Genomic DNA, 57,671 nt, shown 5'->3' on the forward strand with positions numbered 1-57,671 from the left:
CATGAACTGGGAGCGGTTGGAGTCCATGCCGATGCTGAGCAGGGGGTTGCTCATGGGGGTGCTCTTCCTTGAAGGGGGGTGACGGAACTGACGCTATCGGGGGCAAGCCCCCTCCCACATTTTGAATGTATTCACACATCAAAGTGTGGGAGGGGGCTTGCCCCCGATAGCAATCTGATAGGCGCCACCTTACCAAACAGGCTCACCACCGACTAGAAAGCAAAACGCCAGCACGAGGCTGGCGTTTTGCATGTCAGGCTGCGATCAACGCGGCACCACCGGCTTGCGCGCAGGCTTGCCGCCTTTGCCCTTGGCCGCATCGGTACGTTCCTTCGCCGCCTGTTTGTTACGCGCCTGAGCCGCCGCCTTGGCTTGCTCGCGCTTGTCCCACGGGTTGCTGCCGTCGCTGCCACGCGGTGGCAGGCCGGTGTGCTGGGTGAGGATTTTGGTGGTGGTTTCCCTGGCGACCTTGTGGCTGCCGGCCGGCGTCGAGTTCTTGCGACGCGCGCTCTGGTAGCTGTCGGTGCTCGGCTGATGCAGCGGGATCAACTGGTCCTTGCCCGGCCCGATCAGGTCGGCACGGCCCATGCGGGTCAGCGCCTCACGCAGCATCGGCCAGCCCTTGGGGTCGTGGTAACGCAGGAACGCCTTGTGCAGACGGCGCTGCTCTTCGCTCTTGACGATGGTCACCGCGTCGCTCTTGTAGGTGACCTTACGCAGCGGGTTCTTGCCCGAGTGGTACATCGCGGTGGCGGTGGCCATCGGCGACGGGTAGAACGCCTGCACCTGGTCGGCGCGGAAACCGTTGCCCTTGAGCCACAGGGCCAGGTTCATCATGTCTTCATCGGTGGTGCCGGGGTGGGCGGCGATGAAGTACGGGATCAGGTACTGCTCCTTGCCCGCTTCCTTGGTGTACTTCTCGAACATGCGCTTGAACTTGTCATAGCTGCCAATGCCCGGCTTCATCATCTGGTTGAGCGGACCTTCCTCGGTGTGTTCCGGGGCGATCTTGAGGTAGCCACCGACGTGGTGGGTGACCAGCTCCTTGACGTACTCCGGCGACTCGACGGCGAGGTCGTAGCGCAAGCCGGAGGCAATCAAAATCTTCTTCACACCCGGCAACGCACGGGCGCTGCGGTACAGCTGGATCAGCGACGAGTGATCGGTGTTCAGGTTCGGGCAGATGCCAGGGAACACGCACGACGGCTTGCGGCACGCGGATTCGATTTCCGGGCTCTTGCAGGCGATGCGGTACATGTTCGCGGTCGGCCCGCCGAGGTCGGAGATCACCCCGGTGAAGCCCGGGACCTTGTCGCGGATCTCTTCGATCTCGCGAATGATCGACTCTTCGGAACGGTTCTGGATGATGCGGCCTTCGTGCTCGGTGATCGAGCAGAAGGTGCAGCCGCCAAAGCAGCCACGCATGATGTTCACCGAGAAGCGGATCATGTCGTAGGCCGGAATCTTTTCCTTGCCGTACACCGGATGCGGGACACGGGCGTAAGGCATGCCAAACACGTAGTCCATTTCTTCGGTGGTCATGGGAATGGGCGGCGGGTTGAACCACACATCCACTTCACCATGTTTTTGCACCAGAGCGCGGGCGTTGCCTGGGTTGGTTTCCAGGTGCAACACTCGGTTGGCGTGAGCGTAGAGCACTGCGTCGCCACGGACTTTTTCCACCGACGGCAGGCGGATTACGGTTTTGTCGCGGGTCATGCGCGGGCTGGCCAGGATCTGCACGACCTTGGCTTCGTCCGGATCATCAACCGGCCCCTTCTCTTGCTCAATGGCGCAAGCCTGGGTGTCCTGGGTGTTCACGTACGGGTTGATGATCTTATCGATCTTGCCCGGACGGTCGATACGCGTGGAGTCCACTTCGTACCAGCCTGCCGGCGTGTCACGGCGAATGAACGCAGTGCCGCGCACGTCAGTGATGTCTTCAATCTTGTGACCCCACGACAGGCGCTGGGCAACTTCGACAATTGCGCGCTCGGCGTTGCCGTACAACAGGATGTCGGCGGTGGCGTCGATCAGGATCGAGTTACGCACGCGGTCCTGCCAGTAGTCATAGTGGGCGATGCGGCGCAGGGAGGCTTCGATGCCACCGAGCACGATCGGCACGTTCTTGTAGGCTTCCTTGCAACGCTGGCTGTACACCAGGCTGGCGCGGTCCGGGCGTTTGCCGGCCATGCCGCCAGGGGTGTAGGCGTCGTCGGAGCGGATTTTCTTGTCGGCGGTGTAGCGGTTGATCATCGAGTCCATGTTGCCGGCCGCGACGCCGAAGAACAGGTTCGGCTCGCCGAGCTTCATGAAATCGTCTTTGGACTGCCAGTTCGGCTGGGCAATGATCCCGACGCGAAAGCCCTGGGACTCCAGCAGCCGGCCGATGATCGCCATGCCGAACGACGGATGGTCAACGTAGGCATCACCGGTGACGATGATGATGTCGCAGGAATCCCAGCCAAGCTGATCCATCTCCTCCCTGCTCATGGGCAGGAATGGCGCAGGACCGAAACATTCGGCCCAGTACTTGGGATAGTCAAATAACGGCTTGGCTGTTTGCATGACGGTGACCGGTGTTGAGATGAAAAATCGCGGGCGCGGAATATAGCACAAATTTTGACCAATTCCGACGGTAATGGTCGGAATTGAGCAAACGGCTTACTCGTCGTCGTCGAAGTTGTAGCTGCCCGGCGCGAGGTTTTCGAAGCGCGTGTACTTGCCGATGAACGCCAGGCGGATAAAGCCGATAGGCCCGTTCCGCTGCTTGCCGATGATGATCTCGGCAATGCCCTTGTGTTCCGTTTCGGGGTGATACACCTCGTCGCGGTACACGAACATGATCACGTCGGCGTCCTGCTCGATCGCTCCGGATTCACGCAAGTCGGAGTTCACCGGGCGCTTGTTGGGGCGTTGTTCCAGGGAACGGTTGAGCTGGGACAGCGCCACCACCGGGCAGTTGAATTCCTTGGCCAGGGCTTTCAGGGAGCGGGAGATTTCGGAAATCTCGTTGGTGCGGTTGTCGCCGCTGGAACCCGGGATCTGCATCAACTGCAGGTAGTCGATCATGATCAGGGCGATGTCGCCGTGTTCACGCACCAGGCGGCGGGTACGCGCACGCATCTCTGAAGGGCTGATACCGGCGGTGTCATCGATGAACAGCTTGCGGTCGTTAAGCAGGTTGACCGCCGAGGTCAGGCGTGGCCAATCGTCGTCTTCCAATTGGCCGGAACGCACCTTGGTCTGGTCGATACGACCCAGGGACGAGAGCATACGCATGATCAGCGATTCACCTGGCATCTCGAGGGAGTACACCAGCACCGCCTTGTCGCTGCGCAGTACGGCGTTCTCCACCAGGTTCATGGCGAAGGTGGTCTTACCCATCGAAGGACGGCCGGCGACGATGATCAGGTCGGACGGCTGCAGGCCGCTGGTCTTCTCATCGAGGTCGGTATAGCCGGTGGAAATACCGGTGATCGCGGCATCGGTATTGAACAAGGTGTCGATGCGGTCGATGGCCTTGGTCAGCAGGTCGTTGACGCTGACGGGGCCGCCGGTCTTGGGCCGTGCTTCGGCGATCTGGAAGATCTGGCGCTCGGCTTCGTCGAGGATCTCGGCGGCGGTGCGACCTTCGGGGTTGAAGGCGCTGTCGGCGATTTCGGTGCTGATGCCGATCAACTGGCGCAGGGTGGCGCGCTCGCGGACGATCTGCGCATACGCCTTGATGTTGGCGACAGACGGCGTGTTTTTCGCCAGCTCACCGAGGTAACCGAGGCCGCCCACTTGGGAGGTCTGGCCCTCCTTGTCCAACTGCTCAGCCAGGGTCACCACGTCGATCGGTGAGTTCTGGTCGGCCAGCTTGGCGATGGCGCGGAAGATCAGGCGGTGGTCATGGCGATAGAAGTCACCGTCCGAGACTTGATCCAGCACGCGTTCCCAGGCGTTGTTGTCCAGCATCAAGCCACCGAGCACAGCCTGTTCGGCCTCGATGGAATGCGGCGGCACCTTCAGGGCAGCGGTTTGCAGGTCATATTGCTCAGGAGCGGAGATTTCGTTCATGGCCACTTGGAATTTAAGGGTGTGTAGAAAAACAAAAGGCACGACCTGTAAACAGGATCGTGCCCGATGTTAACCGGCTGGCACACGAGGTGCCAGTCAGTTAGGTGCGACTTAAGCTGCTACCACGACAACGCGTACGGTGGCTTCAACTTCGGCGTGCAGGTGCACGGCTACGTCGAATTCGCCTACGTTGCGGATGGTGCCGTTCGGCAGACGAACTTCGCTCTTCTGCACTTCAACGCCGGAGGCGGTCAGTGCATCAGCGATGTCGTGGGTGCCGATCGAACCGAACAGCTTGCCTTCGTCACCGGCGGTGGCAGTGATAGTCACTTCCAGCTCAGCCAGTTGGGCAGCGCGAGTTTCGGCCGAAGCTTTTTTGTCTGCTGCGGCTTTTTCCAGCTCAGCACGACGCTCTTCAAACGCAGCCAGGTTGGCAGCGGTTGCAGCGGTGGCTTTGCCGTATGGCAGCAGGTAGTTACGACCGTAGCCGGCCTTAACGTTCACTTTGTCGCCCAGGTTGCCCAGGTTGGCGACTTTTTCCAGAAGGATCAGTTGCATGTGAAAATCCTCTAACTTTTAACCTTCACCGTTCGCGCTATCGGCGTCTTTCGACGCCAGACGTCCGCGAAAATCAATCAGGCCGTCGACAATGGCCAGGACCACGAGTAACGGATAGATCAGCTGCATGAACAGCAACAGCGTCACGTACAACCCCACCAGCCAGAACCTGGCCAGGCGCTTTCGCGCAACCAGCCCGTGAATCAGGGCCAGCCCGGCAAACACCAGCGGTACGCTGCAAATCGGCGCCAGCAAGGCCATCTGTGGACCGAAGTTCGGTCCGACAACCATGCACGCCAGCAGCAACATCGCCGGCCCCGCGGGAATCCTGATACTGCGAAACTCGCGACCAAAACCACCCGGGTTATACAACAACGCCTGCCAATAACGCCCAAGAATCAGGCTCAGCACGCTGACAACCTGCAACAAAGCCGCAATCAGGCCGGTCAGGACCGGGGCAATCAGTGACGCAAACCGCGCTCGCTCATCTACCGACAATTGCTGGTAGAGATCCCCGAGGGCCAGCGGCAGGATCTTGACGATCTCCTGCGCCAGCGCCTCGATTTGCGGGCGGAAAGCCGCGCCAAGCATCACTGAGTACACCAACCCCACTGCCACGCTGACCAGCAGCGTACGGACCCAGGACTCACTTGCGCGTAAAACCAACGCAAGGCTCGATGACCCCAGCAGTACCAGAAGTACCCGTGGATCACCCATTTGCAGCCACCAGATCAAGGCCGGCAACAAACCCAGGGCAAGAACGCCCAGGGCGTCCTTCAAACCGCGCCGCAGGAGCACAAGGCAACCTGCGGCAGCACCCAACCAATAAAGCAACGGCAATGCCGCACAGCCAGCCACTACCAGAGTGGCCTGCACACGACCGCGCATGATGAACTCAGCTAAGGCGCGCATGCATTCAATCCCTTACTACTTGTCGACTGCCCGGTCTCAGCGGCCGTGGCTGTCGGTGTAGGCCAGCAGGGCCAGGAAGCGGGCGCGCTTGATAGCGGTGGCCAGCTGACGCTGATAACGTGCTTTGGTACCGGTGATACGGCTTGGAACGATTTTGCCGGTCTCGGATACGTAGGCTTTCAGAGTGTTGAGATCTTTGTAATCGATCTCTTTCACGTCTTCAGCGGTGAAGCGGCAGAATTTACGACGACGGAAGAAACGTGCCATTTGATAGGCTCCTTAAAAGGTCCGTGGATTACTCGTCAGCGTTATCGCTGTTGTCGCTGTCATCACTGTCAGCGCTATCAGCGCCTTCGTGCTCAGGACGGTCGCGACGCTCACGGCGCTCACTGCGGTTTTCTTCAGCCTTGAGCATCTCGGATTGGCCGGTAACGGCTTCTTCGCGACGGATGACCAGGTTACGGATCACTGCATCGTTGTAGCGGAAGTTGTCTTCCAGCTCGGCCAGGGCCTTGCCGGTGCATTCAACGTTCAGCATCACGTAGTGAGCCTTGTGAACATTGTTGATTGCGTAGGCCAGTTGACGACGGCCCCAATCTTCCAGACGGTGGATTTTGCCGCCGTCTTCTTCGATCAGCTTGGTGTAACGCTCAACCATGCCGCCGACTTGCTCGCTTTGATCCGGGTGGACCAAAAAGATGATTTCGTAATGACGCATGAATGCTCCTTACGGGTTGTAGCCTGCCGCTCAAAAACGGTCAGACAAGGAGTGAATGACACTTATGGATCTTGCCGCAGGGGAGGCACATGCGTGCCTGCCAGGTGGGCAAGGGGCGCAATAGTAGAGGAGCAGGGGGGAAGCTGCAAGCTACAAGCTACAAGTGGTCGACCACCTAGCTTTTAACTTGCAGCTTGAGGCTTACGACTTGCGCGAAGCGACTGCCTTTTTGGCACCGCGCTGACGCCGGGCTTCGAACAGGCACACGCCCGTCGCCACCGACACGTTCAGGCTGCTGACGCTGCCGGCCATCGGCAAGTGCACCAGGTAATCGCAATGCTCGCGGGTCAGGCGACGCATGCCCTTGCCCTCGGCGCCCATGATCAGGATGGTCGGGCCGGTGAGGTCTTGGTCGTAGATGCTGACTTCGGCCTCGCCTGCCGTGCCGACAATCCACAAGCCGCGCTGCTGAAGCTTCTCCAGGGTGCGCGCCAGGTTGGTCACGGCCACCAGCGGAATCACTTCCGCCGCGCCGCAGGCCACTTTACGCACGACCGGCGTGAGGGTGGCCGACTTGTCTTTAGGCACGATCACTGCCAGCGCGCCGGCCGCATCCGCCGAACGCAGGCAGGCGCCGAGGTTGTGCGGGTCAGTCACGCCGTCCAGCACCAGCAGCAACGGTGCGCCTTCGGTACGGTCGAGCAGCTCGTCGAGCATGGCTTCGCCCCACACCTGGCTCGGGCTGACGTCGGCCACCACGCCCTGGTGAACGCCTTCTACCCACACGTCCATTTCACGGCGCTCGGCCTGGCCGATGGCAACCTTGTTCTGGGTGGCCAGCTCGACCAGCGCTTGCACGCGTGGCTCGCTGCGACCTTCCGCCAGCCACACCTGCTTGACGCGCTTGGGGTGGTGACGCAGCAGTGCTTCTACGGCGTGCACGCCGTAGATTTTTTCCAGACTCATGACTTGGCCTTAGGTTTGCGCGACCCGCCGCTTTTCGCGGGGGCCGAACCCGCTTTAGGCGGGCCTTTACGGTGTTTACTCGGTTTGCTCGACGGTTTTTCCGCCCCCTGGGACTTTCCCCCAGACGCCGCTTTACCACCGCTTTTGGCTTCGTTGAGCAACTGCTGCTTCAACTCGCGGCTCTTGCGCAGCTCGGCGTTTTTCGCCGCGGCATCGCTTGGACGGTAGGCTTCAGGGGCCTTGTCCTTGGCCGAAGAACGACGACCGGTCTTGGCAGGTGCAGGCTCGGCAGCTGTCTTCACGCTGGAAGCCTTGCCTTTGGAAGCCGGCGCTGCGGTTTCGCTGCCACGCTTTTTGCGGCCAGCCGGCTCTGCAGGTTTGTCAGGCATGCCGAAGTCGATCTTGCGCTCGTCCAGATCGACACGCATGACCTGCACTTCCACGGTATCGCCCAAGCGGAAGCTGCGACCGGTGCGCTCGCCCGCCAGGCGGTGGTGCACTGGATCGAAATGGTAGTAGTCACCCGGCAAGGCGGTGACGTGCACCAGACCCTCGACGTAGATGTCGGTCAGCTCGACGAACAGGCCGAAACCGGTCACGGCGGTGATCACACCCGGGAACGACTCGCCCACGCGATCTTTCATGAACTCGCACTTGAGCCAGTTCACCACGTCACGGGTAGCTTCGTCGGCGCGGCGCTCGCTCATGGAGCACTGCTCGCCCAACTGCTCAAGCGCCGCTTCGTCGTACGGATAGATCCGTGCCTTCGGAATGGTCATGGCACCGGCGCGCTTGACGTGCGGGGTGTTCTGCTTGGAATGGATCACGCTGCGGATCGCGCGGTGCGTGAGCAAGTCCGGGTAACGGCGGATCGGCGAGGTGAAGTGGGTGTACGCCTCGTAATTCAGGCCGAAGTGACCCTGGTTATCGGCGCTGTACACCGCCTGGCTCAACGAACGCAGCATCACGGTCTGGATCACGTGGTAATCCGGACGGTCCTTGATGCTGGCCAGCAGGGCCTGGTAATCCTTCGGCGTCGGGCCGTCCTTGCCTTTGTGCAGGGACAGGCCGAGTTCACCGAGGAACGCACGCAGTTTTTCCAGGCGCTCCGGCGGCGGACCGTCGTGGACGCGGTACAACGCAGGAATCTCGTGCTTCTTCAGGAATTCCGCGGTGGCCACGTTGGCCGCCAGCATGCATTCCTCGATCAGCTTGTGCGCGTCGTTACGGGTGGTCGGGGTGATGGCGGCAATCTTGCGCTCGGAACCGAAGACAATCCGGGTTTCCTGGGTTTCAAAATCGATCGCGCCACGGGTGTGACGGGCGCCCAGCAACACCTTGTACAGCGAATACAGCTGCTTGAGGTGCGGCACCACGTCGGCGTATTCGCTGCGCAGGGCCTTGGCTTCGCCGGTCTTCGGCGTTTCCAGGATGGTGCTGACCTTGTTGTAGGTCAGGCGCGCCTGGGAGTGGATCACCGCTTCGTAGAACTGGTAGTCGGTCATTTCGCCGGTTTTGGAGATGGTCATCTCGCACACCATGGCCAAACGGTCGACTTTCGGGTTCAGCGAGCACAGGCCGTTGGACAGCTGCTCCGGCAGCATCGGAATCACGCGCTCAGGGAAGTACACGGAGTTGCCGCGCACCTGGGCTTCGTTATCCAGGGCCGAACCGATCTTCACGTAGCTGGACACGTCGGCAATCGCGACATACAACTTCCAACCGCCGGAAAACAGGCGCAGCTTGCCCGGCTTGGCTTCACAGTAGACCGCGTCATCGAAGTCGCGAGCATCTTCGCCGTCGATGGTGACGAAAGGCAGATGGCGCAGGTCGATGCGTTTTTCTTTGTCTTTATCTTCGACTTCCGGCTTGAGCTTGGCGGCTTCCTTGAGCACGGCATCAGGCCAGACGTGAGGAATATCGTAGGTGCGCAGCGCCACGTCGATTTCCATGCCCGGCGCCATGTAGTTGCCGACCACTTCAACGATATCGCCCTGGGGCTGGAAGCGCGCAGTTGGCCAGTGGGTGATTTTCACCTCGACAAACTGGCCGACCTTGGCGGCGCCATTGCGGCCCGGGGTGATCAGCACTTCCTGCTGGACCTTCGGGTTATCCGGCACCACAAAGCCGATGCCGCCTTCTTCGAAGTAACGACCGACGATGGACTCGTGGGCACGCGACACCACTTCGACGATCACGCCTTCACGACGACCACGACGATCCAGGCCGGAAACACGCGCCAGGGCACGGTCGCCGTCGAACACCAGGCGCATCTGCGCCGGGCTCATGAACAGGTCGTCACTGCCGTCATCCGGAATCAGGAAGCCGAAGCCGTCCCGATGGCCGGCGATGCGGCCCAGGATCAGGTCGAGCTTGTCGACCGGCGCGTAAGTGCCACGGCGGGTGTAGATCAACTGAGCATCGCGCTCCATCGCACGCAAACGGCGGCGCAGGGCTTCGAGCTGGTCTTCGGTGGTCAGACCGAATTCTTCAACCAGCTGCTCGCGGCTAGCAGGCGAACCACGATCGGCGAGGTGCGCCAGGATCAGTTCGCGGCTAGGAATAGGGTTTTCATATTTTTCCGCTTCACGAGCGGCCTCGGGATCGAGGGACTGCCAATCGGCCATTAGAGAGTTTTCACCTTGTCTATATGCGGGTTAGTTTGGCATACGCGTATTGAAACGGGAAATTTCAGACGTCATCAAGCCTTTTAAAAGGCCTTTGCAGCCCCCGGTGCGCACCTTGCACGACCATTGGCGAAATTTTCCAGGCTTTTTTCATGGCAGGGGTTTACAGCGTAAATATCGCTCCGTATAGTGCGCGCCATCGACGACGGCAACGTTGTCAGATAATGCCCAGGTGGTGAAATTGGTAGACACGCCAGCTTCAGGTGCTGGTGATCGCAAGGTCGTGGAAGTTCGAGTCTTCTCCTGGGCACCAAATTCAGATCAAACCCGCGAAAGCGGGTTTTTTCGTTTCAGACCTTTGATTTTTAACGGAAAAATTGATTTATATTTTTCGAATCAGGGGTTTACAGATCAAAAAGCCCGCCGTATAGTTCGCCCCATCAACAGCGGCAACGTTGTCAGATAATGCCCAGGTGGTGAAATTGGTAGACACGCCAGCTTCAGGTGCTGGTGATCGCAAGGTCGTGGAAGTTCGAGTCTTCTCCTGGGCACCAAATTCAGATCAAACCCGCGAAAGCGGGTTTTTTCGTTTCCGGGGTTTGGAAACTTTGGCTGGAAAACTTTACCCACCGTCAGCCTCAAGCCCGCACTTGAGAAGCTTTATCGTTTATCCTTGTAGTGATTTGTTGCACATAAGCGAGGAACACTTCGGATGATGATCCGCGATAACCGACTCAAGACATCCCTTCTGCGTGGCCTGTCTCTTACCCTGCTCGGCCTGACTCTGCTCTCACCCAACGCCTATTCCGCTGACAAGATCTCCCTGACCCTTTACAACGGCCAGCACAAGGAAGTCGGCGATGAGCTCGCCAAAGCCTTTGAAGCCAAGACCGGCATTCACGTCAACGTGCGCAAAGGCAGCAGTAACCAACTGGCCAGCCAAGTCGTCGAAGAAGGCGACCGCTCCCCCGCCGACGTGATCTATACCGAAGAATCGCCGCCGCTGAACAAACTCGGCGAGCAAGGCTTGTTGGCGAAAATCGATGCCAGCACCCTCGACGTGCTGCCCAAGGATTACGTCGGCAGCAATGGCGACTGGATGGGCGTGACTGCACGCACCCGCGTTGTCGCCTTCAACCCCAAGCTGATTGCCGAAAAAGACCTGCCCAAATCGGTGCTGGATTTCGCCGGTCCCGAGTGGCAAGGCAAGGTCGGCTTCGTGCCCACCAGTGGTGCCTTCCAGGAACAGGCGGTGGCGATCATCAAGCTGCACGGGCGTGAAGCCGCTGAAGAGTGGCTGACCGGCCTGCGCGCCTTCGGCAAGGTGTACAGCAACAATATGGTGGCCCTCAAGGCCGTTGAAAATGGCGAAGTGGCCACTGTTTTGGTGAACAACTATTACTGGTTCGCCCTGAAGAAAGAAAAAACCAACCTCGACTCCCAACTGCACTATTTCACCGACGGCGATGCCGGCGGCCTGATCACCGTGTCTTCGGCGGCCGCGCTGAAATCCAGCAAACACCCCAAGGAAGCCCAGCAACTGCTGGCCTTCATGGCCAGTGAAGAAGGCCAGCGCGTGATCACCAACACCTCGGCGGAATACCCGTTGCGCAAGGGCATGCAATCCAATCGCGGCCTGAAGCCCTTCAACGAACTGCAACCGCCGAAAGTCACCCCTGCCGACCTGGGCAATGCGGAAGAAGCCCTGGAACTGGAACGTGACGTTGGCTTGAACTGATGACCCCAACGCTTCGCGCTGCAGGCTTTCGCCCCCGGCGCAAACGCCCTTCAATCTGGCTGCTGTTGCCGGTGCTGTTGCTGGTTGGCCTGAGCCTGCTGCCACTGGTGTATGTCGGGCTCAAGGCCTGGCAGGCCGGCTGGGCACAGGCGGTGCATCTGCTGTGGCGGCCTTATGTCTTCGGGCTGCTGCGCAATACCTTGTCGCTGATGGTCGGCGTGACGGTTGTGTGCGGCGTGGTCGGCCTGTCCCTGGCCTGGTTGCTGGAACGCAGCAATCTGCCGGGGCGACGCATCTGGGGCGTGATCCTGTGCCTGCCGTTTGCGGTACCGGCGTTTGTCAGCAGCTTCACCTGGGTGTCGCTGAGCGCCAACTTCGAAGGCCTCGGCGGCGCGATCCTGGTGATGAGCCTGTCCAAGTATCCGCTGGTATTTCTGCCGGTGGCCGCCACGCTGCGCAATCTTGACCCCGCGCTGGAAGAGTCGGCGCGCACCCTGGGGTTGAATCGCTGGGGCGTGTTCCGGCGCATTACCCTGCCGCTGCTGTGGCCCTCGCTGGTCGCGGGAGCGCTGCTGATTGCGTTGCACATGCTGGTGGAATTCGGCGCCCTGTCGATCATCGGCTTGCAGACCTTTACCACCGCGATCTACCAACAGTTCGAACTGGAGTTCAGCAACGCCAACGCCGCAATGCTCTCGGCGGTGCTGCTGGTGATGTGCCTGAGTTTGTTGTGGCTGGAGCTGCGCGTGCGCGGCAAGGGCCGCCATGTGCGGATCGGCCAGGGTGCGGCGCGACATGCCGAGCAGGTGAAACTGGGCAAGTGGGCGTTTTTTGGCCAGCTCTATTGCCTGGCGCTGGCGATCATTGGCAGCGGCATTCCGCTGGGGATGCTTGGCTATTGGCTGGCCGTGGGTTCATCGGCGGCGTTTCCGGTCGCTGCAATCAGTGAGGCGCTGTTATCATCCCTGGCGCTTTCCCTGGGTGGCGCAGCGTTGTGCCTGGCACTGGCGGTGCCGGTGGGCCTGCTGGTGGTGCGCTACAAAGGCCAACTGGCGATCTGGGCTGAACGCCTGCCGTACCTGCTGCACGCCCTGCCCGGCCTGGTGATTGCATTGACCCTGGTGTATTTCGCACTGCATTACGTGCCGGCGCTGTATCAGACGTCGGCACTGTTGCTGATCGCCTATGCGCTGTTGTTCTTGCCCCTGGCCCAGGCGCCGATTCGCACGGCTCTGAACAAGGCCGCGCCACAGTTGGAGGAGGCAGCGCGCACGCTCGGCGCATCGTCGTTCAGTGCGTTCTGCCGGGTGACGCTGCCGATCATTTTCCCGGCATTGGGTGCCGCGTTTGCGCTGGTGTTTCTGGATGCGATGAAGGAGCTGACGGCCACCTTGTTGTTGAGCCCCACGGGGTTGAATACTTTGGCGACTGCCGTGTGGGCGCATACCTCGAATGTGGAGTTTGCGGCAGCGGCGCCGTATGCGGCGTTGTTGATTCTGGTGTCGGGGTTGCCGGTGTATCTGCTTACGACGCGGATGTATCTGAGTCGCTGAAATGGCTATCGGGGGCAAGCCCCCTCCCACACTTGAGTTGTGAACACATTCAAATGAGGGAGGGGGCTTGCCCCCGATGAGGCCGGCACAGACAACACTAAGCCCGAAACTGCCCCAGACTCGCCTTCAACTGCGCCGCCAACCCATCCAGCACCTTGCCACTGGCAGTAGTCTCCACCACCGCTTGCGCGGCCCGCTCAGCCTGGGCATGAATCACCTCGACCCGGCCACGCACCGCATGCGCACCCTGGGCCTGATGCTCGGCCGCGCGTGTCGCCAGACCGATTGCCGCATGCACCTGCTCCACCGACGCCTGCACCGTCTGCTGCAAGCGCACGCTGTCGCGCAGCACCAGCAAGCCTTCATTGGCCTGGCGCCCCGCCTTGCCGATGGTTTCCACCGCCTCACGCGCGCCCTGCTGCAACGCCACGATATGCGCCTGGATATCGCCGGTGGAGCTTTGGGTCTTGCTGGCCAGCGCACGCACTTCGTCCGCCACCACCGCAAAGCCGCGCCCGGTCTCGCCGGCCCGTGCCGCTTCAATAGCCGCGTTGAGGGCCAACAGGTTGGTTTGCTCGGCGATGCCATGAATCACCGTCAGCACTACCTCGATCTGCTCGCTTTGCTGCGCCAACCGCTCGATCACCTGGGACCCGGCCTGCACCTGCCCGGCCAACGCCTCGATCAAGCTGCCGACCTCAGCCGACGTGCGCGAGTTCTCATCCGTGGCCTGGCGAATCTCCACCACCTGCTGCAAGGCCGCCTGCATGGCATGGCTTTCGGCCTGGGCTTCGTCGGCCATTTGCGACAGTGCGCGCAGGCTTTCTCCAACCTCGTCGCGCTGCAGTCCAGCCGCTGCATCGGCGCCGGCATTGCGCAAGGTCATCGCGCCGATCTCCATGCCGGTGCGCTGGGCCACATCGCCCGCCTCGCGCACGATGGGCTGTAACTTATCCACAAAGCGATTGACCGCCGAAGCCATGTCACCAATTTCATCCTTGCTGCTGATCTGTACACGCTTGGTGAGGTCGCCCTCGCCTGCCGCCAGGTCATCCATGGCGGCAATCAACAGCTTCAGGCGGTTGACGACGCGGCGGCCGAGCACAATGGCGATCAGCAGCAATACGCCAAGACCGACCAGCGCCAGGCCCATGCCGATACGCCAGCGCAAGGTGCCGGCAGCCTCTTGCACCGCACTGGTGGTATTGGCCGCCATCTGGGTGGCCGTGACTTGCGCCGATTGCAGGCGCGCGCCCATGGCGGCAGCGCTATCGGCCGCGGCGCCTTTGAGGCTGTCGCCAACCAGTTGATCACCGCTGGCAATCAGCGCGGCGAAACGGGTGTCCAGTGCTTGCAGATCGGCCTCGACCGATGCGGTCGACACCCCCATGCGGACTTTGCCGATCTCAACGCCGTTGGGGCTGATCGAGGCTTCGACGTAATACACCGAAGGATCAGCCTTGGCCGCGTCCAGTACTTTATCCAGGGCACGCTCCCCCGCGCCTTTGGCCAACAAGGCCTGGTTGATCGGATTTTCACGGTTCAGGTAGCGGGTCAAATGCTCGCCGGCCGCGTCGTCATACACCACGAACAACACGTTGGGATTACGCTGCGCACGCCGGGCAAACTCCGATAATGTCGGCACGTCGCTGTCCCACATGGCACGCGGCGCCACCGAAGCCAGCAACTGCGCCATGTCATTGGCGGAGTCCTGCAGGTCTTTTTCCAGGGTCGCACGCAATTGCTTCTGCTCTTGCTGAAGACGCGTGGAAAGCCCTGCGGTCAGACGCTGGCGGGTGCTGGTGGAAAGGCTATCCAGGCTGGAGGTAACTTCCTTGCCGGCCTGGGCCAATTCGCCGGACAGCTTCTGACTGTCGATGCCCAGGCGGTGACCCAAATCGGCCTCCAGGGCCGTGACCGTGCTCCGCGTCAGCGCGACGGCCACCAGCACTTGCACCAAAAGAGCGATACCTAGGGTAACGAACACCGGCCGCAGCAGACGGCTTTGTAACAACGAGAGAACGGCAGACACTGGAAATCCCTCCACCACGGGTGCCATTAAATTGATAGCACCGCGAAAAAGAGAAACACAGCAAGGGTCGTGCCGCTTGCCAGGCAGAAACGACAAAGGGCTCCCGAAGGAGCCCTTTACTTTTTACATCAACAGCTTATTAAGCGAACGGGTGACGCAGAACGATGGTCTCGTTGCGGTCCGGGCCCGTCGAAATAATGTCGATCGGTGCGCCGATCAGCTCTTCGACGCGCTTGATGTAGGCGCGGGCGTTGGCTGGCAGCTCTTCCAGGGTCTTGGCGCCCACGGTCGATTCGGTCCAGCCCGGCACTTCTTCGTATACAGGCTGCAGTCCCACGTAGCTGTCAGCGTCGGTCGGCGCAACATCGTTGCCTTGCGCGTCTTTGTAGCCGACACAGATGTTGATGGCTTCCAGGCCGTCGAGCACGTCCAGCTTGGTCAGGCAGATGCCCGAGATGCTGTTCACGTCGATGGCGCGACGCAGGATAACGGCGTCGAACCAGCCACAACGACGAGCACGGCCGGTGGTCGCGCCGAATTCGTGACCTTGTTTGGCCAGGTGAGCGCCGACGTCGTCGAACAGCTCAGTCGGGAACGGACCGGAACCTACACGGGTGGTGTACGCCTTGGTGATGCCCAGGATGTAGTCCAGGAACATCGGGCCCACGCCCGAACCGGTGGCCACGCCGCCGGCGGTGGTGTTGGAGCTGGTCACATACGGGTAGGTGCCGTGGTCGATGTCCAGCAACGAGCCCTGGGCGCCTTCGAACATGATGTCTTTGCCAGCGCGACGCAGGTCGTGCAGCTCGGCCGTCACGTCGAGCATCAGCGGCTTGAGCAGCTCAGCGTATTCCTTGCACTCGGCCAGGGTCTTTTCGAACTCGATGGCGGGCTCTTTGTAGTAACCCACCAGCATGAAGTTGTGGTAATCCACCAGTTCACGCAGCTTGTCTTCAAAGCGCGGCATGTTGAGCAGGTCGCCCACACGCAGGCCACGACGTGCAACCTTGTCTTCGTAGGCCGGGCCAATGCCGCGACCGGTGGTGCCGATCTTCAGCTCGCCACGGGCCTTTTCACGGGCCTGGTCCAGCGCCACGTGGAAGGACAGGATCAGCGGGCAGGATGGGCTGATACGCAGGCGCTCGCGCACCGGTACGCCTTTCTCTTCCAGCTTGATGATCTCGCGCAGCAGGGCGTCCGGCGCAACCACCACGCCGTTGCCGATCAGGCACTGTACGCCTTCGCGCAGTACACCCGAAGGGATCAGGTGCAAGACGGTTTTTTCGCCATCGATGACCAGGGTGTGGCCCGCGTTGTGGCCACCCTGGTAGCGCACTACGGCGGCAGCATGTTCGGTCAGCAGATCAACGATCTTGCCTTTGCCCTCATCACCCCATTGGGTGCCCAGGACTACGACATTCTTACCCATAACACTTGTCCTCATTCGCGCAAACTTGGTGCCGGCGATGGCCGGCAGGAAAACTCAAGAAGCCAGTGGCGATACTTGCCAAAGCCCGTTCTGCTGAATCAATTGCCGGTCGCAGTCCGCTTCACGGGCGGCGGCCAATGGCTGCCCAGGCAAGGCCTGGACGACACGCTGACCCTCACTGCGCAACTGGCAGACCTGCTGCCAGAGTGCCGCGTCCGTACTGTCGGGCATCCAGATGCCACCAGACGGCAGCTCGACCTCAGCACGCCCCAGGGTCACCAGGGTTTTCAAATCGGTGGAAAAGCCGGTGGCCGGACGGGCGCGACCGAAGTCGGCGCCGATATCGTCATAACGACCACCCTGGGCGATGGCCTGGCCAACACCCGGAACAAACACCGCGAACACCACACCCGTGTGGTAGTGGTAGCCGCGCAACTCGCCCAGATCAAAATACAGCGGCAACTGCGGGAAGCGCGCCGACAATTGCTCGGCAATCGCCAGCACATCGTTCAGGGCGGCCAACACCGGCGCCGGTGCGTTGGCCAGGCGCTCACGTGCAGTGACCAGCACTTCACGGCCGCCGCACAGGTTGACCAGCGCACGCAGCATGTCGGCCAGTTCAGCCGGCACGCCAGCGGTCAGGGCAATGACTTCATCGATGGCCTTGCGTTGCAGCGCATCGAACAACTGTTGCTCAACCTCACCGGACAAGCCGGCCGCACGTGCCAGGCCGCGGTAGATACCCACGTGGCCCAGGTCCATGTGCACGTCCGGCACATCAGCCAGTTGCAGCATGGCCAGCATCAGGCTGATCACTTCAACGTCGCTGCTCGGGCTCGCATCGCCATACAACTCGGCGCCCAGCTGGATCGGGCTGCGCGACGATGACAAGGCACGCGGCTGGGCATGCAGCACGCTGCCGGCGTAGCACAAGCGGCTGGGGCCTTCGCGGCGCAGGGTATGCGCATCGATACGCGCCACCTGCGGCGTGATGTCGGCACGAAACCCCATTTGCCGGCCCGATTGCGGGTCGATGACCTTGAAGGTGCGCAGATCCAGGTCCTGGCCCGCGCCAGTCAGCAGGGATTCCAGGTACTCGATATGAGGGGTCACGACAAACTCGTAGCCCCAGCTCTGGAACAGATCCAACACCTGGCGACGCGCTATTTCAATACGCGCAGCTTCTGGTGGCAGTACTTCTTCGATGCCATCTGGCAGCAGCCAGCGGTCTACCGTTGCCATTACGCCATTCCCCTTTGATCCGGGCGGCCAGCCCTCGGCCGAGCCTTGAGTGAAGCAGAAAATACCCGCTGCCTGCATAAACCACGCGCAAGAGCGACGTGACGAACGACCTGTCACCGGCCTCGTCGGGCACTTTCCTCGAAAAACCTGTCACGCCTGCCGAATCGAACACGCAGACGCAAAAAAGCCGGGAATTTCCCGGCTGCCGCATCATACACCCGTTTTCTGAAAGGATCACCCCGCCAGGCATTTTAGCCGCCCGACGGAGTGGTCCCTACAGAATCACAGGCCTGTTACTTGGACTTTTCCAGGTAGCGGAAGAAATCGCTGCTTGGGTCCAGCACCAGCACGTCGGTCTTGTTCGCGAAGCTTTCACGGTAGGCGCGCAGGCTACGGTAGAACGCGTAGAACTCCTGGTCCTGGCCATACGCCTTGGCGTAGATCGCCGCGGCTTGAGCATCACCATCACCACGAGCCTCTTCAGACTCGCGATAGGCCTCCGCCAACAGTACACGGCGCTGACGATCGGCATCCGCACGGATACCCTCGGCCAGCTCGTTACCCTTGGCGCGGTGCTCACGGGCTTCACGCTCACGCTCGGTGCTCATGCGCTCGAACACGCTGCGGTTCACTTCCTTGGGCAGGTCGATAGCCTTGACGCGAACGTCGACCACTTCGATACCCAGTTCTTTCTCCGCCATGGTGTTCAGCGAACGAGTGATGTCAGCCATCAGCGCATCGCGTTCACCGGATACCACCTCGTGCAGGGTGCGCTTACCAAACTGGTCACGCAGGCCCGACTCCAGACGGCGCGACAAACGCTCGTCTGCAATTTGCTTGAGGCCCGAGGTCGCAGTGTAGAAGCGCTCGGCATCCTTGACGCGCCACTTGGCGTAGGCGTCAACCATCACGGCTTTCTTTTCCAGGGTCAGGAAGCGCTGTGTCGGTGCATCCAGAGTCATCAGGCGCGCGTCGAACTTGCGCACCTGGTTGACGTAGGGGACTTTCACATGCAGGCCCGGCTGGACATCCGCCTGGACCACACGACCGAATTGCAGCAGCACCGCGCGCTCGGTTTGAGCGACGATGTAGAAGCAGTTCCAGGCAGCGATGACCACGACGACGCCCACAATCAGGGCGGTCAGCGATTTATTGCTCATCAACGGCTCTCCCTGGTACGTGTTTGCTGTTGCAGCAAGTCAGCGGCCGCACGGGCGCTCGCTTCGTTGGCAGCGGCATTCGAACCGGTGGACGGCGCGTTGGCGCCGCTACGACCACCTTCGATCATCTTGTCCAGCGGCAGGTACAGCAGGTTGTTCTGCCCACCCTTGCTGCCGGTCACGAGAACCTTGCTGGTGTTGCTGAAGACTTCCTGCATGGTGTCCAGGTACAGACGCTCACGAGTAACCTCGGGCGCCTTGCGGTACTCGGCAACCAGCTTGGTGAAGCGGTCCGCCTCACCCTTGGCGCGGGAGACTACTTCGTCGCGGTAACCGTTGGCATCCTCAAGGATACGCTGGGCCTGACCACGGGCTTCCGGCACCACGCCGTTGGCGTAGGTTTCAGCCTGGTTGCGCGAACGCTGCTCGTCTTCACGGGCGCGGATCACGTCGTCAAAGGCTTCCTGCACTTCACGCGGTGCGGCTGCGCTCTGTACGTTGACCTGGGTGACGGTGATACCGGTGCGATAGGTATCGAGGAAGCGTTGCAGGCGCTCCTTGATTTCGCTGGCCATCAATTCACGCCCTTCGGTCAGTACCTGGTCCATGGCGGTGGAACCGACCACGTGGCGCAGGGCACTTTCGGTTGCGTGTTGCAGGCTGATTTCCGGCTGATCGACGTTCAGCACGAAGTCCTGCAGGTTGCTGATCTTGTACTGCACGGTCAGCGGCACTTCGACGATGTTCTCGTCTTCAGTCAGCATCTGGCCCTGCTTGGTGTAGGCACGCTCACGCGTGACGTTCTCCATGTACTTCTTGTCGATCGGCGGGAAATAGATGTTCAGGCCTGGCCCGACAGTCTCGTAATACTTGCCGAAGCGCAGCACAACGGCTTGCTCCTGCTCATCCACCACGTAGACCGCGCTGTACAGCCAGACGGCTGCGAGCACGACAAGACCCAGGCCCAGCAGGCCATAGCCGCCGCCCTTGCTTGTGCGACCGCCATCGTCACCACCGCGTTTTTTCCCACCACCGAACAACCCATTCAGGCTTTCCTGCAGCTTTCGGAAGGCCTCGTCGAGATCCGGTGGCCCCTTGCGGTCGCCATTATTGCGGCGCTTACCACCCCAAGGATCCTGATTATTCGAGTTGCCACCCGGCTCATTCCAAGCCATAGCGCTCTCCATCTGATAAAGCAAAGACGCACCCACGGCGCGCCGACCAATGCTACAGAATGCCTGCTACCGCGGCACAACCGCTTTCTCAGGCTTTTATTGCAAAGTGTGTTGTTCGATGAACTCCGCCGGTACAACACCCTCGCGACTGACCAGTCGATTGAGCTCCGCGCGTGGCAATCGAACGGCCAGTAAGCTGACACCTTCTTCGTCGTGTTCTTCTTTCTGTACCGCGCCCAGCTCGAAAAACTGTGCACGCAGTCGAGCAAAACGCTGCGGCAAGCGCAAGGTGCCAACGAACAAATCGCCGCCGAGCAACTCGGCGATGGCTTGCTCAAGCAACTCAAGACCACTGCCATCACGCGCCGACAGCCAGACCCGCTGGGGCCTGCCATTCTCATCGCGCTGGATTTGTGGCTCGACGCCTTCAAGCAAATCGAGTTTGTTATAGACCTCGAGGATCGGCAAGTCCTGGGCACCAATCTCGCCCAGCACCAGCATCACCTGCTCGATCTGCAGCATGCGATCCGGCTCGGCCGCATCGATCACGTGCAACAGCAGGTCGGAATTGCTCGACTCTTCGAGCGTAGACCGAAATGCCTCGACCAGCTTGTGCGGCAAGTGACGAATGAACCCCACCGTATCGGCCAGGACAATCGGCCCCAGGTCGTCCAGATCCAGGCGGCGCAGGGTCGGGTCGAGCGTCGCGAACAGTTGGTCGGCCGCGTACACGTCCGACTTTGTGACGTTATTGAACAGCGTGGACTTGCCCGCGTTGGTATAGCCCACCAGGGACACGGTGGGAATATCCGCACGGGAACGGCCACGGCGCGATTGCTCGCGCTGGCTGCGGACTTTCTCCAGGCGGCCCTTGATCTGGCGCAGGCGAACCCGCAACAGACGCCGGTCGGTTTCCAGCTGGGTTTCACCCGGGCCACGCATGCCGATGCCGCCGCCCTGGCGCTCAAGGTGCGTCCAGCCGCGGACCAGCCGGGTGCTCATGTGGTCAAGCTGGGCCAGTTCGACCTGGAGCTTGCCTTCATGGGTACGCGCGCGCTGGGCGAAAATATCGAGAATCAGGCCGGTGCGGTCAATCACGCGACACTCGAAGACACGTTCGAGGTTACGTTCCTGACTGGGCGTGAGGGTGTGGTTGAAGATCACCAGATCGGCTTCTTCGGCATGGACCAGGTCGCGCAATTCTTCGACCTTGCCGCTGCCAATCAGGTATTTGGCGGTTGGCCGATGACGCGGCACGTTAAAAAACGCAACGGTCTCGGCGCCGGCCGAATTTGCCAACTCCTGAAACTCCTGCGGATCTTCGCGCGCCTCAGGGTCCTGTCCATCCAAGTGAACGAGGATTACTCGCTCACCACCACCGTGGCGCTCAAAGAACAAAGGAGACTCCTATCAGGCGTTACCTGGCTCAGCGTCAGCTGCTTCATCACCTGCTGCGCTAGGCAGACGGATTGGACGAACAGGAACGACTGTCGAGATAGCGTGTTTGTAAACCATCTGGCTGACGGTGTTTTTCAGCAGGATCACGAACTGGTCGAACGACTCGATCGTACCTTGCAACTTGATACCGTTGACCAGATAAATGGAAACCCCCACTTTCTCTTTACGTAAGGTATTCAAGTAAGGGTCTTGTAGCGAATGCCCTTTTGACATGTGCCGCACTCCTTTAAGGATCAATAATAAAAAATCGGAAAAATAAATAGCTCATGGCCGCCACACCCCCAAGGATAGACGGCAATTGCAAGGACTCAGCTCAATATGGAGACCGTTCCCAGGTATTTCAAGGCGCGTGACAGATTGTCGCTGTCCAGGCTGTCCAGCCAGTGCAAATCGCTCCAGCTGCGCAGCCAGGTGAACTGGCGCTTCGCCAATTGGCGCGTGGCAATGATGCCGCGCTCCTGCATTTCGGCTGACGTCAGCTTGCCATCCAGATGATCCCAGACTTGGCGGTAGCCTACAGCACGTATCGAAGGCAAACCTGCATGCAGATTACCTCTGGAACGCAGTGCTACGACCTCCTCCACAAACCCCTGTTCCAACATATTTGTGAATCTTTGTGCAATTCGTTCATGCAGCACCTGGCGGTTTGCCGGAGCGATGGCCAGGTTCGCCACAGTATAGGGCAATTGTGACCGGCCAGATGCGCCTGCATCAGCACTTTGCGCAGTTTGTTTCAGCCTGTGTTCAGTCATGGTCTGGCCACTGACGCGCCAGACTTCCAGCGCGCGGGTCAGACGCTGGGGATCATTGGGGTGAATGCGCGCCGCCGACACCGGATCCACCGCCGCCAACTGGTCGTGCAGGGCTTGCCAGCCAAGGCGTGCAGCCTCTTCTTCGAGTTCGGCACGCACCTGGGCATCGGCGGGCGGCATATCCGCCAGGCCTTCCTGCAAAGCCTTGTAGTAGAGCATCGTGCCGCCGACCAGCAACGGGATATTACCCCGCGCGGTGATCTCGGCCATGGCGGCCAGGGCGTCGGTACGGAAATCCGCAGCCGAATAGCTCTCGGCCGGGTCGATAATGTCGATCAAACGATGCGGATGCCGGGCCAACACGTCTTTCGAAGGCTTGGCCGTGCCGATGTCCATGTCCCGGTAAACCAGGGCAGAGTCCACACTGATCAGTTCGCACGGCAAGACCTTGGTCAGCTCGATGGCCAGGTCGGTCTTGCCGGCGGCCGTTGGGCCCATGAGGAAAATCGCGGGGGGCAAGGCACTCATCAGCGACCGCGCAGGAACAGTTTGTCCAGATCATCCAGGCCCATCTGGGTCCAGGTCGGGCGGCCATGGTTGCATTGGCCGCTGCGCTCGGTGTTTTCCATGTCGCGCAGCAGGCCGTTCATTTCCGGCAGGGCCAGGCGACGGTTGGCGCGGATGGCGCCGTGGCAGGCCATGGTGCCGAGCAGCTCGTTGATATGCGCCTGGATACGGTCGCTGGTGCCGTACTCCATCAGGTCGGCCAATACATCGGCTACCAGGCGGTTAGCCTCGGCTTGCTTGAGCAGCGCGGGAATCTGGCGGATCGCCAGGGTTTCCGGGCCCAGGCGTTGCAGTTCGAAGCCCAGCTTCTGGAACACGCCGTGGTGCTCTTCGGCGCAATCGGCTTCACGCTGGCTCACCGCCAGGGATTCCGGTACCAGTAATGGCTGGCCACTGAGCCCTTCACTGGCCATGGCGATCTTCAAGCGCTCGTACATGATGCGCTCGTGAGCCGCATGCATGTCCACCAGCACCAGGCCGTGGGCATTTTCCGCAAGGATGTAGATGCCCTTGAGCTGTGCCAGCGCGTAGCCCAACGGTGGAATATCACCGCCACCCTCGGGCAAGGCAACGGTGCCTGGCTCGGCACCCGGCAGCGGCGCGAAGAACTCACGATAAGCCGCCTGGGCCTCGGCCACCGGCACGGTCGATTGCGGGCGCGGTGTGTATTGATATTGATAACCGGCGCCGGCTCCCGCGTTGGGCGCCGTGTAATTGGGCTGCGGCTGCGGTGACTGCAACAGATTAGCGGCGAGGCTCATTTCGCCCTGGGGGCCGAACTCACCGGCCTCAGGGCCGCTTGGGCGAACTACCGCCGTCACGATGGGCGCCGACAACTGATCATCCGGGCGCACATCGCCCAAGGCACGGTGCAAGGTGCCATACAGAAAGTCATGCACCATGCGCCCATCACGAAAGCGCACTTCGTGCTTGGTCGGGTGCACGTTGACGTCGACCACCGAGGGATCGACCTCAAAAAACAGCACAAACGTCGGATGCCGCCCGTTGAACAACACGTCGCGGTACGCCTGGCGCACCGCATGGGCCACGAGCTTGTCGCGCACCGCCCGGCCATTCACGAAGAAATACTGCAAATCCGCCTGGCTGCGGGAGAAGGTCGGCAAACCGACCCAACCCCACAGGCGCAAGCCATTGCGTTCAATCTCTATCGGCAGCGCCTGCTCCAGGAAGCCACCACCGCACACCGCCGCCACCCGCCGAGCGCGCGCGGCGTCGTCATTGGCTTCGTGCAGGCTGAGGATGGTCTTGCCGTTGTGGCGCAGATGGAACGCCACGTCGAAACGCGCCAGGGCCAGACGCTTGATCACTTCCTGCAGGTGATCGAATTCGGTTTTTTCGGCCTTGAGGAACTTGCGCCGCGCCGGGGTGTTGAAGAACAGGTCGCGCACTTCCACCGAGGTGCCCACCGGATGGGCTGCCGGCTGGACCCGGGGCGCCATGTCGCGGCCTTCGGTTTCCACTTGCCAGGCCTGCTCGGCGCCGCGTGTACGCGAGGTCAGGGTCAAGCGGGCCACGGAGCTGATGGAGGCCAGGGCCTCACCGCGAAAGCCCAGGCTCATCACCCGTTCAAGGTCCTCCAGATCGCGGATCTTGCTGGTGGCGTGACGGGCCAGGGCCAGCGGCAGGTCATCCGAAGAAATGCCGCTGCCATCGTCCCGCACCCGCAGCAGCTTGACGCCGCCCTGTTCCACGTCAACGTCGATGCGTTTGGCGCCGGAGTCGATGCTGTTTTCCAGCAGTTCCTTGATCACCGAGGCCGGGCGCTCGACCACCTCGCCCGCAGCGATCTGGTTAGCCAGGCGCGGGCTGAGCAATTCGATACGCGAGCCACTATTCAAAACAGATTCGCTCATTACTGCGCCGCCAATTCGGTGCCCGGGATGGTCAACACCTGGCCGATCTTCAGCTCATCGGTCTTCAGGTTGTTGGCGCTGCGCAAGGCGGCGGGCGTGACCTGGAAACGTACGGCCAACATGGCCACGGTGTCGCCGGGCTGCACGCGGTGGTCACGCGGGCCCTGGGCAATTTTGCCGGAATCACGCAACCAGGCGATGTAAGTGCCCGGTGGCGGGTTCTGTTGGAAGAACTGGCGCACGCCGGCACTGATCGAGCGCGCCAATGCTTGCTGGTGGCCGGCGCTGGCGAGCTTGGATGCCTCGTTGGCGTTGGAGATGAATCCGGTCTCGACCAGGATCGACGGGATATCCGGCGACTTCAGCACCATGAACCCGGCTTGCTCAACGCGCTGTTTGTGCAGCGACGTGACGCGACCGATGTTGCTCAGGACTTTCTGGCCGACGTTCAGGCTGGAGGTCAGCGAGGCGGTCATCGACAGGTCGAGCAGTACGCCGGCGAGCATTTTGTCCTTGTCGTCGAGGGACACGTTACCGGCCCCGCCGATCAGGTCGGAACGGTTTTCACTGTCGGCCAGCCAACGCGCGGTCTCGGACGTCGCGCCGCGATCCGACAGGGCAAACACCGACGCACCGAAAGCGGCGGTGGAAGGTGCAGCGTCGGCGTGGATCGAGACGAACAGGTCTGCGCCTTTCTTACGTGCGATTTCAGTACGTCCACGCAACGGAATGAAGTAGTCGCCGGTACGGGTCAGTTCGGCGCGATACCCTTTCATGCCGTTGACCTGGCGTTGCAGTTCGCGGGCGATGGCCAGCACCACGTCTTTTTCATGTTGGCCGCGCGAACCGGAGGCGCCCGGGTCTTCGCCACCGTGGCCGGCGTCGATCACCACAATAATGTCGCGCTTGCCTGCCGGAGCGGGCGGCGGCGGTGGCAACTTGACCTGAGGTTGCGAGGGGTTGACCGGCACCGCAGGCACTGTCGCGACGCTGGGCGTCGGCACAGGCGGCGGCGCGGCATCGGCGGGGTTGTCGAACAGATCGACCACCAGGCGGTTGCCATATTGGGCGTTGGGGGCCAGGGAAAAGCTTTTTGGGGTGACCGCCTTTTTCAGGTCGATGACCACGCGCAGGTCGGTCGGCGTGCGCTGGGCCGAACGCATGGCGGTAATGGGTGTATTGGCGGTGGAGACTTTCAGCGGCGCGGCCAGGCTCGCACCGTTGATGTCGATCACCAGGCGATCGGGCGCCGTGAGGGTAAAGACGCTGTGCTGGACCGGGCCAGACAGGTCGAACACCAGTCGCGTGTTATCCGGCGCTCGCCACAGGCGCACACTTTTCACCTGTGAAGCAGCCAGAGCATTGACAGTCATTGCCGCAAGCAACACCCCCACGACAGCAACCAACGCGCGAAAGCGCATACCTAACCCCACCAATTATTTGAATTCCAGTGCCAAAGCGGCGCACCACGACTGGCCGCGCGCGCTCTGGGGCAACAACTTCAACTGACGTCCGTGCTCATGCGGCGTAATGGTAATGGTCATGTCCGGCTTTGGCAAAAAGCCTGTGCCTTTATTTGCCCACTCGATCAGGCATAACGCGTCTTCGTCGAAATAATCACGGATGCCCATGAATTCCAGCTCTTCAGGGTCCACCAAGCGATAGAGATCGAAGTGGAAGGCGCGAATGTTACCGATCTCATAGGGTTCGACCAGTGTGAACGTCGGACTTTTTACCGCACCGGCATGCCCCAAACCGCGAATGATGCCTCGGGACAGCGTGGTCTTGCCCGCTCCCAGGTCGCCCTCGAGGAAGATCAGCCCTGCCCCGGCCGTGACCTGGGCAATGTGCTGGCCGAGGCCGACCATGGCCTCTTCATCCGCCAGGAAAAGAATTACTTCAGGCACGGCGACTGCTCCTCCAACAATTGACGAATGGCCGGTATCAGGTCACTGGCGGCGAGGCCGCGACCGAACGTGCCCTGACGATCCCCTGCCGTGGCGTGCAACCACACGGCCAGGCAGCTTGCCTCATAGCCGTGCATGCCCTGGGCCAGCAATGCACCGACGAGGCCGGCCAATACGTCACCCAGCCCCGCCGTCGCCATGGCGGGATGGCCCTGGTCACAGCGTGAAACACGACCGTCCGGACTTGCAATCAAACTGCCGGCGCCCTTGAGGATAGTCACCGCATTGAATGTCTGGCTCAACGCGCGCGCCACCTTGAGGCGATCGGCCTGAACCTCGGCTGTCGAGATGCCCAACAGCCGTGCGGCTTCGCCTGGATGCGGGGTAATCACGCAGTTGGCCGGCAGGCTGACGCTGCCCGTCGCCAGTTGATTCAAGGCGTCGGCGTCCCAGACTTGCGGCTGGGGCGCGTTGGCGGCGACGGACAGCAGGCTTTTACCCCAGGATGCGTCACCCAGACCGGGCCCGATCACAATGACCGAGATCTTTTCCAGCAGGCCCATCAGCTGGTTGGCCGAATTCACACCCTTTGTCATCACTTCGGGCAGACGAGCCAGCGCGGCGGGAACATGCTCAACGCGTGTCGCCAACGACACCATCCCCGCACCACTGCGCAAGGCACTTTCGGTACTGAGCAACGCTGCCCCGCCAAAGCCTCGGTCGCCGCCGATCACCAGCAGGTGGCCGAACTGGCCTTTATGAGCGTCCAGCGAACGCGCAGCCAGTTGCGGCAAGTGGCCCGGCAACAACAGCTGAACGTCGGTTATTTCGTGTTTTGTCTGAGGCATGCGTCTTCAAGCTCCGATGTCTGGCAGAATTATACGCATCTAACCTGTGGTTTCCCGTGTCTCATGCCCGCTATTACCTCCGATCTGCCTGCTCTCGCCCAATCGATCAAAGACTGGGGCCGCGAGCTGGGCTTCCAGCAAGTCGGCATCAGCGGCCTCGACCTGGCCGAGCATGAACAGCACCTGCAACGCTGGCTCGACGCGGGCTACCACGGCGAGATGGACTACATGGGCGCCCACGGCAGCAAACGCTCCCACCCCGATGAGCTGGTGCCGGGCACCTTGCGCGTGGTGTCGCTGCGCATGGACTACCTGCCCGGCGACACCCAGATGGCGCAACTGCTGGCCCAGCCGGAAAAAGCCTATATCTCGCGCTACGCCCTGGGCCGCGATTATCACAAGCTGATCCGCAAGCGCGTGCAGCAATTGGCTGACCGTATCCAGGCGCAGATCGGGCCGTTCGGCTTTCGCGCTTTCGTCGACAGCGCACCGGTCCTGGAAAAAGCCATCGCCGAACAGGCCGGCCTCGGCTGGATCGGCAAAAACACCCTGGTACTCAATCGCAAGGCCGGCAGCTATTTCTTCCTGAGCGAACTGTTTGTCGATTTGCCATTGCCGGTGGACCCACCCCACGCCACCGAACATTGCGGCCGCTGTACCGCGTGCCTGGACATCTGCCCTACCAACGCCTTCGTCGGTCCCTACGTGCTGGATGCCCGGCGCTGCATTTCCTACCTGACCATCGAACTCAAGAGCGCAATCCCCGAGGACCTGCGCCCTCTGATCGGCAACCGCGTATTCGGCTGCGATGACTGTCAGATCGTTTGTCCGTGGAATCGTTTCGCCCGGCCCACCGCCGAAAGCGATTTCAAGCCACGGCACAATCTGGATAACGCGGAACTTGCCCAATTGTTTATGTGGGACGAGGATAAATTCCTCAGCAGCACCGAAGGCTCACCCTTGCGCCGCGCCGGTTACGAGCGCTGGCTGCGCAATTTGGCGGTGGGCCTGGGCAATGCGCCGTCGAGCATTGCGGTACTGGAAGCCTTGAAGGCGCGGCGCGATTACCCGTCGGAACTGGTGCGCGAACATGTGGAGTGGGCGCTCAAGCAACACGCCGCACGCTAGTGGACATCGTCGTTGTAGACGAACTTGGGCATTTCCCAGTGAAACCGGATCGCCAGCAGGCGCAGTAGAAAGCCGCTGAACAGGGTCAGCAGAATCGCCTGTTCGCTGGGCAATTGCAGATACAGGCACAGCAAGTAGAACCAGGCGGCCAGGAACGACACGCTGGCGTACAGCTCACGGCGGAAGATCAGCGGGATGTCGTTGCAGAAGATGTCTCGCAGGATGCCGCCAAATACGCCGGTAATCACGCCGCTGACCGACGCCACGAGCATGCCATGCCCCATTTCCAGGGCGGTCATGCAGCCGATCAGGGTGAATGCCACCAGGCCCAAAGCGTCCAGCGCCAGAAACAGCGAGCGCAGGCGGCGCATCAGCGGTGCGATAAAGATGGTCACCAGCGCGGCCACCGAGGTCAGCACCAGGTATTCCGGGTGCTTGACCCAAGTCAGTGGGTAGTGTCCCAACAGCACATCGCGCACCGACCCGCCACCCAGCGCCGTCACGCAGGCAATCAACACCACGCCGAACCAGTCCATGCCGCGTCGACCGGCGGACAAGGCGCCAGTCATGGCTTCGGCGGTGATGGCGATGAGGTAGAGCATCAGCAGCATGATGGCGATCCTTGCAGGGAGGCCGGCAGTCTAATCATTTGCAGATGGCACCAGAAGGGGGCAAGGATAATCGCCGTCCCGCCTCCCCTCCCGCACTTGGGTTTGCAAAACCATTCAAATGTGGGAGGGGCTTGCCCCCGAAAAGGGAGTGTCAGTCCATGCATCCGGGCCTGACACACCGCCATCGGGGGCAAGCCCCCTCCCACATGTCCAGCGGTCGCGCCGATTTCAGGCCTTGATGAAGTGCTTGCGGTAATGCTGCAACTCGGCGATCGACTCGCGGATATCGTCCAGCGCCAGGTGGGTGCTGCCTTTGTGGAAGCTGTCTTTGACCTCCGGTGCCCAGCGCGCAGCCAGTTCCTTCAACGTGGACACATCCAGGTTGCGATAGTGGAAGTAGCTTTCCAGCCCTTTCATGTGCGTATAAAGGAAGCGACGGTCCTGGCAGATGCTGTTGCCACAGATCGGCGACTTGCCCCTGGGCACCCATTTTTCCAGGAAGGCGATGGTTTCGGCTTCGGCTTCGGCCATGCTGATGCGGCTGTCGCGTACCCGCTGGGTCAGGCCCGAGTTGCCATGGGTGCGGGTATTCCACTCATCCATGGTGGCGAGCACAGCATCGCTGTGGTGAATGGCGATCACCGGACCTTCGGCCAAGGTGTTGAGGTTGCTGTCGGTGACAATGGTCGCCATCTCGATGATAACGTCGGTGTCGGGGTTCAGACCGGTCATTTCCAGATCGATCCAAATCAGGTTCTGTGGGTTTTGCATGGCTTGATTCTCTTGGCACCTTGGCGTAGCTGCGCAGTTTAGCAGGCGGGGCCGTGCTAGACTCGCGACCGTTTTACCCAACTTTTGCATTATCGACACGGAACACCAATGGCCAAACGCCAGCTCAATCGTCGCCAAAACTGGCGCATCGAAAAGATTCAAGGTGAACGCGCAGCGCGCGCCGCCAAACGTGAATCCTCCGCCGTGGAAGCGCTCGAGGGCGGCGACCTGGGGCCCGAACAAACGGGCCTGGTGATCGCGCACTTCGGCGTGCAGGTCGAAGTCGAGGCGCTGGAAGGCGAACTCGCCGGCTCTGTGTCCCGCTGCCACCTGCGCGCCAACCTGCCTGCGCTGGTGACCGGCGACAAAGTCGTGTGGCGCGCCGGTAACCAGGGCATCGGCGTGATCGTCGCCCAGTTGCCACGCAGCACCGAACTGCGCCGCCCCGACAGCCGTGGCCAGCTCAAGCCGGTGGCGGCCAACGTCGACATGATCGTGATTGTGTTCGCGCCGCTGCCCGAGCCCCACGCCAACCTGATCGACCGCTACCTCGTCGCCGCCGAGCATGCCGGGATTCGCCCGCTGCTGCTGCTGAACAAATTCGACTTGATCGACGAGCAGAACGCTCCGGCGCTCAATGCATTGCTGGCGGTCTACCGCACCCTGGGCTACCCGGTGCTGGAAGTGTCAGCCCATCACGGCAACGGCATGGAACAGCTGCAACAGCAGTTGGACGGGCGCATCAGCGTGTTTGTCGGCCAGTCGGGTGTGGGCAAGTCGTCGCTGGTCAACAGCCTGCTGCCGGAAGTCGACACCCGCGTCGGCCCGCTGTCGGAGCTGTCCGGCCAGGGCACGCACACCACCACGACCGCACGGCTGTTCCACTTCCCAGGTGGCGGTGAGTTGATCGACTCCCCGGGTATCCGTGAATTCGGCCTCGGCCATGTCAGCCGCAGCGACGTGGAAGCGGGCTTCATCGAATTCAACGACCTGATCGGCACTTGCCGCTTCCGCGACTGCAAACACGACCGCGAGCCAGGCTGTGCATTGCTCAAGGCGCTGGAGGATGGCCGCGTGCAGCAACAGCGGATGAACAGCTATCGGTCGATTATTGCGAGCTTGCCTGAGAGCAGTTACTAAGCTGCCTCCACCTCTGTAGGAGCGGGCTTGCTCGCGAAGGCCCCAAGAGCAACGCGGGCATCCTGGATACAGGCGTTTTCGTTGACGTTTTTCGCGAGCAAGCTCGCTCCTACAACGAGACGGGCAGATACAACAAGGCCGCGATAATCGCGGCCTTGTTGTATTTAGAGCTTACGACCCCGGCACAGGCGCCGTCGGATCCTTCACCCCACCGTCATCAAACAGGTTCAGCTTTTGACGCAGCTCATGGGCCGGCAGCGGCTCCTGGCCTGGCGGCAGCGCATTCGGGTCCGCCGGCACCTCACCGGGGGCGCCCTCGCCCTGTGCAGGCGGTGGCGGCGGCTGATCGCCCTCAATCGCTCGCTGGGCTTTTTTGGTCAGCACGACGATATCGATGCGCCGGTTGATCGGGTTGAACGGATCTTTCGGATCAAACAGCTGCGATGACGCAAAGCCCACCACCCGCGCCACTTGCGGGTCCGGATAGCTACCGGCCACCAGCGCGCGGCGGGCGGCGTTGGCGCGGTTGGCCGAGAGTTCCCAGTTGCCGAAGTCGCCCTGCCCCGCATAGGGCTTGGCATCGGTATGGCCGCTGATGCTGATCTTGTTCGGCACGGCCTTGATGGTGTCGGCCATGGCCAGCAGGATATCTTCGAAGTACGGCTTCAAGCGCGCGCTGCCGGAATCGAACATCGGCCGGTTGGCGGCGTCGGTGATCTGGATACGCAAGCCTTCCGGGGTAATTTCGAAGGAAATCTGATCCTTGAATTTGAGCAGTTGCGGGTTTTCCTCAACCTTGTTCTGCAGCTCTTGCAGCAACAGCTCCAGGCGTTCTTTCTCGACCTGTTCGGCCATGCTTTCGACCCTATCGCGCTCGATCGGGATTTTTTCCTGGGGCGATTCGGTCTGCACTTCCGGATTGATGGTGCGCTCCGGCGCCAGTTGCGGCGAGCCGCCCAGGTCGATCACGAAGGGCGTACCACTTTCCGAAAAACCAATCGGGTCCTTGAAGTAACCCGCAATGGCGATCTTCTGTTCAGGGGTGGCGGTGGACATCAGCCACAGCACCAGGAAGAACGCCATCATTGCCGTGGCGAAGTCGGCAAAGGCGATTTTCCAGGCACCACCATGGTGCCCCGCAGCGAAGCGCTTGACGCGCTTGATGATGATCGGCTGGTTGTTTTCCATGGCTTAGCGACCGCGAACCGCTTGTTCCAGCTCGGAGAAACTTGGGCGATGTTTCGGGTACAGCACCTTGCGCCCGAACTCCACGGCCAACGACGGCGGCATGCCCGACGCGGACGCCACCAGGCACGCCTTGATCGCTTCGTAGAGGTTGATTTCTTCCTTGGCGTCATGCGCCAGGGAGGTGGCGAGCGGGCCGAAGAAACCGTAGGCCGCGAGAATACCGAAGAAGGTACCCACCAGCGCCGCACCGACGTGCATGCCGATGGCCGCCTGATCGCCCTCACCCAGGGAGGCCATGGTCACCACGATACCCAGTACCGCCGCGACGATACCGAAACCAGGCATGCCGTCGGCGATGCCGGTCACGGCGTGGGAAGGATGTTCCAGTTCTTCCTTGAGGCTGAACAGCTCCATGTCGAACAGGCCTTCGAGCTCATGGGGCGCCATGTTGCCGGAGGACATGATGCGCAGGTAATCGCAGATATAGGCAGTCATGCGCTCGTCCTTGAGCACGGCCGGGTACTTGGCGAAGATCGGGCTGGCGGCGGCGTCTTCGATATCCCCTTCAATGGCCATCATGCCTTCGCGGCGGCTCTTGTTGAGGATTTCGTAGACCAGCCCCAGCACTTCCAGATAAAACGTGTGGGAGAAGCGCGAGCTGAACATGCCCAGCGACTTCTTGATCACGTGCATGGTCATGTAGCCGGGGTTGGCCTGCAAGAAAGCGCCAAAGGCGGCGCCGCCAATAATCAACACTTCGAAAGGCTGAATCAGCGCGGCAATCTTACCGTGGGACAGGACGTACCCACCGAGCACACTTGCGATGACGACAATGATGCCGATAATTTTAGCCATAGGGGATCTGTACTTGCGCCGTCGGGTTCATGGACATAGTGGGTGCAGCTGAAAAACTCTTGTTCTACTTATCGGCAAAACTGCGCCAGACTATAGCCCGTTAAGGCGAAAAGCCAATTCAGCCCGTTACGGGTGTGTTGAACACATATGATGATCGCGCCCCAATCATGGCTAATGAAACGACAGTCCCAACTGCAAAACCCGCCACCCTCGCCGCCTGGATCAAGTGCCTGGACGACGTGCTGCTGCCCGTTCCCCAGGCCAGCCACGAGCGGGTGTGCAAAGCCATCCGCGACAGTCGCAGCTCATTGAGGGACATCGCCGAGCTGATGCAAGACAGCCCGGCCCTGGTGCTCAGCGTGATGCGCGAGGCCAACAGCCACACCCACGGCAGCCTGGCGGAACCGGCGGAAAACCTCGAAGTGGCGCTCAATCGCCTCGGCCTTAAACGCGCCGAAGAACTGCTGGTGCGCCTGCCGTCGGTGCCGGCCCGCGAGATTCCCGTCGCGCTGCGCCAACTGCTGCTGGTCAGCCAGCACGCTTCCCAGCAAGCCAACGGCCTGTTCGGCAGCCGCCTGGCGCGCCTGTGGCAGGACATCCATTGGGGCAGCCTGCTGTTTCTGTCACCGTTGTGGCCGATGGCCGTGGCCTACCCCAAGCTGCTTGAGGAATGGGAGCTGCGGGTGATCCACAAGGGCGAGTCGGCGCGCCAGGTCGAGCAGCACGTGTTCGGCGTGCGCCTGCTGGACCTGTGCCTTGGCCTGACTGCGGCGTGGCACCTGCCGATCTGGGTATCCCAGGGCTATAACCTGCTGCTGGGCGAGCGGCGTCTGCTGGTCAAGGCATTGCGTATCGCCCGCGAAGACGACCCGCTGCGCCACCAGCAGTTACTCGACGCCGAACCCAACCTGCGCCGCTGGCTGAATCAGCCGGCCAACACGGTGCTGTTGGCCAACGGCCTGGCGCTGTCGGCGCAGGAGTCCTGGACCTGCCCGCACACCGAGCGCTGGCAATACCTCACTGCGCTGTACCTGCAGGAGCCACTGGGCGATGTGCAGCAGCAGGTTCACCAGCAAGCGGTCACCAGCGCTCGCAGCACTTTGATGCCTGATCTCTGGCACCCGGCCCTGTCGCTGATCTGGCCGTGGCACGTGCAAAAGGTCCATCGTGGCCTGCTGCCCGCGCCGCCGCCCACGGCCGAAGCACTGGCACTGTGGCGCAACCGTTGCACGGAACTGCTGGTCGAGCCGAGCCGCTTTGCCAATGCGATGCACCTGACCACGTGCGCCAAGGAAGCCCTGGTCGCCAGCGGCATGCAGCGCGTATTGCTGTTCATGGCGGATCGCGCCTTGAGCACCTTGCGCGTGCATCAGGCCGATGGCTTGCCGAAGGACGCTGCCAACCTGAGCCTGGATGTGGTCAACAGTACATTGCTGCAACGCTTGCTGGAAAAGTCCGCCCAGGTGCGTCTCGGTCCTGACAACCATGCGCAGTTCGCCGCCCTGCTGCCACCGATCCTGCGCCGCCTGTTTACCGGCGAGCACCTGCTGTTGCGCTCGCTGAGCTGTAATGGCCGCGTAGTCATGCTGATGGTGGCTGACCAGGGTGGCGGGCCGTTCTCGGAAACCACCGTGCAAGCCTTTGGCAAAACCGCGCAATGCGTCGAGAAAGCCCTGCACAGCTTTACCAACCGCAGCGCCTGATGCTTGCGCTACAATCGCCCTCCTTTATCGCCAACATTTGTGCCCAGGAGACCTCACATGCCTGACTTCTCTGGTTTGCCGCTGGTGATCGAATCCAGCGACCTGCAAGGTCGCCTTGATGCCGAACACCTGATTCTGGTGGACCTCACCAGTGCCGCCCGCTACGCCGAAGGGCATATCCCCGGCGCGCATTTCGTTGACCCCAAGCGCACCCAGTTGGGCCAACCGCCCGCACCGGGCCTGCTGCCGCACAAGGCTGACCTGGAAAAGCTGTTCGGCGAGCTGGGCCACACACCCGATGCCACCTATGTGGTGTATGACGACGAAGGCGGCGGTTGGGCCGGGCGTTTTATCTGGATGCTCGACGTGATCGGCCATCAGAAATACCACTACCTCGACGGCGGCCTGCTGGCGTGGCTGGACGAGAAACACCCGGTGTCCACCGAGGTGCCCACCCCCGCTGGCGGCCCGGTCAGCCTCACCTTGCACGACGGCCCCACCGCCACCCGCGAATACCTGCAAAGCCGGCTCGGCGCGGCCGACCTGGGTATCTGGGACGCACGCGGCCCGCTGGAGTACTCCGGCGAAAAAGTCCTCGCGGCCAAAGCCGGGCACATCCCCGGCGCCGTGAACTTCGAGTGGACCGCCGGGATGGACAAAGCGCGCAGCCTGCGCATCCGCCGCGACATGCCGCAAATCCTCGAAGACCTCGGGCTGACCCGCGATAAAGAAATCATCACCCACTGCCAGACTCACCACCGCTCTGGCTTCACCTACCTGGTGGCCAAGGCGCTCGGTTACCCACGAGTCAAAGGTTATGCCGGTTCCTGGGGCGAATGGGGCAACCACCCCGACACCCCCGTTGAGATTTAAGGTTTAAGGACAGTTATGAAAAAGCAGTTGTTTATCCTCAGCCAGTACTTGCTGCCACACCACTTGCTCTCGCGCCTGGCCGGCTGCATTGCCGAGTGCCGCGTGCGCTGGTTCAAGAATGCCTTCACCCGTTGGTTCGCCAAGCGTTACCAGGTGGACATGTCCCAGGCGCTGGTTGAAGACCTGACCGCCTATGAGCACTTCAATGCCTTCTTCACCCGCGCACTGAAAGACGGCGCGCGCCCGCTGGATCAAACGCCGGGAGCCGTACTGAGCCCGGCCGACGGTGCCGTCAGCCAGCTCGGCCCGATCGAGCATGGCCGTGTATTCCAGGCCAAGGGCCACAGCTTCAGCGTGCTGGAATTGCTGGGCGGCGACGCTGCGTTGGCTGCGCCGTTCATGGGCGGCGACTTCGCCACCATCTACCTGTCGCCCAAGGACTACCACCGGGTGCACATGCCACTGGCCGGTACCTTGCGCGAGATGGTCTATGTGCCAGGGCGGATTTTCTCGGTGAACCAGACCACCGCCGAGAACGTACCGGAACTGTTTGCGCGTAACGAGCGGGTTGTCTGCCTGTTCGACACCGAACGCGGCCCGATGGCCGTGGTGTTGGTGGGCGCGATGATCGTGGCATCGATTGAGACAGTGTGGGCCGGGCTGGTAACGCCGCCCAAGCGTGAACTGAAAACCTTCCGTTACGACGAAGCTGCCCGTGCGCCGATCCATCTGGAAAAAGGCGCTGAACTGGGTCGCTTCAAGCTGGGTTCGACCGCTATCGTGCTGTTCGGGCCGGATCAGGTGAAATGGACCGAAGCGTTGCTGGCGGGTTCACCCGTGCAGATGGGCCAGGGCATCGCAACACCCAAGGCCTGACGCTGAACCAAATGTGGGAGGGAGCTTGCCCCCGATAGCAGTAGTCCAGTCAGAGCTGTATTGACTGACCCACCGCCATCGGGAGCAAGCCCCCTCCCACATTTTTGCCCGTATTTCTTCAGCTAGAGCTGGCCGTCACGGTCGCGCAAGCCCAGCAGATACAGCACCCCATCCAACCCCAAGGTCGAAATCGCCTGCTTGGCCGATTGCTTGACCAACGGCTTGGCGCGGAATGCCACACCCAGCCCGGCAATCGCCAGCATCGGCAAGTCGTTCGCGCCGTCGCCGACCGCAATGGTCTGTTCCAGGCGCAAGCCTTCTTTATGCGCCAGTTCCTTGAGCAGGTCCGCCTTGCGTTGTGCGTCGACAATTGGCTCCACCGCCACGCCGGTCACTTTGCCATCCACCACTTCCAGCTCGTTGGCAAACACGTAGTCAATGCCCAGCTTGGCCTGCAGTTGCTTGGCAAAATAGGTGAAGCCGCCGGACAAGATGGCCGTTTTGTAGCCCAGGCGCTTGAGTTCGGCGAACAGGGTTTCGGCGCCTTCGGTCAGGCGCAGGGAAGCGCCGATGGAATCGAGCACGCTCACGTCCAGGCCCTTGAGCAGCGCCAGGCGTTCCTTGAAACTGGCGCGAAAATCCAGTTCGCCGGCCATCGCCCGCTCGGTAATCTCGCTGACCTGCTCGCCCACACCCGCCGCTTTGGCGAGCTCGTCGATGACTTCGGCTTCGATCAGGGTCGAGTCCATGTCGAACACCGCCAAACGACGGTTGCGCCGGAACAGCGAATCCTCCTGGAAGGCGATGTCGACATTCAGCTCCTGGGCCACGCTCAGGAATTCGGCGCGCAGCGCTTGCGCATCGGCCGGCTCCCCGCGCACCGAAAACTCGATGCAGCCCTTGCCTTTGTCCGCCGGCGTGTCCAGCGGCATACGCCCCGACAGGCGGTCGATATGGTCGATATTCAAACCGTAATGCGCCGTGATCGAGCTGACGCGCTGCAATTGTTCGGCCGTGACCTTGCGGGTGAGCAACGTCACGATATGGCGTTTTTTGCCCTGGCCTTCGACCCAATGCTGGTAATCGGCTTCGGACACCGGCGTGAAGCGCACCTGCTGATCGAGTTTGTAGGCCGTAAACAGGATGTCCTTGAGGACCGAGGATGCCTGTTCGGTGCTGGGAATTTCCACCAGGATGCCGAACGACAGGGTGTCATGGATCACCGCCTGGCCGATGTCGAGAATGTTCACACCACCCTGGGCCAGAACACCGGTAATGGCAGCGGTGAGACCCGGTCGGTCAAGACCTGTGATGTTGATCAGGACAATTTCGCGCAAAGCGCACCCCCAGGCTGGAAAAAAACCGCATTCTACCCACTTTCAGTGACCATCGGGCACAGCCAGCGCTTTGCCGGTCATGGGCCTGTCGCTATACTGCGCGTCAACTTCACGGACCAAGAGCCGAGCGCAAGTGAACCGGCCCACGCCAGTAAAAACCGATAACTTCTTCCTGCTGATCTTCCGGGCACTGCGCCACCGCCGTGTACCGATCGCATTACGCATCGCCAGCCATAACGTGATCCTGGTCGCTCTGGCCCTGGTGATCTACGCCTGCGTGATGGGTTTGCAATTCAAGCAGGCCATGCATGAGCAAGCCGACGCCCTGGGCGAGAGCCTGACCACCCAGACTGCCACCTCGGCGACTGAGTTGCTGGTGTCCAACGACATTCTCAGCCTCAACGTGCTGCTCAACAACCTGACCAAGAACCCGTTGGTGGCCCACGCCGCTATCTATAGCGTGGACAACCGGATCATGGCCGAAGCCGGGCAGCGCCCGAAAAACGGCCTGCTGGGCGAAGCCGAGGGTCTGTACCAGAGCAATATCACCTTTCAGGATGTGAAAGCCGGCCAGTTGCGCATCAGCCTGGACATGCAACAGTTCCAGCAACCGATGACCATCAGCCTGCAGAGCATGGGCATCCTGAGCGCGATCCTGTTGGCCCTGGCCCTGGCCTTGAGCCTGCGCCTGGGGCGGCATATCTCCACGCCGTTGATGCAACTGCGCATCTGGCTGCGCGATATCGACGAACATACCCCGGCCACCGACCGCCAGGACGAAATCGGCGACCTCGCGCGCCAGCTGCATGCCAGCTTCGCCCCGGAGCCGACTGTACCTGAGGTTGAACCTGAGCCTGAGTACGACGACGCCGACTACAACGATGAGCCTGAGTTTGAAGTGCGTGACCTGCGTGACCCAGGCTTCGACGAAAGCGCTCCGGTGGCGGGTTTGAAGCCTGCGCCGCGACATGTAGTCAAGGCCGAAGAAGACGAGCTGGACGACGAAGACCCGTTCGCCGACCTGCGCGATACCGCCGATACCGCGCCCGCCGTAGCGCCGAAACCGCTTGCGGCCAACAGCACCGAGCCCCAGTACAGCGCCGTACTCGCCGTGCAGCTGGGTGCCCAGGACCAACTGCGCCGCCTGCCCCGCGCCCGCTTGACGGAATTGCTGGAACGCTACCGCGACTGTCTCGACCAGGCCGCCTCGCTCTACCAGAGCGAACTGCACACCCTGAACGATGGCAGCACGTTGATGCTGTTCCACAGCGAAGACAGCGGCGAAGACTACCTGACCAACGCCATCTGCTGCGGCGAGTTGCTGCGCGCCCTGGGCCATGCCTTGCAGATCGAAGTGGCGGACAGCGGCATTACATTGCAATTGCAGTTGGGCCTGACGGTGGGCGATGGCCTGTTCGGCATCAGCCAGATCGACCTCTTGCTGACCGAGATTGCCCAGGACGCCCTGGCCTTGTCGCAGCACAGCCGCAACCTGCTGCTGGTGGAGCGCAAGATCAGTGAAGACACGCTGATCCGCCAGCGCGCACGCATCCGCCCGATTGCCAGCCCTGAGGGCGCCAGCTGTGTGGAGCGCCTGATGGAGCCGTATCCGTCGATGCTGGAGCGCCAACTTGCGCGCATGCATGAGACCCGCAAGCCCTGAAGCACAATGAGGCATTAATGTGGGAGGGGGCTTGCCCCCGATAGCGGTAGTCCAGTCAGAGATGCATTAACTGACCCACCGTCATCGGGGGCAAGCCCCCTCCCACATTTGATGTGGGGTGCAGCTTAAATTGCAGCGCAAACAAAAGGCCCGCTTACTCAGCGGGCCTTTTGTTTGTCTGGCATTCAGATCAAAACCTGAACACTTCCAGATCCGTACGAATCGGGGTTGCCATCGGCATCTTCGGCTTTTCCGGCGTTGCGGGCTTGGCCTGCGCCGGCGCCTGCTTGCGCGGTGCCTCGGCAATCGGCGGCTGGTTGGCCAGCGGCTTGAGCGCCACCGACAACTGCTGCGCCAGGTGCTGCAACAGTACGCCCTGGGCCTGGACCTGAGACGCCGTGGTGCCGGCATGTTCTTCCTGCAGGTGCACGATACGGTTGTCCCGTACTTGCCCGCGACGGTCGATCAAGCGCCACTGTGCATCCAGGATCGCCGGTTGCGACTTGCCGGAGTCAAGCCGCGTGATAGTCAGCAACACCTGCACATCCGGGGAGAACCCGGATGGGCCTGGCGCCAGGACCACGCGCTGGCTGTCCAACTGACCGGCCACCTGACGCAACATCAATTGATTGATATCGGAAGAAAGGCTGCCCGCCCAACGACCATCCGTGGAACCTTGCAGGCTTCCGTCGTTCTGACGTTGGAGCAGGGTTTCGCGTTGCAGGTAATCAGCAACGATAACCGGACCCAGCAGGACCGCCATGCCGGCGGTTTGTGCCGGCTGAGCCGGACTTCCGCTGTCCAGCTGGTACAGCGACACCGGCTGGTGCGTGCTGCAACCCGCCAGCCCCAACAGGCCAGCGAGCATCAAAAATAGAGGAAGGCGTGGAGCAGTCATCATCCCATCCAGGTGGCTGCCACAAGGCGAACCACAATGTAATACTAAAAATAACCTAAACACGCTCGGCCACGCCGGCGCTGGAAAGGCCATATCATCCGTGAATATGCGCCATGACTCCAGCGCCAAAGCGTCGATCTACGCGTTAAATCGTAGATCGAGGCCTCTAGTTCGCCTTAAGCAGGCGTTTCCACCAACAAAGCATCCACTCGCTGGAAGCCCCGAGGCAGTTTGTTGCCGCGTCGACCGCGTTCGCCCTTGTAGTGCTCAAGGTCGTCAGGGCGCAGCGACAGCGTGCGCTTGCCGGCTTGAAGCACCAGCGTAGCGCCTTCGGGGATGACGGCGATGTCGGTCACGTACTCTTCGCGACTGGCCACCCGCTCTCCCGGGATACCAATGATCTTGTTGCCCTTGCCCTTGCCCAGCTGCGGCAGGTCGCTGATCTTGAACACCAGCAAACGCCCTTCGGTGGTCACCGAGGCCAGCCAGTTGTGCTCACGATCCTCCACCGGTCGCGGCAGGATCACCTTGGCATTGTTCGGCAGGCTCAGCAGCGCCTTGCCCGCTTTGTTCTTGGCCTGCAGGTCTTCACCCTTGACCACGAATCCGTAACCGGCGTCGGAAGCGATGACATACAACGAATCATCGTCCGGCAGCAGCACGCACTCGAAATTCGCCCCCGGTGGCGGCGTGAGGCGCCCGGTCAGCGGCTCGCCCTGCCCTCGTGCGGAAGGCAGCGTGTGGGCCGGCACCGAATAACTGCGCCCCGTAGAATCAATAAACACTGCAAATTGGTTGGAGCGCCCAGCCGCCGCAGTCTTGAAGCCATCACCGGCCTTGTACGAAAGACCGGTGGCGTCAATATCATGCCCTTTGGCGGAGCGAACCCAACCCTTTTCCGACAGAACGACGGTAATTTTCTCGTTGGGCAACAGCTCGGTTTCTGTCAGAGCTTTCGCTTCAGCACGCTCGACAATTGGCGACCTGCGGTCATCGCCGTAGGTTTCGGCGTCCTTGATCAGTTCGCTGCGCACCAGCTTCTTGAGCTTGGCTTCACTGCCCAGCAGCGCTTGCAGCTTGGCTTGTTCCTTGAGCAATGCGTCCTGCTCGTCGCGCAGCTTCATTTCTTCCAGTCGCGCCAACTGGCGCAAGCGGGTGTCGAGGATGTAGTCAGCCTGGATTTCGCTCAGTTCGAAACGCGCGATCAACTCGGCCTTCGGGTGCTCGGCGGTGCGGATGATATGGATCACTTCATCCAGGTTGAGGTAAGCGATCAACAAGCCGTCCAACAGGTGCAGGCGGCGCTCGACCTTATCCAGGCGGAATTGCAGGCGGCGGCGCACGGTCTGCACGCGGAACTCCAGCCATTCCACCAGCAGATTGCGCAGGTTCTTGAGCTGCGGCTTGCCGTCCAGGCCGATGATGTTGACGTTGACCCGGTAGCTGGACTCCAGGTCGGTGCTGGCAAACAGATGCTGCATCAGCACTTCATGATCCACCCGGCTGTTGGTCGGGATGATTACGATGCGGCACGGGTTCTCGTGGTCGGACTCATCGCGCAAGTCGGCGACTTGCGGCAGTTTCGACGGCTTGGCCTGCATCAACGCGGCGATCTGCTCCAGCACTTTGGCGCCGGACACCTGATGCGGCAACGCGGTCACGATAATGTCGCCGTCTTCGACGTGATACACCGCGCGCATGCGCACCGAGCCCTTGCCGGTTTGGTACATTTTCAGCAGGTCGGCGCGCGGCGTGATGATTTCCGCTTCGGTCGGGTAGTCCGGGCCCTGGATATGCTCACACAGCTGCTCGACCGTGGCTTTGGGCTCATCCAGCAGACGAACGCAGGCGGAGGCGACTTCGCGCAGGTTGTGCGGCGGCACGTCGGTGGCCATGCCGACCGCAATGCCAGTGGTGCCATTGAGCAGGATGTTCGGCAAACGTGCCGGCAATACCAGGGGTTCGTCGAGGGTGCCGTCAAAGTTGGGCCCCCAGTTCGCGGTGCCCTGGCCCAGCTCGCTGAGCAGAACTTCGGAGTAGCGCGACAGACGCGCCTCCGTGTAACGCATGGCGGCGAAGGACTTGGGATCATCCGGCGCACCCCAGTTACCCTGGCCGTCGACCAGGGTGTAACGGTAGCTGAACGGCTGGGCCATCAGCACCATGGCTTCATAGCACGCCGAATCGCCGTGGGGGTGGAACTTGCCGAGCACGTCACCGACGGTACGCGCCGACTTCTTGTGCTTGGAGTCGGCGTCCAGGCCCAACTCACTCATGGCGTAGATAATGCGCCGTTGTACCGGCTTCAGGCCGTCGCCGATATGCGGCAGGGCACGGTCCATGATCACGTACATGGAGTAGTTGAGGTAGGCATTTTCGGTGAAGTCAGCCAGCGATCGGCGTTCTACGCCATCTAAGCTGTCTGCGAGGATGTCACTCATGCGGGCCTCATCATTGGGTAAGGCGCAGCGGAACTGCCGCTGCGCTGATTCAATTCAAAAAAGTCGCGGCTCATGGCTGGGCACTCCAGCCACCGGCCGGCGCGGCGAAACGATAGACCACCGGGCGCTTTTCACCGTCGGCACGTGCGCCAAAATTATTGTCGATGCCAATCCAGGCGCCGTCGGCGTCCACCACCAGGGCTTCGGCCAGGCCATAGGGCTGGGGGTAACGCCGTTCGGGCGTCAGGGTGTCGTCGGCAAACGACCAGCACAGCTCAACCTTGGCCGTCACCGTATCGCGTCGGCAAAGCTGGAACGCATTGCGCTCCAGGGTAAACAGCTTGCCGTCGAACAGCGCCAGGTCGGCAAAATCCTTGGACACGGCTTTGGCGTTGGTGAACTGCGCCGGCTGCACTTCCAGCCCGGCCTCGCTCAACAATACGCAAGCCCCCTCGCAATCCCACACGCTCTGCCCGCGCTTGATCGAGATCAGGCCACGGCGCTCACGCTCGGCGGCCAGCCAGATCTGATTGCCTTGCGGGTTCACCGTCAGGCCCTCGAACAACGCATTGAAGTGCAGCAACATGCCGCTGGCCCGCGCCTCGCGCACCATGCCCGGGGCGATTTTCAACCACTCGGGCGCACCGGCTGCCGGTACCTGCAACACCGCCGCATGGGCTTCGCTGACGATGTAACGGTTGCCTGCGGCATCACAGCTGATCCCTTCGAAATCCAGGTCCCCACCGCGAATGAACGAAGCCGCCGTGGTGCGCGAGCGCAGCCCCCACGGCAGGCCGGATTCGGGCACGGGGGGGACATCGATCTTCAATACCTCGGCGTTCCAGGTCGGCTCGCGGGTGTCCAGACGATAAATCTGCTCATCATCACGGTCCGATACCGTCCACAGGTCCTTGCCGCACAGCGCCAGGCCCGACAGGTTGCCGCCGCGCATGCCGTCTACCGGATGTTCCGACACCCACTTGAGCTCAGCCACGGGCGCGGCAGCCACATCGGTGGTCGCCAACCCGCACACCATCAGGATCGCCAGGGCGACGCCTGTGCGCATCAGCCCAGCACCTCGGCCAGGTTGCCCTTGGATTCGAGCCAGGCTTTGCGATCCGGCGCACGCTTTTTCGCCAGCAGCATGTCCATCATTTCCGAGGTACCGGCGAAGTCTTCCAGGGTCAACTGCACCAGGCGCCGGGTGTTCGGGTCCATGGTGGTTTCGCGCAATTGCGGCGGGTTCATTTCACCCAGGCCCTTGAATCGCGTGACCTGCGGCTTGCCGCGCTTCTTCTCGGCCACCAGGCGGTCGAGGATGCCATCGCGTTCCGCTTCGTCCAGGGCGTAGAAAATTTCCTTGCCCAGGTCGATGCGGTACAGCGGCGGCATGGCGACGTAGACGTGACCGGCATCCACCAGCGGGCGGAAGTGCTGCACGAACAACGCGCACAGCAAGGTGGCAATGTGCAGACCATCGGAGTCGGCGTCGGCCAGGATGCAGATCTTGCCGTAGCGCAACTGGCTCATGTCCGCCGCGCCAGGGTCGACCCCAATGGCCACGGCGATGTTATGCACTTCCTGGCTGGCGAGGACTTCGCTGCCATCGACTTCCCAGGTGTTGAGGATCTTGCCGCGCAACGGCAGGATCGCCTGGAACTCCTTGTCCCGCGCTTGCTTGGCGGAACCGCCAGCGGAATCCCCTTCCACCAGGAACAGCTCGGAGCGCATCGGGTCCTGCCCGGCGCAGTCGGCCAGCTTGCCGGGCAATGCCGGGCCCTGGGTGATGCGTTTGCGCTCGACCTTCTTGCTGGCCTTGAGGCGACGACCGGCGTTGTTGATCGCCAGCTCCGCCAGGGCCAGGCCCAACTCCGGGTGCTCGTTGAGCCACAGGCTGAAAGCGTCCTTGACCACACCGGACACAAACGCCGCTGCTTCGCGGGAGGACAGGCGCTCCTTGGTCTGACCGGAGAACTGCGGCTCCTGCATTTTCATCGACAGCACGAACGCGATGCGCTCCCACACGTCTTCCGGCGCCAGCTTCACGCCGCGCGGCAGCAGGCTGCGGTATTCGCAGAATTCGCGCATGGCGTCCAGCAAGCCCTGGCGCAAGCCGTTGACGTGGGTGCCGCCCTGGGCGGTGGGAATCAGGTTGACGTAGCTTTCCTGCACGCTGTCGCCGCCCTCGGGCAACCACAACAGCGCCCAGTCGACGGCTTCCTTGTTACCGGCCAGGCTGCCGCAGAACGGCGCGTTGGGCAGGCGCTCGAAGTCGCTGACCGAATCTTCCAGGTAAGAGCGCAGGCCGTCTTCGTAGTGCCACTCGACCTTTTCGCCAGTGCCTTTGTCTTCAAAGCTCACCAACAGGCCCGGGCACAGCACGGCCTTGGCCTTGAGCACATGTTTGAGGCGGCTGATGGAGAATTTCGGCGAATCGAAGTATTTCGGGTCCGGCGCGAAGTACACGCTGGTACCGGTATTGCGCTTGCCGACGCTGCCGATTACTTCGAGGTCGGTGGCTTTGTAGCCATCGGCGAAGGTCATCTGATATTCGTTGCCGTCGCGCTTGACCTTGACCCTGACCTGCGTGGACAAGGCATTGACCACGGAAATACCCACGCCGTGCAAACCGCCGGAGAACTGGTAGTTCTTGTTGGAGAACTTGCCGCCGGCGTGCAGTTTGGTGAGGATCAGCTCGACGCCCGACACACCCTCTTCGGGGTGAATGTCCACCGGCATGCCGCGACCGTCGTCGGACACTTCCAGGGAGTGGTCGGCGTGGAGAATGACCTGCACCGACTTGGCGTGCCCGGCCAAGGCTTCGTCGACGCTGTTGTCGATGACTTCCTGGGCAAGGTGGTTCGGCCGACTGGTGTCGGTGTACATGCCGGGGCGTTTGCGCACCGGGTCGAGGCCCGAGAGGACTTCGATGGCGTCGGCGTTATAAGAGCTAGCGCTGGGAGTGGCCATGGGGTCTCGTCGTGAGTCGTTCGATTAAAAAGTGACCTGCGATTTTTACAGTGACGAAAAATCGAAGGATTGATACTGATCAGCGCCAATGCCGGCAAAGCACAGCAGTGCCGGCAATTGCTGGGCGAACCCTTGGTAACCGTGGTCGCCACCGGCCTGGATGCGCAAGGCACAGGCACGGTAATACTGCTGGGCCAGGCGATAATCCAGGGTTTCGTCCCCGGTCTGCAACCACACCTGATAACGCGCGGCGTCCTGAGGGGCCGGTACTTCCAGCTCGGCCAACGCCGTGACGTGGTCGAGGGTCAACTCCCAGCTTTCATCGGTGTAGAGGTTCTTCTGGGTCCCCAGGTAGCCGTCAAACATCCGATGGGGGCTGACCGCCGGGTTGACCAGCAGCGCCTTGAGGCCATGGCGTTCGGCAAGATGGGTTGCATAGTAGCCGCCCAATGAACTGCCGACCAGCAGCGGCCTGCCCAGTTCTGCGATGGCCTCCTCCAATTGAGGAATCGCCTGACGCGGATGGTGATGCAGCGCCGGAACACGTAACTGCTCGGACAGGCCAAGCTTGCCCATCACGGTGATCAACTGGCTGGCCTTGTTGGAGGCCGGCGCACTGTTGAAACCGTGGATATAAAGGATCGAAGCAGACATGCCGGGCTCTCCGCGACTCAGGCCAAAGAGGCGCAGTTTACAGGGATCGAGGGCCTGTGTGAGAACCCATGTGGGAGGCGGCTTGCCGCCGATGGCTGAGTGTCAGTCAGCACATGTGGCAGCTGACACACCGCAATCGGGGGCAAGCCCCCTCCCACATTTTTGCTCAGCGTTTACAGCTATTAATAGCCGTTGCTGCCGTAGTCGACGGTAAAGGCGAAATCCTTGACCCGCTCCACCCCGGTCTCCAACCGCCCGTCGGCATGCAAGCGCAGCCAGCGATAGCCTGGGGCCTGGTCGCTGACCTGGAAGTCCTCACTGCCCGGCGCGAACTGGATGCAGGTGGACGGCGACGCCAGCAGGCGCACGCCGTTGCGCTCGCTGTCGATTTCCTGGTGCACATGCCCCCACAAAACGGCTTTCACTTGGGGGAACCGGTCAAGCACGGCAAACAGCGCGTCCGGATTGCGCAGGCCGATAGGCTCCATCCAGGCGCAGCCGATCGACACCGGGTGATGATGCAGGCACACCAGATGATGCCGGTTCGGTGCTTCACTCAAGGCCTGGACCAGCAGTTGCAGTTGCTGGTCCTGCAGGTAGCCGGGCACGGAACCGGGCACGGCGGAGTCCAGCAGGGTGATGCGCCAGTTGCCCACGTCAACCACCGGCTCCAGCAGGTCGCTGTGCACGGCAGCGCTCGCCATGATCTGCGGCTCATCGTGGTTGCCGGGAAGCCAGCGCGCGGGAGCGCCTATAGGCGCAGTCATGTCGCGAAATTGCCGGTATGACGCCAGTGTGCCGTCCTGGGACAGATCCCCCGTGGCCAGCACCAGATCGACAGACGGCTGCTGTTCGCGCACAAGATCAATCACCCGCTGCAGGCTGTCACGGGTATTCATGCCCAGCAACGTGACGTCTGCCTCGGCAAACAAATGGCTGTCGGACAGTTGCACCAACAGCGCAGCGTCGGGGTTCATGGCGGATACGCTCGGCAAGGCGCTCTCCCTAGCGGTCACAGGAATAAACAGGTGAGGCAATTATGCTGGGGCAGGACACAAAGAGGAAACCCAGGTAAACAAACGCAGTTCACATCTAGCGCACGACTTCGAACTCATGGCCAAGGGCCAGGCAGTGGCTCAACCATTCGCCGAGGAACACATTGAGCTGTGCTTTCTCATCGGGCTGGTGCATGAACATATTCGGGTAAGGATAGATGCTGCGAAAGCGTCGCGCGTGTTCGGCGCTGATCACTTCGGCCATGCGTGCATCGTGGTACACCTGCACTTCCAGCTGCGGCACCGGCAGCCAGGGCAGGCTGTGCTCCTGGCGCACGCGCAGGGTGGTGGTGTACGGGCAATTGACGATGACTTCCAGGGTCAGCACGCCCAGCATCTGGTCGCCGTGGGTCACGGCAATGCGCCGCGCCTCGGGCGTGTGGCGCATGTCGGGGAGCAGGCGCATCAGCCGCGCATAGTTGGCCTCGCACGCGGCTTGCAGCCCGATCAGGTCAACCCGGTAACGTTCCCGTGCCTTTACTGCCATAGCCCCCTCACTTCCGCGCGATTAAGCGCAAGCCATTGCAGGGCGATGATGCTGGCTGCATTGGAAATCCTGCCGTCGCGCACAGCCTGAAAGGCATCTTCGAATGCCCAAGTGGTCACGCGGATATCTTCGGCCTCTTCTTCCAATCCATGGATACCACCGGCCTGTGAGCTGTCGCAACGGCCCAGGTACAGGTGGACGAATTCGGTACTGCCGCCAGGCGACGGGAAATATTTGGTGATCGGCCACAGCGCGGAGAATGTCAGCCCAGCTTCCTCCTCGGCTTCGCGGTGTGCAACCTCCTCGGGTTGCTCGTCCTTGTCGATCAGGCCGGCGACCATTTCCACCAGCCACGGGTTGTCGGCACGCCCCATGGCGCCGACGCGGAACTGCTCGATCAGCACCACTTCATCGCGCTGCGGATCGTAGGGCAGTACGCACACCGCATCATGGCGCACAAAGACTTCACGATTGATCACGCGGCTCATGCCGCCGTCGAACTTCTCGTGGCGCAGTTGCACGCGATCGAGCTGATAGAAGCCCTTGTAGGCAGAGTCGCGCTGGACAATTTCGATGTTCTTCGGCGTCGCCTTCGTAACGTCCGTCATATTCTTCCTCGTCATAAGCCGTGCAATGGGCGCCATCCTAACGCGCCCAAGCGACTCGGCGCAGCCCCTTTCCGGTTGCCGGGATAGACGGCGGGCGTCAAACTCACGCCAATCAGTCTAGTGGCGAACTGGCGGCCCTGTTGGCAGTCCAAGCGCTACTCTTTTCGCTTTCCATCGATTTACGAAGGACACACATGTCGCTTTTAAAAATCGCCTCCATGGCTTGTATTGCCTTGACCCTGGGTGCCTGCCAGAGCCTGTTCCAGCCCGGCCAACTCAAACCGCTGGACGTCACCACCGACAAGTCGGAGCAGATCAAGCCCGGCTGCGGCAGCCCTGATTGTCCGCTGGTGAACATCGACACCGTGCATTTCCCCGCCGATCCGCAACTCGACAACCTGGTCGAGCAGCGCCTGTTGCAGATGACCCGCACCACGCCCGGCGCCAGCGTCCCTGCGACCCTGAATGCCTACCGGGACAAGTTCCTGCGCGAATCCCCCGACCGCCACAGCATGTACTTGCAGGCCAAGGTACGTGAGCAGCATGACGGACTGGTGATCGTTGAGGTGTCCAGCTACCTGGACACCGGCGTGGCCCACGGTGAACCTGGCCGCGGTTTCATCAATTATTCACGGGTGCTGCATAAGGAGTTGAGCCTGGCCGACATGCTGTTGCCCGGCCAGGAGCAGGCCTTCTGGAATACGGCAAAAGTTGCCCACAACAGCTGGTTGATCAACACCAAGATGGACCGCGATCCGGAGTTCGTGAAGAACTGGCCGTTCCAGAAGACCCCGAACGTGGCCTTGACCAGCGGCGGCGTGGTGCTCAAGTACAACGTCACCACCATTGCTCCCTACGCCCAGGGGCTGATCGAAATCACCATCCCCTATGCGCGCCTGACCGGGGTGATCAAGCCCGAGCTGATGCCCGCGCGCCACTGACCGCCCGCCCCAGGATGAACTGCAGCAACCCTGCCAGCAGCAATGCCGGCAGGGTTGCACCCAGATCCGGATAGAAGTGCGCCAGCAGGTGGTAGGTGCCGATGCCGCCCAGCCACGCCAGCAGCGCCGGCCAATGCAGCAGGGTCACTGCGCCCTGGCGCCGACGGCGCAGGATGAAGTGATCCACCAGTACCACGCCGAACAGTGGCGCAAACACTGAACCGATCAGCAACAGGAAGTTCTGGTATTGCGCCAGGGGCGCCAGGCAGGCGATCACGGTGCAGATCACACCAATGGCCAACGCCAGGTGCTCGACTTTCAAACGCAGCAGCATCCCGCTCGACACTGCCGCCGAGTGAATATCGGCAAACGCGTTTTCCGACTCGTCCAGCAGGATCAGCAACAGCGGAATACCCAGGCCGGCTCCGGCCAGGGCCAGCAGCAGTGCATTCACTTCACCGCTGGGCGCAAATGCCAGGGTGTAGGCCACCCCCAGGCTCATCAGCCAGAAATTACCGATAAAGAACCCCAGCGCGGTGCCGCCGAACACGCTTTTCGCGCGTTTGCCAAAGCGTGAGTAGTCGGCGATCAGCGCCAGCCACGACAGCGGCATGGCGATGGCAATGTCAAAGCCCACCGCAAACGGCATCGAACCGTCACCGGCCTGGGCCCACAGCGCGACGAGGTCGGCCTTGGCGAACAGGTTCCAGGTCAGCCACAGACAGGCCGCGAGCAGCAGCCAAATGCCCCATTTGCGCAGGATTTGCCGCACGAACGTCAACGGGCCACTCACCGCCAGCACGGTGGCAAGGCCACCAAAAAACACGGTCCACAACAAGGGGTTCGCCAACAGGCTGCCTTCACTGAACGCGCGCGCGCCCAACAAACTGGCCGCATCGCGCATCACGATAATCTCGAACGCGCCCCAGCCAACCAATTGCAGCAGGTTCAACAGCGCCGGCAGGCTCGCGCCTCGGGTACCGAGGCTGAGCTTGAGCGCGGCCATGGCGGACAGCCCCGTGTCGCTGCCGATCACGCCGACGGCGCCCAGCAACAGCACGCCGACCAGGGTGCCGAGGAAGATGGCCAACAATGAGCCGGACAGCCCCAGACCCGGCGCCAGTAAAGCGCCGGTTTGCAACACCATCAGGCCGATGCCGAGAGAGAACCACAGGGAAAACAGGTCGCGGGCGCCGAAGACGCGCTTGTCAGAAGGCACCGCGATGTCAGGCGAGTAAGTGCTGGGTTGAATGCTCAAGGATGAAATCTCTGAGGGACATTTGTTGTTTGAAAGAATGCTATCGGGGGCAAGCCCCCTCCCACACTTGAATTGTGAACACAGTCAAATGTGGCAGGGGGCTTGCCCCCGATGAGGCCGGTACAGGCGCCTGCAATCCCGGATCAGACCTTTTTGTAGAGCTGACTGCCTTCCTGCCTGAAGCGCTCCGCCTGTTCGGCCAAGCCCTTGGCCACGTCCACATCCACCGCGTCAATGCGCTGGTTGGCCGCGTATTCACGCACTTCCTGGGTGATTTTCATCGAGCAGAATTTCGGTCCGCACATCGAGCAGAAGTGCGCAACCTTGGCCGAATCCTTCGGCAGGGTTTCGTCGTGATAGGCACGCGCGGTGTCCGGGTCCAGGCCCAGGTTGAACTGGTCTTCCCAGCGGAATTCGAAGCGCGCCTTGCTCAACGCGTTGTCGCGAATCTGCGCGCCCGGGTGGCCCTTGGCAAGGTCGGCGGCGTGCGCGGCGATCTTGTAGGTGATGATCCCGGTCTTCACGTCATCCTTGTTCGGCAAGCCCAAGTGCTCCTTGGGTGTGACGTAGCAGAGCATGGCGCAGCCGAACCAGCCGATCATCGCCGCGCCGATGCCGGAGGTGATGTGGTCGTAGCCCGGCGCAATGTCGGTGGTCAGCGGGCCGAGGGTGTAGAACGGCGCCTCGTCGCAGCATTCGAGCTGCTTGTCCATGTTCTCCTTGATCAATTGCATGGGCACGTGACCAGGACCTTCGATCATGGTTTGCACGTCGTGCTTCCAGGCGATCTTGGTCAGCTCGCCGAGGGTTTCCAGTTCACCGAATTGCGCAGCGTCGTTGGCGTCGGCGATCGACCCCGGACGCAGGCCATCGCCGAGGGAGAAGCTGACGTCGTAGGCCTTCATGATTTCGCAGATTTCATCGAAATGCGTGTAGGTGAAGTTCTCCTTGTGGTGGGCCAGGCACCACTTGGCCATGATCGAACCGCCACGGGAAACGATGCCGGTGACGCGTTTGGCGGTCAGCGGTACGTAACGCAGCAACACGCCGGCGTGGATGGTGAAGTAGTCGACACCCTGCTCGGCCTGTTCGATCAGGGTGTCGCGAAACAGCTCCCAGGTCAGGTCTTCGGCGGCGCCGCCGACTTTTTCCAGGGCCTGGTAGATCGGCACGGTCCCGATCGGCACGGGTGAGTTGCGGATGATCCACTCGCGCGTTTCGTGGATGTGCTTGCCGGTGGACAGGTCCATCACCGTGTCCGAACCCCAGCGGATGCCCCAGGTGAGTTTCGCCACTTCTTCTTCGATGGAAGAACCCAGGGCGCTGTTGCCGATGTTGCCGTTGATCTTCACCAGGAAGTTACGGCCGATGATCATCGGCTCCAGTTCGGTATGGTTGATGTTCGCCGGGATGATCGCGCGACCACGGGCGATTTCTTCACGCACGAACTCTGGGGTAATGATCTTCGGTACGCTGGCGCCAAAGCTGTGGCCGGCGTGTTGCTGGTCGAGCAGGCCGCTGGCGCGGGCCTCTTCGAGCTTCATGTTTTCGCGGATGGCGACGTATTCCATCTCGGCGGTGATGATGCCTTTGCGCGCGTAGTGCATCTGCGTGACGTTGGCCCCGGCCTTGGCGCGGCGCGGGTTCTTCACATGGGCGAAGCGCAGGGCGGTCAGTTCGGCATCGCTGAGGCGCTGTTGGCCGAAGTGCGAGCTGAGACCCGACAGACGCTCGGTGTCGCCACGGGACTCGATCCAGGGTGAACGCACATCGCCCAGGCCTTTGCGCACGTCGATGATCACGTTGGGGTCGGTGTACGGGCCGGAAGTGTCATAGACCACCACGGGCGCGTTGATTTCACCGCCGAAATCGGTGGGGGTCACGTCCAGGCTGACCTCGCGCATCGGTACACGGATGTCCGGGCGAGTGCCTTGTACGTAGATTTTCTGCGAGCGGGTAAACGGCTGCACCGAGCCTGCGTCGACCTTGGCCGATTCACTCAGGTGCACGGTATCTTTGAGTTTTGTACTTTTTATTTCTGTGCTCATCACGGGCTCTCCAACTTATCCAGGCGGTGGATTTTTGTCGGAGCGAACCTGTGGCGGACGGACGCACTGGAATCAGTGCTGTGCTTGGCGCACGAGGGCTGTTCGATGGTCGAACAACTTCCCGGACGAAGCACAAGAGGACTCGCCGGGTGACGAGAAATCTTGTTCCCTACGCAGGCGTTAACCTGATCAGGTTCAACGGGATCCGGTATTTACCGATCTCAGCCTTCCAACAAGGCACCCCGACAAGAACCTGCCCAGTCTAGACCAGGGCGTGGGCAAATTGCCAATGACGCTGTAGTCAGGATGATAAATGGCGTGATTACAGGATTGTTGTGCCGAGGCCCGGCCACTACACTCCTGAGCTGCCTCAAGGCTTGACGCTCCCGTTTCGTCACCGTAGCCTTGAGCGATAAATTATCATCGTAATATTTACTCAGGGATCGCCTCATGCTGCGCAAACTTTCACTGGCAGTTGCCGTGTCTTGTGCGACCAATGGAATGGTCTGGGCAGCTGAAGCGCCCTTGTCCGCCAGAACCGACCTGGTCAGCGTCTACCAGGAAGCGGTGGACAACAACGCCGACCTAGCAGCGGCCCGCGCTCAATACGGCGCGCAAAAAGAAGTGGTGCCCCAGGCCCGCGCCGGGTTGCTGCCGAACCTGACCGGTGGTGCCGACATCAATAACGTGCGCACCCAGATCGACACGCCGGCCGCCACCGCCAATCGCGATGCGCACTCCTGGCGTGCAACATTGAGCCAGCCGCTGTTTCGTGCCGACCGCTGGTTCCAGCTGCAAGCCGCCGAAGCCACCAATGAGCAGGCCGCACTGCAGCTCTCGGCGACCGAACAGAACCTGATCCTGCAGAGCGCCGAAAGCTACTTTGCCGTACTGCGCGCGCAAGACAACCTGGCCTCGACCAAGGCCGAAGAAAATGCCTTCAGACGTCAGTTGGACCAATCCAATGAACGCTTCGATGTGGGCCTGTCGGACAAGACCGACGTGCTGCAATCCCAGGCCAGCTACGACACGGCACGGGCCAACCGCATCCTCGCGCAGCGCCAGGTGGAAGACGCGTTCGAGGCACTGATCACCCTGACCAATCGCCAATACAATTCGATCCAGGGCATTGTCCACACACTGCCGGTGTTGCCGCCGCTGCCGAACGACGCCAAGGCCTGGGTCGAAACCGCCGGCCGCCAGAACCTGAACCTGCTGGCCAGCAACTACGCCGTCACCGCTGCCGAAGAAACCCTCAAGCAGCGCAAGGCCGGCCACGCGCCCACCCTGGACGCGGTGGCGCAGTACGAAAAAGGCGATAACGATGCTCTGGGTTTCAGCAACCCGAATGCGTTCGGCACGCCCTATCGCGGCGACGTCGAACAGCGCACCATCGGCCTGCGCTTGAACATCCCGATCTACAGCGGCGGGCTGACCAGCTCCCAGGTACGTGAATCCTACTCGCGCCTGGGCCAGACCGAGCAGCAACGCGAAGGCCTGCGCCGCCAGGTTGTGGAAAATACCCGCAACCTGCACCGCGCCGTAAATACCGACGTGGAACAGGTGCAAGCACGCCGCCAGTCGATCATCTCCAACCAGAGCGCGGTGGAAGCCACGGAAATCGGCTATCAGGTGGGCACGCGCAATATCGTCGACGTGCTGGACGCCCAGCGCCAGCTCTACTCATCGGTGCGCAACTACAACAACAGCCGCTACGACTACATCCTCGACAACCTGCGCTTGAAGCAGGCAGCGGGCACGCTGAATCCGGGGGACCTACAGGACCTGACGCGCTATTTGAAAGCCGACTACAACCCGGATAAAGACTTCCTGCCACCGGACCTGGCCAAAGCCGCCGCCGAGCAGCTCAAGGCCCGCCCGGGTTCTTGAAAACACCATAAACCAATGTGGGAGGGGGCTTGCCCCCGATGGCAGTGGGCAGCCACCTATTGGGTGACTGACACACCGCTATCGGGGGCAAGCCCCCTCCCATATTCGGATGTATGTTGAATCAGTCAGCGATCAGCCTGTCCAGGCCGTCCAGCAAACGCTCAAGCGCTCCCTGATTGGCCTGCATCACTTTCAATCCCGCCTCTGCCATCCTGCGCGCATCTCGCGGCAGTTCGAACAATTGGCGCACCGCTTCGGCCAAACCTTCTGCGTCATCCACCTCGCGCAACGCCCCGGCCTCGCGCATCATCGCGCTGATTTCCAGGAAGTTGAACAGGTGTGGCCCCATGATCACCGGTTTGCCCAGCGCCGCCGGTTCCAGAGGATTATGCCCACCGGTCGGTACCAGACTGCCGCCGACAAAGGCGCTGTCGGCCAAGGCGTAGAGAAACAGCAACTCGCCCATGGTGTCGCCAAGCAGCACGCAGGTGTCGGCATTGACCGCTTCGCCACTGGAGCGCCGCACTGTGGCAAAGCCTTGCTGCACGCACCGCTCGAACGTCGGCCCGAAGCGTTCCTGATGACGCGGCACCAGAATCAGCAGCGCATTGGGATAGCTGGCCAGCAACTGGCGATGGGCGTCGAGCACCACGTCGTCTTCGCCTTCGTGGGTGCTGGCGGCGATCCACACCGGGCGTTCACCGGCGCCCCATTGTTCGCGCAAGGCGGCGGCGCGTGCCGGCAGTTGGGGGTCGATGGTCAGGTCGAACTTGATCGAGCCGGTGACTTCAACGGTGGCAGGACGCGCGCCCAGGCTGCGAAAACGCTCGGCCTCGGTTTCGGTCTGCACGGCGAACCAGCTCATTTCGGCCAGCATCGGCGCGGTCAGTCTGGCGAACCGCGCATAGCCCCTGGCCGAGCGCGCCGACAATCGCGCGTTGGCCAGGGCCACAGGAATACCGCGTTGGGCGCAGGCGTGAATATGGTTAGGCCACAATTCGGTTTCCATGATCACCGCCAGCTTAGGCTGTACGCAATCGAGGAAACGTTTGGCGGCGCAGGGCAAGTCGTACGGCAGATAGCAATGCTGGACGCGCGGCTCATCGGCGAACAGCGCCTGGATTCGCTCGGAACCGGTGGGCGTCATGCAGGTGACGGTCATCGGCAACTGCGGATGACGCTTCAGGAGGGCCCGGATCATCGGCGCAGCGGCAATGCTTTCGCCCACCGACACCGCGTGCACCCAGATCCCGCCGGGCTGCATCACGGGCAAGCCACAGGAAAACCGCTCGCCCACGCGCCTGGCATAGGCCGGCGCCTTGCGCGCGCGCAACCACAGACGTAAAACCACCAACGGCAGCGCCAGGTAAAACAGACAGGTGTAGAGAGTTCTATTCATGGCGGCGGAGTTTATCGGCTTTTTCAGTCGATCGCCTGCAAGCACTCGGCAAAACGTTCAGCCAGAAAGCGTGCGGCAGGCCCAAGGTGCTCATCGCGGCGCCACACCAGCTCCACCACCAGCGCCGGCGGGGTCCATTCGCTGTGCAGTTCAACCATCTGCTGTTGATAGGTGGGGTATTGCACGATGTGCCGTGGCAACCAGGCCCAACCCAGGCCGCTCATCAGCCATTCGGCCAACACATAGAAGCTGTCGGCCCGCCATACCAGCGGGCTGGCGGCTTCACTGCCGGGGTAGACGCTGGTCTGGGTCGACATGAGCAACTGGCGAAACTGCGCCAGGCGTTGGCAGTCCACATACTGTGCCGTGGCCAAAGGGTGATTCACACCGCACACCGTGACCATCTCCACACTGCCCACCACCCGCCGCTCAAGGGCTTCGGGAATCTGGTCGTGGTAGAACAACAGGCCCAGATCGGCCTGGCGTTCCACCAGCTTGCGCGCCACATCGCCTTGCGCTGCACTGGACAACTGCACTTCCAGCAATGGATAGCGCACCGCCAGCGCCTCGAGGCTGTCGAGCACCGGCTGGAACAACATCGCCTCGTCCTGGGCCAGGCGCAGACACGCTTCCTCGCCACGGGTCAGCGCCAGTGCCCGCCCCGTCAGGCGCTCGCATTGGCGCAGCACTTCACGCGCTTCCTCCAGCAACACACTGCCGGCTTCGGTCAAGCGCGGCTGGCGGCCACTGCTACGCTCGAACAGGCTGACGCCGAGGTCCGCCTCCAACAGCGCAATCGCGGTGCTGACGGCCGACTGCGCCTTGCGCTGCCCACGCGCCACGGCGGAAAACGAGCGCTGTTCGGCGACGCTGACAAACAGGCGCATCTGTTCCAGATCCCACTGCACGCTCATGGCTCAACCTATCTTCAATTCGGATAGGTAATGACTTTACCGCATCTGTTGAACCTCTAGAATGCCGACCTTATCAAACCCGCTTCACCTTGAGGATCGCACCATGAACGCCGCTTACTGTTACCTGGCCATCGCCATTTGCTCGGAAGTGATCGCGACCGTTTCCATGAAAGCCATCAAGGGGTGGAGCACACCTATCCCGCTGCTGCTGGTGATCGTCGGTTATGGCATCGCGTTCTGGATGCTGACCCTGGTCGTGCGCACCGTGCCGGTCGGCGTGGCGTATGCCGTATGGGCCGGAATGGGCATTGTGATGGTCAGCATTGCCGCGCTGTTCATCTACGGGCAGAAGCTGGATATCCCGGCCATGCTGGGGATGGGCCTG

The 57,671-nt window shown here is 61.6% G+C and carries 48 protein-coding genes, 2 tRNA genes and 1 riboswitch (1 of these 51 cut by a window edge); of the genes, 13 read left to right on the forward strand and 37 right to left on the reverse strand.

Translation table 11 applies throughout. From position 1 onward, the window contains the following. Positions 1-264: 264 nt before the first annotated feature. The 8 genes from CIB54_RS05335 to rnr all read right to left on the reverse strand — a co-directional run bounded on the left by CIB54_RS05335 (position 265) and on the right by rnr (position 9,843). Positions 265-2,568, reverse strand: a complete 2,304-nt coding sequence (locus CIB54_RS05335; RefSeq protein ID WP_101218932.1) for a YgiQ family radical SAM protein — start codon at positions 2,566-2,568, stop codon at positions 265-267. Between the two features lie 96 nt (positions 2,569-2,664). Then, positions 2,665-4,062 (reverse strand): replicative DNA helicase, encoded by a 1,398-nt coding sequence (dnaB, locus tag CIB54_RS05340; protein WP_003188079.1) that lies wholly within the window; start codon positions 4,060-4,062, stop codon positions 2,665-2,667. Between the two features lie 111 nt (positions 4,063-4,173). After that, the gene (rplI, locus tag CIB54_RS05345) at positions 4,174-4,620 is read right to left on the reverse strand and encodes a 50S ribosomal protein L9 (RefSeq protein ID WP_003171376.1); all 447 of its coding nucleotides are present in this window, start codon (positions 4,618-4,620) and stop codon (positions 4,174-4,176) included. 18 nt (positions 4,621-4,638) lie between these two features. Beyond that, positions 4,639-5,532, reverse strand: a complete 894-nt coding sequence (locus CIB54_RS05350; RefSeq protein ID WP_065894510.1) for a YybS family protein — start codon at positions 5,530-5,532, stop codon at positions 4,639-4,641. A gap of 36 nt (positions 5,533-5,568) precedes the next feature. Then, positions 5,569-5,799 carry a 30S ribosomal protein S18 gene (gene rpsR / locus CIB54_RS05355; RefSeq protein WP_002551829.1) on the reverse strand — a complete coding sequence of 77 codons (231 nt, stop codon included), beginning with the start codon at positions 5,797-5,799 and terminating at the stop codon, positions 5,569-5,571. A gap of 28 nt (positions 5,800-5,827) precedes the next feature. Beyond that, positions 5,828-6,250 carry a 30S ribosomal protein S6 gene (rpsF, locus tag CIB54_RS05360; RefSeq protein ID WP_003236224.1) on the reverse strand — a complete coding sequence of 141 codons (423 nt, stop codon included), beginning with the start codon at positions 6,248-6,250 and terminating at the stop codon, positions 5,828-5,830. A gap of 201 nt (positions 6,251-6,451) precedes the next feature. Next, a complete protein-coding gene (gene rlmB, locus CIB54_RS05365) occupies positions 6,452-7,216 on the reverse strand; it encodes a 23S rRNA (guanosine(2251)-2'-O)-methyltransferase RlmB (protein WP_065951508.1) in 765 nt (254 codons plus the stop codon). Next, on the reverse strand, positions 7,213-9,843 hold the full coding sequence (gene rnr / locus CIB54_RS05370; RefSeq protein WP_101218934.1) for a ribonuclease R: 2,631 nt from the start codon (positions 9,841-9,843) through the stop codon (positions 7,213-7,215). Before rnr ends, rlmB begins: the two co-directional genes overlap by 4 nt. A 226-nt stretch (positions 9,844-10,069) precedes the next feature. Between rnr and CIB54_RS05375 the strand changes: the two genes are divergently transcribed. The 4 genes from CIB54_RS05375 to CIB54_RS05390 all read left to right on the forward strand — a co-directional run bounded on the left by CIB54_RS05375 (position 10,070) and on the right by CIB54_RS05390 (position 13,134). After that, positions 10,070-10,156: transfer RNA gene (locus tag CIB54_RS05375), tRNA-Leu, on the forward strand. Between the two features lie 154 nt (positions 10,157-10,310). Then, positions 10,311-10,397 (forward strand) — tRNA-Leu (locus tag CIB54_RS05380). Positions 10,398-10,555: 158 nt separating this feature from the next. Next, entirely contained in the window at positions 10,556-11,581 is a 1,026-nt protein-coding gene (locus tag CIB54_RS05385; protein ID WP_101218936.1) for an iron ABC transporter substrate-binding protein, read from the forward strand. After that, positions 11,581-13,134, forward strand: coding sequence for an ABC transporter permease (locus CIB54_RS05390; RefSeq protein WP_065951511.1), 1,554 nt, complete (start codon positions 11,581-11,583; stop codon positions 13,132-13,134). The genes CIB54_RS05385 and CIB54_RS05390 overlap by 1 nt, the downstream gene beginning before the upstream one ends. Before the next feature lie 97 nt (positions 13,135-13,231). Here CIB54_RS05390 and CIB54_RS05395 read toward each other — a convergent pair whose 3' ends face one another. The 12 genes from CIB54_RS05395 to CIB54_RS05450 form a co-directional block, all read right to left on the reverse strand. Further along, positions 13,232-15,166, reverse strand: coding sequence for a methyl-accepting chemotaxis protein (locus CIB54_RS05395; protein ID WP_101218938.1), 1,935 nt, complete (start codon positions 15,164-15,166; stop codon positions 13,232-13,234). A gap of 139 nt (positions 15,167-15,305) precedes the next feature. Beyond that, positions 15,306-16,595, reverse strand: a complete 1,290-nt coding sequence (locus CIB54_RS05400) for an adenylosuccinate synthase (RefSeq protein WP_065886517.1) — start codon at positions 16,593-16,595, stop codon at positions 15,306-15,308. A gap of 54 nt (positions 16,596-16,649) precedes the next feature. Further along, entirely contained in the window at positions 16,650-17,837 is a 1,188-nt protein-coding gene (locus tag CIB54_RS05405) for an ATP phosphoribosyltransferase regulatory subunit (protein ID WP_065951513.1), read from the reverse strand. Positions 17,838-18,130: 293 nt separating this feature from the next. After that, positions 18,131-18,997, reverse strand: a complete 867-nt coding sequence (hflC, locus tag CIB54_RS05410; RefSeq protein ID WP_003188064.1) for a protease modulator HflC — start codon at positions 18,995-18,997, stop codon at positions 18,131-18,133. Further along, positions 18,997-20,172 (reverse strand): FtsH protease activity modulator HflK, encoded by a 1,176-nt coding sequence (gene hflK / locus CIB54_RS05415; protein WP_101218940.1) that lies wholly within the window; start codon positions 20,170-20,172, stop codon positions 18,997-18,999. Before hflK ends, hflC begins: the two co-directional genes overlap by 1 nt. 96 nt (positions 20,173-20,268) lie before the next feature. Further along, positions 20,269-21,570: a ribosome rescue GTPase HflX gene (gene hflX / locus CIB54_RS05420; RefSeq protein WP_065951514.1), complete on the reverse strand. Its 1,302-nt coding sequence runs from the start codon at positions 21,568-21,570 to the stop codon at positions 20,269-20,271. A gap of 12 nt (positions 21,571-21,582) precedes the next feature. Beyond that, entirely contained in the window at positions 21,583-21,843 is a 261-nt protein-coding gene (gene hfq / locus CIB54_RS05425; RefSeq protein ID WP_016976904.1) for an RNA chaperone Hfq, read from the reverse strand. Between the two features lie 95 nt (positions 21,844-21,938). After that, the gene (gene miaA / locus CIB54_RS05430; RefSeq protein ID WP_065951515.1) at positions 21,939-22,910 is read right to left on the reverse strand and encodes a tRNA (adenosine(37)-N6)-dimethylallyltransferase MiaA; all 972 of its coding nucleotides are present in this window, start codon (positions 22,908-22,910) and stop codon (positions 21,939-21,941) included. Beyond that, the gene (mutL, locus tag CIB54_RS05435) at positions 22,910-24,823 is read right to left on the reverse strand and encodes a DNA mismatch repair endonuclease MutL (protein ID WP_065951516.1); all 1,914 of its coding nucleotides are present in this window, start codon (positions 24,821-24,823) and stop codon (positions 22,910-22,912) included. The genes miaA and mutL overlap by 1 nt, the downstream gene beginning before the upstream one ends. Then, positions 24,823-26,244 (reverse strand): N-acetylmuramoyl-L-alanine amidase, encoded by a 1,422-nt coding sequence (locus CIB54_RS05440; protein WP_065951517.1) that lies wholly within the window; start codon positions 26,242-26,244, stop codon positions 24,823-24,825. The genes mutL and CIB54_RS05440 overlap by 1 nt, the downstream gene beginning before the upstream one ends. A 15-nt stretch (positions 26,245-26,259) precedes the next feature. Further along, positions 26,260-26,730, reverse strand: coding sequence for a tRNA (adenosine(37)-N6)-threonylcarbamoyltransferase complex ATPase subunit type 1 TsaE (gene tsaE / locus CIB54_RS05445; RefSeq protein WP_101218942.1), 471 nt, complete (start codon positions 26,728-26,730; stop codon positions 26,260-26,262). Then, on the reverse strand, positions 26,718-27,578 hold the full coding sequence (locus tag CIB54_RS05450) for an NAD(P)H-hydrate dehydratase (protein WP_065951519.1): 861 nt from the start codon (positions 27,576-27,578) through the stop codon (positions 26,718-26,720). Before CIB54_RS05450 ends, tsaE begins: the two co-directional genes overlap by 13 nt. A gap of 63 nt (positions 27,579-27,641) precedes the next feature. On the opposite strand from CIB54_RS05450, the gene queG reads away from it, so the two are divergent. After that, complete coding sequence (gene queG / locus CIB54_RS05455) at positions 27,642-28,706, forward strand: tRNA epoxyqueuosine(34) reductase QueG (RefSeq protein ID WP_101218944.1); 1,065 nt, start codon at positions 27,642-27,644, stop codon at positions 28,704-28,706. Here the strand turns inward: queG and CIB54_RS05460 are convergent. Together CIB54_RS05460 and orn are read right to left on the reverse strand one after the other, a co-directional pair. Then, positions 28,703-29,320, reverse strand: coding sequence for a trimeric intracellular cation channel family protein (locus CIB54_RS05460; protein WP_170827587.1), 618 nt, complete (start codon positions 29,318-29,320; stop codon positions 28,703-28,705). The two genes, queG and CIB54_RS05460, sit on opposite strands and share 4 nt — an antisense overlap. Positions 29,321-29,545: 225 nt before the next feature. Next, positions 29,546-30,088 carry an oligoribonuclease gene (orn, locus tag CIB54_RS05465; protein ID WP_065886529.1) on the reverse strand — a complete coding sequence of 181 codons (543 nt, stop codon included), beginning with the start codon at positions 30,086-30,088 and terminating at the stop codon, positions 29,546-29,548. Between the two features lie 108 nt (positions 30,089-30,196). On the opposite strand from orn, the gene rsgA reads away from it, so the two are divergent. Next, on the forward strand, positions 30,197-31,228 hold the full coding sequence (gene rsgA, locus CIB54_RS05470) for a small ribosomal subunit biogenesis GTPase RsgA (protein WP_005784215.1): 1,032 nt from the start codon (positions 30,197-30,199) through the stop codon (positions 31,226-31,228). Positions 31,229-31,399: 171 nt separating this feature from the next. Here rsgA and motB read toward each other — a convergent pair whose 3' ends face one another. Continuing rightward, positions 31,400-32,416 (reverse strand): flagellar motor protein MotB, encoded by a 1,017-nt coding sequence (gene motB, locus CIB54_RS05475; RefSeq protein ID WP_065951521.1) that lies wholly within the window; start codon positions 32,414-32,416, stop codon positions 31,400-31,402. A gap of 3 nt (positions 32,417-32,419) precedes the next feature. Continuing rightward, the gene (gene motA / locus CIB54_RS05480) at positions 32,420-33,271 is read right to left on the reverse strand and encodes a flagellar motor stator protein MotA (RefSeq protein WP_065951522.1); all 852 of its coding nucleotides are present in this window, start codon (positions 33,269-33,271) and stop codon (positions 32,420-32,422) included. 167 nt (positions 33,272-33,438) lie between these two features. On the opposite strand from motA, the gene CIB54_RS05485 reads away from it, so the two are divergent. The 3 genes from CIB54_RS05485 to asd are packed head-to-tail and all read left to right on the forward strand — an operon-like array spanning position 33,439 to position 36,723. Further along, positions 33,439-34,974: an HDOD domain-containing protein gene (locus tag CIB54_RS05485; RefSeq protein WP_065951523.1), complete on the forward strand. Its 1,536-nt coding sequence runs from the start codon at positions 33,439-33,441 to the stop codon at positions 34,972-34,974. Positions 34,975-35,031: 57 nt separating this feature from the next. Further along, the gene (locus tag CIB54_RS05490) at positions 35,032-35,847 is read left to right on the forward strand and encodes a rhodanese-like domain-containing protein (protein ID WP_101218946.1); all 816 of its coding nucleotides are present in this window, start codon (positions 35,032-35,034) and stop codon (positions 35,845-35,847) included. Between the two features lie 15 nt (positions 35,848-35,862). Then, the gene (asd, locus tag CIB54_RS05495) at positions 35,863-36,723 is read left to right on the forward strand and encodes an archaetidylserine decarboxylase (protein ID WP_065934815.1); all 861 of its coding nucleotides are present in this window, start codon (positions 35,863-35,865) and stop codon (positions 36,721-36,723) included. 122 nt (positions 36,724-36,845) lie between these two features. Here the strand turns inward: asd and serB are convergent, their stop codons facing one another. Continuing rightward, positions 36,846-38,060, reverse strand: coding sequence for a phosphoserine phosphatase SerB (serB, locus tag CIB54_RS05500; RefSeq protein WP_065951525.1), 1,215 nt, complete (start codon positions 38,058-38,060; stop codon positions 36,846-36,848). 133 nt (positions 38,061-38,193) lie between these two features. Between serB and CIB54_RS05505 the strand changes: the two genes are divergently transcribed. Further along, entirely contained in the window at positions 38,194-39,723 is a 1,530-nt protein-coding gene (locus CIB54_RS05505) for an AhpA/YtjB family protein (RefSeq protein WP_101218948.1), read from the forward strand. 190 nt (positions 39,724-39,913) lie between these two features. Here CIB54_RS05505 and CIB54_RS05510 read toward each other — a convergent pair whose 3' ends face one another. From CIB54_RS05510 to CIB54_RS05545, 8 genes are all read right to left on the reverse strand, one after another. Then, positions 39,914-40,624, reverse strand: coding sequence for a PqiC family protein (locus tag CIB54_RS05510; RefSeq protein ID WP_065894482.1), 711 nt, complete (start codon positions 40,622-40,624; stop codon positions 39,914-39,916). Positions 40,625-40,797: 173 nt separating this feature from the next. After that, the gene (gene parC, locus CIB54_RS05515) at positions 40,798-43,062 is read right to left on the reverse strand and encodes a DNA topoisomerase IV subunit A (protein WP_065951527.1); all 2,265 of its coding nucleotides are present in this window, start codon (positions 43,060-43,062) and stop codon (positions 40,798-40,800) included. Positions 43,063-43,132: 70 nt separating this feature from the next. After that, on the reverse strand, positions 43,133-44,128 hold the full coding sequence (locus CIB54_RS05520; RefSeq protein WP_101218950.1) for an esterase-like activity of phytase family protein: 996 nt from the start codon (positions 44,126-44,128) through the stop codon (positions 43,133-43,135). Then, positions 44,128-46,032: a DNA topoisomerase IV subunit B gene (gene parE, locus CIB54_RS05525; RefSeq protein WP_065951529.1), complete on the reverse strand. Its 1,905-nt coding sequence runs from the start codon at positions 46,030-46,032 to the stop codon at positions 44,128-44,130. The genes CIB54_RS05520 and parE overlap by 1 nt, the downstream gene beginning before the upstream one ends. Positions 46,033-46,077: 45 nt before the next feature. Further along, a complete protein-coding gene (locus CIB54_RS05530) occupies positions 46,078-46,686 on the reverse strand; it encodes a YqiA/YcfP family alpha/beta fold hydrolase (RefSeq protein ID WP_065951530.1) in 609 nt (202 codons plus the stop codon). Between the two features lie 182 nt (positions 46,687-46,868). After that, complete coding sequence (cpdA, locus tag CIB54_RS05535; protein ID WP_065951531.1) at positions 46,869-47,681, reverse strand: 3',5'-cyclic-AMP phosphodiesterase; 813 nt, start codon at positions 47,679-47,681, stop codon at positions 46,869-46,871. Positions 47,682-47,778: 97 nt separating this feature from the next. Then, positions 47,779-48,228 carry a DUF1249 domain-containing protein gene (locus CIB54_RS05540; protein ID WP_101218952.1) on the reverse strand — a complete coding sequence of 150 codons (450 nt, stop codon included), beginning with the start codon at positions 48,226-48,228 and terminating at the stop codon, positions 47,779-47,781. Beyond that, positions 48,219-48,836 carry an NUDIX domain-containing protein gene (locus tag CIB54_RS05545; protein WP_101218954.1) on the reverse strand — a complete coding sequence of 206 codons (618 nt, stop codon included), beginning with the start codon at positions 48,834-48,836 and terminating at the stop codon, positions 48,219-48,221. The genes CIB54_RS05540 and CIB54_RS05545 overlap by 10 nt, the downstream gene beginning before the upstream one ends. Before the next feature lie 194 nt (positions 48,837-49,030). On the opposite strand from CIB54_RS05545, the gene CIB54_RS05550 reads away from it, so the two are divergent. Then, positions 49,031-49,777, forward strand: a complete 747-nt coding sequence (locus tag CIB54_RS05550) for an RsiV family protein (protein WP_065951533.1) — start codon at positions 49,031-49,033, stop codon at positions 49,775-49,777. On the opposite strand, the gene cytX is transcribed toward CIB54_RS05550, so the two are convergent. Together cytX and thiC are read right to left on the reverse strand one after the other, a co-directional pair. Beyond that, positions 49,746-51,035, reverse strand: a complete 1,290-nt coding sequence (gene cytX, locus CIB54_RS05555; RefSeq protein ID WP_101218956.1) for a putative hydroxymethylpyrimidine transporter CytX — start codon at positions 51,033-51,035, stop codon at positions 49,746-49,748. The two genes, CIB54_RS05550 and cytX, sit on opposite strands and share 32 nt — an antisense overlap. Before the next feature lie 143 nt (positions 51,036-51,178). Next, positions 51,179-53,083, reverse strand: coding sequence for a phosphomethylpyrimidine synthase ThiC (thiC, locus tag CIB54_RS05560; RefSeq protein WP_065951535.1), 1,905 nt, complete (start codon positions 53,081-53,083; stop codon positions 51,179-51,181). A gap of 149 nt (positions 53,084-53,232) precedes the next feature. Further along, positions 53,233-53,338, reverse strand: a riboswitch (TPP riboswitch). A 195-nt stretch (positions 53,339-53,533) separates the two neighbouring features. On the opposite strand from thiC, the gene CIB54_RS05565 reads away from it, so the two are divergent. Further along, positions 53,534-54,973 carry a TolC family outer membrane protein gene (locus CIB54_RS05565; RefSeq protein ID WP_065951536.1) on the forward strand — a complete coding sequence of 480 codons (1,440 nt, stop codon included), beginning with the start codon at positions 53,534-53,536 and terminating at the stop codon, positions 54,971-54,973. A 121-nt stretch (positions 54,974-55,094) separates the two neighbouring features. Here CIB54_RS05565 and waaA read toward each other — a convergent pair whose 3' ends face one another. Together waaA and CIB54_RS05575 are read right to left on the reverse strand one after the other, a co-directional pair. Continuing rightward, positions 55,095-56,372, reverse strand: a complete 1,278-nt coding sequence (waaA, locus tag CIB54_RS05570) for a lipid IV(A) 3-deoxy-D-manno-octulosonic acid transferase (protein WP_101218958.1) — start codon at positions 56,370-56,372, stop codon at positions 55,095-55,097. Positions 56,373-56,395: 23 nt separating this feature from the next. Then, on the reverse strand, positions 56,396-57,286 hold the full coding sequence (locus CIB54_RS05575) for a LysR family transcriptional regulator (RefSeq protein WP_065951538.1): 891 nt from the start codon (positions 57,284-57,286) through the stop codon (positions 56,396-56,398). 103 nt (positions 57,287-57,389) lie between these two features. Between CIB54_RS05575 and CIB54_RS05580 the strand changes: the two genes are divergently transcribed. Beyond that, positions 57,390-57,671, forward strand: partial view of a DMT family transporter gene (locus tag CIB54_RS05580; RefSeq protein ID WP_057724331.1) — the 5' portion only. Its footprint extends 54 nt past the window's final position; 282 of the gene's 336 nt are visible here — the first part of the coding sequence; the start codon lies at positions 57,390-57,392; its stop codon lies beyond the right edge, outside the window.

The sequence above is a fragment of the Pseudomonas fluorescens genome (assembly GCF_002837185.1).
In the GTDB taxonomy this organism is placed as follows: Bacteria; Pseudomonadota; Gammaproteobacteria; order Pseudomonadales; family Pseudomonadaceae; genus Aquipseudomonas; species Aquipseudomonas fluorescens_AM.

Excerpts from the sequence above, each read along its gene's own strand:
- motA (WP_065951522.1), bottom strand. The coding sequence starts at position 33,271 with ATGGCTAAAATTATCGGCATCATTGTCGTCATCGCAAGTGTGCTCGGT.
- CIB54_RS05385 (WP_101218936.1), top strand. The coding sequence starts at position 10,556 with ATGATGATCCGCGATAACCGACTCAAGACATCCCTTCTGCGTGGCCTG.
- hfq (WP_016976904.1), bottom strand. The coding sequence starts at position 21,843 with ATGTCAAAAGGGCATTCGCTACAAGACCCTTACTTGAATACCTTACGT.
- CIB54_RS05350 (WP_065894510.1), bottom strand. The coding sequence starts at position 5,532 with ATGCGCGCCTTAGCTGAGTTCATCATGCGCGGTCGTGTGCAGGCCACT.
- waaA (WP_101218958.1), bottom strand. The coding sequence starts at position 56,372 with ATGAATAGAACTCTCTACACCTGTCTGTTTTACCTGGCGCTGCCGTTG.
- CIB54_RS05390 (WP_065951511.1), top strand. The coding sequence starts at position 11,581 with ATGACCCCAACGCTTCGCGCTGCAGGCTTTCGCCCCCGGCGCAAACGC.
- hflK (WP_101218940.1), bottom strand. The coding sequence starts at position 20,172 with ATGGCTTGGAATGAGCCGGGTGGCAACTCGAATAATCAGGATCCTTGG.
- rlmB (WP_065951508.1), bottom strand. The coding sequence starts at position 7,216 with ATGAGTCTGGAAAAAATCTACGGCGTGCACGCCGTAGAAGCACTGCTG.
- motB (WP_065951521.1), bottom strand. The coding sequence starts at position 32,416 with ATGGAAAACAACCAGCCGATCATCATCAAGCGCGTCAAGCGCTTCGCT.
- CIB54_RS05540 (WP_101218952.1), bottom strand. The coding sequence starts at position 48,228 with ATGGCAGTAAAGGCACGGGAACGTTACCGGGTTGACCTGATCGGGCTG.
- CIB54_RS05405 (WP_065951513.1), bottom strand. The coding sequence starts at position 17,837 with ATGGCAACGGTAGACCGCTGGCTGCTGCCAGATGGCATCGAAGAAGTA.
- miaA (WP_065951515.1), bottom strand. The coding sequence starts at position 22,910 with ATGAGTGCCTTGCCCCCCGCGATTTTCCTCATGGGCCCAACGGCCGCC.
- dnaB (WP_003188079.1), bottom strand. The coding sequence starts at position 4,062 with ATGAACGAAATCTCCGCTCCTGAGCAATATGACCTGCAAACCGCTGCC.
- CIB54_RS05550 (WP_065951533.1), top strand. The coding sequence starts at position 49,031 with ATGTCGCTTTTAAAAATCGCCTCCATGGCTTGTATTGCCTTGACCCTG.
- CIB54_RS05520 (WP_101218950.1), bottom strand. The coding sequence starts at position 44,128 with ATGCGCACAGGCGTCGCCCTGGCGATCCTGATGGTGTGCGGGTTGGCG.
- CIB54_RS05545 (WP_101218954.1), bottom strand. The coding sequence starts at position 48,836 with ATGACGGACGTTACGAAGGCGACGCCGAAGAACATCGAAATTGTCCAG.
- CIB54_RS05485 (WP_065951523.1), top strand. The coding sequence starts at position 33,439 with ATGGCTAATGAAACGACAGTCCCAACTGCAAAACCCGCCACCCTCGCC.
- rpsF (WP_003236224.1), bottom strand. The coding sequence starts at position 6,250 with ATGCGTCATTACGAAATCATCTTTTTGGTCCACCCGGATCAAAGCGAG.
- rnr (WP_101218934.1), bottom strand. The coding sequence starts at position 9,843 with ATGGCCGATTGGCAGTCCCTCGATCCCGAGGCCGCTCGTGAAGCGGAA.
- CIB54_RS05450 (WP_065951519.1), bottom strand. The coding sequence starts at position 27,578 with ATGCCTCAGACAAAACACGAAATAACCGACGTTCAGCTGTTGTTGCCG.
- thiC (WP_065951535.1), bottom strand. The coding sequence starts at position 53,083 with ATGAGCACAGAAATAAAAAGTACAAAACTCAAAGATACCGTGCACCTG.
- CIB54_RS05510 (WP_065894482.1), bottom strand. The coding sequence starts at position 40,624 with ATGATGACTGCTCCACGCCTTCCTCTATTTTTGATGCTCGCTGGCCTG.
- rpsR (WP_002551829.1), bottom strand. The coding sequence starts at position 5,799 with ATGGCACGTTTCTTCCGTCGTCGTAAATTCTGCCGCTTCACCGCTGAA.
- CIB54_RS05575 (WP_065951538.1), bottom strand. The coding sequence starts at position 57,286 with ATGAGCGTGCAGTGGGATCTGGAACAGATGCGCCTGTTTGTCAGCGTC.
- rplI (WP_003171376.1), bottom strand. The coding sequence starts at position 4,620 with ATGCAACTGATCCTTCTGGAAAAAGTCGCCAACCTGGGCAACCTGGGC.
- CIB54_RS05335 (WP_101218932.1), bottom strand. The coding sequence starts at position 2,568 with ATGCAAACAGCCAAGCCGTTATTTGACTATCCCAAGTACTGGGCCGAA.
- CIB54_RS05400 (WP_065886517.1), bottom strand. The coding sequence starts at position 16,595 with ATGGGTAAGAATGTCGTAGTCCTGGGCACCCAATGGGGTGATGAGGGC.
- CIB54_RS05530 (WP_065951530.1), bottom strand. The coding sequence starts at position 46,686 with ATGTCTGCTTCGATCCTTTATATCCACGGTTTCAACAGTGCGCCGGCC.
- rsgA (WP_005784215.1), top strand. The coding sequence starts at position 30,197 with ATGGCCAAACGCCAGCTCAATCGTCGCCAAAACTGGCGCATCGAAAAG.
- orn (WP_065886529.1), bottom strand. The coding sequence starts at position 30,088 with ATGCAAAACCCACAGAACCTGATTTGGATCGATCTGGAAATGACCGGT.
- CIB54_RS05490 (WP_101218946.1), top strand. The coding sequence starts at position 35,032 with ATGCCTGACTTCTCTGGTTTGCCGCTGGTGATCGAATCCAGCGACCTG.
- parE (WP_065951529.1), bottom strand. The coding sequence starts at position 46,032 with ATGGCCACTCCCAGCGCTAGCTCTTATAACGCCGACGCCATCGAAGTC.
- CIB54_RS05440 (WP_065951517.1), bottom strand. The coding sequence starts at position 26,244 with ATGCGCTTTCGCGCGTTGGTTGCTGTCGTGGGGGTGTTGCTTGCGGCA.
- mutL (WP_065951516.1), bottom strand. The coding sequence starts at position 24,823 with ATGAGCGAATCTGTTTTGAATAGTGGCTCGCGTATCGAATTGCTCAGC.
- hflC (WP_003188064.1), bottom strand. The coding sequence starts at position 18,997 with ATGAGCAATAAATCGCTGACCGCCCTGATTGTGGGCGTCGTCGTGGTC.
- asd (WP_065934815.1), top strand. The coding sequence starts at position 35,863 with ATGAAAAAGCAGTTGTTTATCCTCAGCCAGTACTTGCTGCCACACCAC.
- parC (WP_065951527.1), bottom strand. The coding sequence starts at position 43,062 with ATGAGTGACATCCTCGCAGACAGCTTAGATGGCGTAGAACGCCGATCG.
- queG (WP_101218944.1), top strand. The coding sequence starts at position 27,642 with ATGCCCGCTATTACCTCCGATCTGCCTGCTCTCGCCCAATCGATCAAA.
- CIB54_RS05565 (WP_065951536.1), top strand. The coding sequence starts at position 53,534 with ATGCTGCGCAAACTTTCACTGGCAGTTGCCGTGTCTTGTGCGACCAAT.